Annotated in this window: 58 protein-coding genes, 1 tRNA gene and 1 pseudogene (1 of these 60 only partly in view); 35 read left to right on the top strand and 25 right to left on the bottom strand. The window is 70.3% G+C overall.

What is annotated here, in order from left to right; all coding sequences use genetic code 11:
* The 3 genes from NQU55_RS36880 to NQU55_RS21140 all read right to left on the bottom strand — a co-directional run.
* Positions 1 to 647: tetratricopeptide repeat protein (locus NQU55_RS36880; protein ID WP_256790960.1), on the bottom strand; the 647-nt coding region annotated here is incomplete at its 3' end.
* Positions 637 to 1,617 (bottom strand): lipase family alpha/beta hydrolase, encoded by a 981-nt coding sequence (locus NQU55_RS21135; RefSeq protein WP_168090643.1) that lies wholly within the window; start codon positions 1,615 to 1,617, stop codon positions 637 to 639. The genes NQU55_RS36880 and NQU55_RS21135, both read right to left, overlap by 11 nt.
* Before the next feature lie 241 nt (positions 1,618 to 1,858).
* On the bottom strand, positions 1,859 to 2,401 hold the full coding sequence (locus NQU55_RS21140) for a hypothetical protein (protein ID WP_256790961.1): 543 nt from the start codon (positions 2,399 to 2,401) through the stop codon (positions 1,859 to 1,861).
* Between the two features lie 484 nt (positions 2,402 to 2,885).
* Between NQU55_RS21140 and NQU55_RS21145 the strand changes: the two are divergent.
* The 4 genes and pseudogenes from NQU55_RS21145 (at position 2,886) to NQU55_RS21160 (ending at position 6,897) form a co-directional block, all read left to right on the top strand.
* Positions 2,886 to 3,765 (top strand): annotated as a pseudogene (locus NQU55_RS21145) (IS5 family transposase).
* A 120-nt stretch (positions 3,766 to 3,885) separates the two neighbouring features.
* Entirely contained in the window at positions 3,886 to 4,392 is a 507-nt protein-coding gene (locus tag NQU55_RS21150; protein ID WP_168090642.1) for a DUF6624 domain-containing protein, read from the top strand.
* 258 nt (positions 4,393 to 4,650) lie between these two features.
* Complete coding sequence (locus tag NQU55_RS21155; protein ID WP_168090664.1) at positions 4,651 to 5,886, top strand: amidohydrolase family protein; 1,236 nt, start codon at positions 4,651 to 4,653, stop codon at positions 5,884 to 5,886.
* Positions 5,887 to 5,973: 87 nt separating this feature from the next.
* Positions 5,974 to 6,897, top strand: coding sequence for an FkbM family methyltransferase (locus tag NQU55_RS21160; protein WP_206328803.1), 924 nt, complete (start codon positions 5,974 to 5,976; stop codon positions 6,895 to 6,897).
* Between the two features lie 85 nt (positions 6,898 to 6,982).
* On the opposite strand, the gene NQU55_RS21165 is transcribed toward NQU55_RS21160, so the two are convergent.
* The 5 genes from NQU55_RS21165 to NQU55_RS21185 all read right to left on the bottom strand — a co-directional run bounded on the left by NQU55_RS21165 (position 6,983) and on the right by NQU55_RS21185 (position 8,944).
* A complete protein-coding gene (locus tag NQU55_RS21165) occupies positions 6,983 to 7,372 on the bottom strand; it encodes a hypothetical protein (protein ID WP_168090641.1) in 390 nt (129 codons plus the stop codon).
* Positions 7,369 to 8,100, bottom strand: coding sequence for a GntR family transcriptional regulator (locus NQU55_RS21170; RefSeq protein ID WP_168090640.1), 732 nt, complete (start codon positions 8,098 to 8,100; stop codon positions 7,369 to 7,371). Before NQU55_RS21170 ends, NQU55_RS21165 begins: the two co-directional genes overlap by 4 nt.
* Before the next feature lie 7 nt (positions 8,101 to 8,107).
* Positions 8,108 to 8,341: a hypothetical protein gene (locus NQU55_RS21175; RefSeq protein WP_168090639.1), complete on the bottom strand. Its 234-nt coding sequence runs from the start codon at positions 8,339 to 8,341 to the stop codon at positions 8,108 to 8,110.
* Positions 8,341 to 8,514 (bottom strand): hypothetical protein, encoded by a 174-nt coding sequence (locus NQU55_RS21180; RefSeq protein ID WP_168090638.1) that lies wholly within the window; start codon positions 8,512 to 8,514, stop codon positions 8,341 to 8,343. The genes NQU55_RS21175 and NQU55_RS21180 overlap by 1 nt, the downstream gene beginning before the upstream one ends.
* A gap of 160 nt (positions 8,515 to 8,674) precedes the next feature.
* Positions 8,675 to 8,944 carry a hypothetical protein gene (locus NQU55_RS21185; RefSeq protein WP_168090637.1) on the bottom strand — a complete coding sequence of 90 codons (270 nt, stop codon included), beginning with the start codon at positions 8,942 to 8,944 and terminating at the stop codon, positions 8,675 to 8,677.
* Between the two features lie 59 nt (positions 8,945 to 9,003).
* On the opposite strand from NQU55_RS21185, the gene NQU55_RS21190 reads away from it, so the two are divergent.
* Positions 9,004 to 9,759, top strand: a complete 756-nt coding sequence (locus NQU55_RS21190; protein ID WP_168090636.1) for a GntR family transcriptional regulator — start codon at positions 9,004 to 9,006, stop codon at positions 9,757 to 9,759.
* On the opposite strand, the gene NQU55_RS21195 is transcribed toward NQU55_RS21190, so the two are convergent.
* Both NQU55_RS21195 and NQU55_RS21200 read right to left on the bottom strand, forming a co-directional pair.
* Complete coding sequence (locus NQU55_RS21195; RefSeq protein WP_168090635.1) at positions 9,752 to 10,510, bottom strand: glycosyltransferase family 2 protein; 759 nt, start codon at positions 10,508 to 10,510, stop codon at positions 9,752 to 9,754. The genes NQU55_RS21190 and NQU55_RS21195 overlap by 8 nt on opposite strands.
* A gap of 5 nt (positions 10,511 to 10,515) precedes the next feature.
* On the bottom strand, positions 10,516 to 11,304 hold the full coding sequence (locus NQU55_RS21200; RefSeq protein WP_168090634.1) for a GntR family transcriptional regulator: 789 nt from the start codon (positions 11,302 to 11,304) through the stop codon (positions 10,516 to 10,518).
* 355 nt (positions 11,305 to 11,659) lie between these two features.
* Here NQU55_RS21200 and NQU55_RS21205 point away from each other — a divergent pair, with 355 nt between their 5' ends.
* The 10 genes from NQU55_RS21205 to NQU55_RS21250 all read left to right on the top strand — a co-directional run bounded on the left by NQU55_RS21205 (position 11,660) and on the right by NQU55_RS21250 (position 18,622).
* Positions 11,660 to 12,034 (top strand): hypothetical protein, encoded by a 375-nt coding sequence (locus NQU55_RS21205; protein WP_168090633.1) that lies wholly within the window; start codon positions 11,660 to 11,662, stop codon positions 12,032 to 12,034.
* Positions 12,035 to 12,121: 87 nt separating this feature from the next.
* Positions 12,122 to 12,439 (top strand): hypothetical protein, encoded by a 318-nt coding sequence (locus NQU55_RS21210; protein WP_168090632.1) that lies wholly within the window; start codon positions 12,122 to 12,124, stop codon positions 12,437 to 12,439.
* Positions 12,436 to 14,574, top strand: coding sequence for a cell division protein FtsK (locus NQU55_RS21215; protein ID WP_256790962.1), 2,139 nt, complete (start codon positions 12,436 to 12,438; stop codon positions 14,572 to 14,574). The genes NQU55_RS21210 and NQU55_RS21215 overlap by 4 nt, the downstream gene beginning before the upstream one ends.
* A 140-nt stretch (positions 14,575 to 14,714) precedes the next feature.
* The gene (locus NQU55_RS21220; protein WP_168090631.1) at positions 14,715 to 14,993 is read left to right on the top strand and encodes a hypothetical protein; all 279 of its coding nucleotides are present in this window, start codon (positions 14,715 to 14,717) and stop codon (positions 14,991 to 14,993) included.
* On the top strand, positions 14,993 to 15,187 hold the full coding sequence (locus NQU55_RS21225) for a hypothetical protein (RefSeq protein WP_168090630.1): 195 nt from the start codon (positions 14,993 to 14,995) through the stop codon (positions 15,185 to 15,187). The genes NQU55_RS21220 and NQU55_RS21225 overlap by 1 nt, the downstream gene beginning before the upstream one ends.
* A 17-nt stretch (positions 15,188 to 15,204) precedes the next feature.
* A complete protein-coding gene (locus NQU55_RS21230; RefSeq protein WP_168090629.1) occupies positions 15,205 to 15,447 on the top strand; it encodes a hypothetical protein in 243 nt (80 codons plus the stop codon).
* Between the two features lie 93 nt (positions 15,448 to 15,540).
* Entirely contained in the window at positions 15,541 to 16,155 is a 615-nt protein-coding gene (locus tag NQU55_RS21235; RefSeq protein WP_168090628.1) for a hypothetical protein, read from the top strand.
* On the top strand, positions 16,152 to 16,520 hold the full coding sequence (locus NQU55_RS21240) for a hypothetical protein (RefSeq protein WP_168090627.1): 369 nt from the start codon (positions 16,152 to 16,154) through the stop codon (positions 16,518 to 16,520). Before NQU55_RS21235 ends, NQU55_RS21240 begins: the two co-directional genes overlap by 4 nt.
* An 86-nt stretch (positions 16,521 to 16,606) precedes the next feature.
* Complete coding sequence (locus NQU55_RS21245; RefSeq protein ID WP_240976053.1) at positions 16,607 to 17,011, top strand: helix-turn-helix domain-containing protein; 405 nt, start codon at positions 16,607 to 16,609, stop codon at positions 17,009 to 17,011.
* 18 nt (positions 17,012 to 17,029) lie between these two features.
* A complete protein-coding gene (locus NQU55_RS21250) occupies positions 17,030 to 18,622 on the top strand; it encodes a LacI family DNA-binding transcriptional regulator (protein ID WP_168090626.1) in 1,593 nt (530 codons plus the stop codon).
* A 140-nt stretch (positions 18,623 to 18,762) separates the two neighbouring features.
* Here the strand turns inward: NQU55_RS21250 and NQU55_RS21255 are convergent.
* Positions 18,763 to 18,836, bottom strand: a tRNA-Pro gene (locus NQU55_RS21255).
* A gap of 133 nt (positions 18,837 to 18,969) precedes the next feature.
* Positions 18,970 to 19,896 (bottom strand): metallophosphoesterase, encoded by a 927-nt coding sequence (locus NQU55_RS21260; protein ID WP_168090625.1) that lies wholly within the window; start codon positions 19,894 to 19,896, stop codon positions 18,970 to 18,972.
* 272 nt (positions 19,897 to 20,168) lie between these two features.
* On the opposite strand from NQU55_RS21260, the gene NQU55_RS21265 reads away from it, so the two are divergent.
* The gene (locus NQU55_RS21265) at positions 20,169 to 20,633 is read left to right on the top strand and encodes a GatB/YqeY domain-containing protein (protein WP_168090624.1); all 465 of its coding nucleotides are present in this window, start codon (positions 20,169 to 20,171) and stop codon (positions 20,631 to 20,633) included.
* A gap of 160 nt (positions 20,634 to 20,793) precedes the next feature.
* Here NQU55_RS21265 and NQU55_RS21270 read toward each other — a convergent pair whose 3' ends face one another.
* Positions 20,794 to 23,022: a transglycosylase domain-containing protein gene (locus tag NQU55_RS21270; protein ID WP_168090623.1), complete on the bottom strand. Its 2,229-nt coding sequence runs from the start codon at positions 23,020 to 23,022 to the stop codon at positions 20,794 to 20,796.
* Between the two features lie 384 nt (positions 23,023 to 23,406).
* Between NQU55_RS21270 and NQU55_RS21275 the strand changes: the two genes are divergently transcribed.
* Entirely contained in the window at positions 23,407 to 23,742 is a 336-nt protein-coding gene (locus NQU55_RS21275; protein ID WP_206328802.1) for a WhiB family transcriptional regulator, read from the top strand.
* A 78-nt stretch (positions 23,743 to 23,820) separates the two neighbouring features.
* Here the strand turns inward: NQU55_RS21275 and bagB are convergent, their stop codons facing one another.
* Both bagB and bagA read right to left on the bottom strand, forming a co-directional pair.
* Positions 23,821 to 25,383 carry an ATPase BagB gene (gene bagB, locus NQU55_RS21280; RefSeq protein WP_206328801.1) on the bottom strand — a complete coding sequence of 521 codons (1,563 nt, stop codon included), beginning with the start codon at positions 25,381 to 25,383 and terminating at the stop codon, positions 23,821 to 23,823.
* Positions 25,380 to 26,372, bottom strand: a complete 993-nt coding sequence (gene bagA / locus NQU55_RS21285; protein ID WP_168090622.1) for an ATPase BagA — start codon at positions 26,370 to 26,372, stop codon at positions 25,380 to 25,382. Before bagA ends, bagB begins: the two co-directional genes overlap by 4 nt.
* A 196-nt stretch (positions 26,373 to 26,568) precedes the next feature.
* Here bagA and sp36 point away from each other — a divergent pair, with 196 nt between their 5' ends.
* The 4 genes from sp36 (at position 26,569) to NQU55_RS21305 (ending at position 29,048) form a co-directional block, all read left to right on the top strand.
* A complete protein-coding gene (sp36, locus tag NQU55_RS21290) occupies positions 26,569 to 26,727 on the top strand; it encodes a Sp36 family protein (protein WP_086785308.1) in 159 nt (52 codons plus the stop codon).
* Entirely contained in the window at positions 26,724 to 27,188 is a 465-nt protein-coding gene (locus tag NQU55_RS21295) for a RidA family protein (RefSeq protein ID WP_168090621.1), read from the top strand. The genes sp36 and NQU55_RS21295 overlap by 4 nt, the downstream gene beginning before the upstream one ends.
* A 142-nt stretch (positions 27,189 to 27,330) precedes the next feature.
* On the top strand, positions 27,331 to 28,218 hold the full coding sequence (locus NQU55_RS21300) for an NUDIX hydrolase (RefSeq protein WP_168090620.1): 888 nt from the start codon (positions 27,331 to 27,333) through the stop codon (positions 28,216 to 28,218).
* Entirely contained in the window at positions 28,215 to 29,048 is an 834-nt protein-coding gene (locus NQU55_RS21305; protein WP_168090619.1) for an MBL fold metallo-hydrolase, read from the top strand. The genes NQU55_RS21300 and NQU55_RS21305 overlap by 4 nt, the downstream gene beginning before the upstream one ends.
* Before the next feature lie 219 nt (positions 29,049 to 29,267).
* Here the strand turns inward: NQU55_RS21305 and NQU55_RS21310 are convergent, their stop codons facing one another.
* A complete protein-coding gene (locus NQU55_RS21310; RefSeq protein ID WP_030367278.1) occupies positions 29,268 to 29,942 on the bottom strand; it encodes a Crp/Fnr family transcriptional regulator in 675 nt (224 codons plus the stop codon).
* Positions 29,943 to 30,192: 250 nt separating this feature from the next.
* On the opposite strand from NQU55_RS21310, the gene nth reads away from it, so the two are divergent.
* The 3 genes from nth to NQU55_RS21325 all read left to right on the top strand — a co-directional run bounded on the left by nth (position 30,193) and on the right by NQU55_RS21325 (position 33,077).
* On the top strand, positions 30,193 to 31,116 hold the full coding sequence (nth, locus tag NQU55_RS21315; protein ID WP_256790963.1) for an endonuclease III: 924 nt from the start codon (positions 30,193 to 30,195) through the stop codon (positions 31,114 to 31,116).
* Positions 31,113 to 31,796: an NUDIX hydrolase gene (locus tag NQU55_RS21320; RefSeq protein WP_168093684.1), complete on the top strand. Its 684-nt coding sequence runs from the start codon at positions 31,113 to 31,115 to the stop codon at positions 31,794 to 31,796. The genes nth and NQU55_RS21320 overlap by 4 nt, the downstream gene beginning before the upstream one ends.
* Before the next feature lie 81 nt (positions 31,797 to 31,877).
* Positions 31,878 to 33,077, top strand: a complete 1,200-nt coding sequence (locus NQU55_RS21325) for a MarP family serine protease (protein WP_168093685.1) — start codon at positions 31,878 to 31,880, stop codon at positions 33,075 to 33,077.
* 132 nt (positions 33,078 to 33,209) lie between these two features.
* On the opposite strand, the gene NQU55_RS21330 is transcribed toward NQU55_RS21325, so the two are convergent.
* The 6 genes from NQU55_RS21330 to NQU55_RS21355 all read right to left on the bottom strand — a co-directional run bounded on the left by NQU55_RS21330 (position 33,210) and on the right by NQU55_RS21355 (position 41,260).
* Positions 33,210 to 33,422 carry a hypothetical protein gene (locus NQU55_RS21330; RefSeq protein ID WP_168093686.1) on the bottom strand — a complete coding sequence of 71 codons (213 nt, stop codon included), beginning with the start codon at positions 33,420 to 33,422 and terminating at the stop codon, positions 33,210 to 33,212.
* Positions 33,423 to 33,605: 183 nt separating this feature from the next.
* Positions 33,606 to 34,637, bottom strand: coding sequence for an alpha/beta fold hydrolase (locus NQU55_RS21335; RefSeq protein ID WP_206329491.1), 1,032 nt, complete (start codon positions 34,635 to 34,637; stop codon positions 33,606 to 33,608).
* On the bottom strand, positions 34,634 to 35,101 hold the full coding sequence (locus NQU55_RS21340) for a phage holin family protein (protein WP_168093687.1): 468 nt from the start codon (positions 35,099 to 35,101) through the stop codon (positions 34,634 to 34,636). The genes NQU55_RS21335 and NQU55_RS21340 overlap by 4 nt, the downstream gene beginning before the upstream one ends.
* Before the next feature lie 66 nt (positions 35,102 to 35,167).
* A complete protein-coding gene (gene nhaA, locus NQU55_RS21345; protein WP_168093688.1) occupies positions 35,168 to 36,565 on the bottom strand; it encodes a Na+/H+ antiporter NhaA in 1,398 nt (465 codons plus the stop codon).
* A 190-nt stretch (positions 36,566 to 36,755) separates the two neighbouring features.
* Positions 36,756 to 38,723, bottom strand: coding sequence for an acetate--CoA ligase (gene acs / locus NQU55_RS21350; protein ID WP_168093689.1), 1,968 nt, complete (start codon positions 38,721 to 38,723; stop codon positions 36,756 to 36,758).
* Positions 38,724 to 38,893: 170 nt separating this feature from the next.
* Positions 38,894 to 41,260 (bottom strand): SulP family inorganic anion transporter, encoded by a 2,367-nt coding sequence (locus NQU55_RS21355; RefSeq protein WP_168093690.1) that lies wholly within the window; start codon positions 41,258 to 41,260, stop codon positions 38,894 to 38,896.
* 286 nt (positions 41,261 to 41,546) lie between these two features.
* Between NQU55_RS21355 and NQU55_RS21360 the strand changes: the two genes are divergently transcribed.
* Complete coding sequence (locus NQU55_RS21360; RefSeq protein WP_168093691.1) at positions 41,547 to 42,776, top strand: polysaccharide deacetylase family protein; 1,230 nt, start codon at positions 41,547 to 41,549, stop codon at positions 42,774 to 42,776.
* Here the strand turns inward: NQU55_RS21360 and NQU55_RS21365 are convergent.
* Positions 42,757 to 43,746, bottom strand: coding sequence for an ATP-binding protein (locus tag NQU55_RS21365; protein ID WP_168093692.1), 990 nt, complete (start codon positions 43,744 to 43,746; stop codon positions 42,757 to 42,759). The two genes, NQU55_RS21360 and NQU55_RS21365, sit on opposite strands and share 20 nt — an antisense overlap.
* 101 nt (positions 43,747 to 43,847) lie before the next feature.
* Here NQU55_RS21365 and NQU55_RS21370 point away from each other — a divergent pair, with 101 nt between their 5' ends.
* Entirely contained in the window at positions 43,848 to 44,669 is an 822-nt protein-coding gene (locus NQU55_RS21370) for a Fic family protein (RefSeq protein WP_168093693.1), read from the top strand.
* A gap of 307 nt (positions 44,670 to 44,976) precedes the next feature.
* On the opposite strand, the gene NQU55_RS21375 is transcribed toward NQU55_RS21370, so the two are convergent.
* Entirely contained in the window at positions 44,977 to 45,828 is an 852-nt protein-coding gene (locus NQU55_RS21375) for an HAD family hydrolase (RefSeq protein ID WP_168096045.1), read from the bottom strand.
* A 454-nt stretch (positions 45,829 to 46,282) separates the two neighbouring features.
* On the opposite strand from NQU55_RS21375, the gene ssd reads away from it, so the two are divergent.
* Genes ssd through NQU55_RS21410 form a run of 7 tightly spaced genes read left to right on the top strand, consistent with a single transcriptional unit; the run spans position 46,283 to position 51,386 of the window.
* Entirely contained in the window at positions 46,283 to 47,395 is a 1,113-nt protein-coding gene (gene ssd / locus NQU55_RS21380) for a septum site-determining protein Ssd (RefSeq protein WP_168096046.1), read from the top strand.
* The gene (locus NQU55_RS21385) at positions 47,392 to 48,549 is read left to right on the top strand and encodes a TadA family conjugal transfer-associated ATPase (RefSeq protein WP_168096047.1); all 1,158 of its coding nucleotides are present in this window, start codon (positions 47,392 to 47,394) and stop codon (positions 48,547 to 48,549) included. The genes ssd and NQU55_RS21385 overlap by 4 nt, the downstream gene beginning before the upstream one ends.
* On the top strand, positions 48,546 to 49,484 hold the full coding sequence (locus NQU55_RS21390; RefSeq protein ID WP_372504763.1) for a type II secretion system F family protein: 939 nt from the start codon (positions 48,546 to 48,548) through the stop codon (positions 49,482 to 49,484). The genes NQU55_RS21385 and NQU55_RS21390 overlap by 4 nt, the downstream gene beginning before the upstream one ends.
* A gap of 26 nt (positions 49,485 to 49,510) precedes the next feature.
* Positions 49,511 to 50,278 (top strand): type II secretion system F family protein, encoded by a 768-nt coding sequence (locus NQU55_RS21395; protein WP_256790964.1) that lies wholly within the window; start codon positions 49,511 to 49,513, stop codon positions 50,276 to 50,278.
* A 2-nt stretch (positions 50,279 to 50,280) separates the two neighbouring features.
* Positions 50,281 to 50,625: a DUF4244 domain-containing protein gene (locus tag NQU55_RS37145; RefSeq protein WP_372504764.1), complete on the top strand. Its 345-nt coding sequence runs from the start codon at positions 50,281 to 50,283 to the stop codon at positions 50,623 to 50,625.
* Complete coding sequence (locus tag NQU55_RS21405; protein ID WP_206329425.1) at positions 50,612 to 51,010, top strand: TadE family type IV pilus minor pilin; 399 nt, start codon at positions 50,612 to 50,614, stop codon at positions 51,008 to 51,010. Before NQU55_RS37145 ends, NQU55_RS21405 begins: the two co-directional genes overlap by 14 nt.
* Positions 51,011 to 51,017: 7 nt before the next feature.
* Complete coding sequence (locus NQU55_RS21410) at positions 51,018 to 51,386, top strand: Rv3654c family TadE-like protein (protein WP_256790965.1); 369 nt, start codon at positions 51,018 to 51,020, stop codon at positions 51,384 to 51,386.
* Here the strand turns inward: NQU55_RS21410 and sftH are convergent.
* Positions 51,361 to 53,805, bottom strand: a complete 2,445-nt coding sequence (gene sftH / locus NQU55_RS21415; RefSeq protein WP_168093402.1) for a DEAD/DEAH box helicase — start codon at positions 53,803 to 53,805, stop codon at positions 51,361 to 51,363. The genes NQU55_RS21410 and sftH overlap by 26 nt on opposite strands.
* 54 nt (positions 53,806 to 53,859) lie before the next feature.
* Between sftH and bldG the strand changes: the two genes are divergently transcribed.
* Together bldG and NQU55_RS21425 are read left to right on the top strand one after the other, a co-directional pair.
* Complete coding sequence (gene bldG / locus NQU55_RS21420) at positions 53,860 to 54,201, top strand: anti-sigma factor antagonist BldG (protein WP_030367299.1); 342 nt, start codon at positions 53,860 to 53,862, stop codon at positions 54,199 to 54,201.
* 116 nt (positions 54,202 to 54,317) lie between these two features.
* Positions 54,318 to 54,762: the 5' portion of an ATP-binding protein gene (locus tag NQU55_RS21425; RefSeq protein WP_168093403.1), read on the top strand. The gene runs 2 nt beyond the window's last position; the window shows 445 of its 447 coding nt (coding positions 1–445); it begins with the start codon at positions 54,318 to 54,320; its stop codon straddles the right edge of the window (only 1 of its three bases is visible, at position 54,762).

Below are 54,762 nucleotides of genomic sequence, written 5' to 3' on the forward strand. Positions count from 1 at the left end.
TTCAGGCTGGCACGTGAATCGCTGGCTTGCTCAAAGCGAATGCGGAGAGCTTCTCCAAGGTTAGACAAGGCGGCGGTGTGCTTGGGGTGATTGGCGGGGGTCGAGGCGAGAGCCTCACGGTGCAGTGAAATTGCCTCGTCCAAATCTTCGACGCTCGCCGTGTGGACCGCCCGACGTAGCAATGTCGCACCAAGGTTCGACATGGCGGCTGTTCGGTCGTCTACATCCACCTCACTCGTGGACGCTGTAAGCGCTTCGCGTTGCAGCCTGATAACTTCGTTTAGATCTTCGATCTGTTCTGTACGATCTACCCGACGCAGCAGCGCTACACCAAGGTTCGACACGGCGGCTAGGCGTCCAGGATGGTGGGCAGGCGTTGAAGCTAGAGCCTCACGCTGCAGTGTGATTGCCTCGTCTAGGTCTTCGATTAGTCCCGTGAGATCTGCTCGGCATAGCAATGCCACACCAAGGTTAGACAAGGTCGCAAATCTATCGCCGACGTCAGCAGCGATAGACACTGACGCTGCCTCCCGGAGAAGTGAAACGAGAAGTTCCAGGACGTGGCTGTCGCCTGTACTTTCAAATTGGTCCCAAAGAGCCTTGATTGCATCCTCAGAGCGCTTGGCGCGGCCTTCGCTACCGCTCACCTTCGTCGCCCTCCTGCCCAAGATTTTTGACCCAAATGAGTGCCGTTTCTGGAGTTACGATGAAATCTACAGTTCGTGTCCTCGGATTCCACCTCACAATGACGGGCGGTTCTTCCACTTTTTGTGATGGATCGCCAGCAGGCTGGGTTGGGCCTCCCAGTTCTTCAGAAGATGTGGGGGTTGGGGCTTGCTCTTCTGGCGCGGGCTGCACAGGGATAGGAGCGCTCGTAAGCATTGCTGACGTTGGCAAGGGGTCCGCACTCGAATCCAAAACAAGGGCGGCAATCAGATTATCTTTGAGGGTTGTATAAGTTCTGTGTGTATGTGAGTCGGGGCGGATGATTGAGAAATGATCTCCGGGTATCACGCCCGTGTCGGGAAAGACGCTACGGGCTGAGGTGGGGGTCACGATCTTGTCGAGATCTCCGGCATAAGCGCGAATTGTGATCGGGCATCGATCGGAGGCCACCGTTTGGGCATGGATAATCCGATTAATCACCGCCTTGTGTGCGCTGGTTACAGGCTCATTGATCGGTCGCAGTTCGCGTTCATGTGGGTGCCGCCAAACCTTGAGGCTTTTCCTTGCGAGAAGAAAAATTTCAGAACCTGAATTTGGGCATGCGAACATGATGACGCGTTTGATTCTTGCAAGCTCTTCGCCGCGAGCATTGCTTACCATGCGCGCAAGGAAGCGTTGAACGATTAGGCCGCCTTGGCTGTGGGAAATGATAGCTAGTTTACCGTAGCTTTTTGCCTCCACCTCAAGAAAGGTTTGAAGGCTATCTGCGAGGACATCGAAGTCCGGTACTCTGCGCAGCGGGTTGAAGATATACTTCGGGGACGCGTAATCAAATTTAAGAAGAGTGAGTCCAGAAAGTTCTGAATCGGAACCGATCAGATTGTCGATGCACTTCCATGTATCGTTAGTGGAGAAGAGACCGTGCACGAAGACCGCGGCGACATCCTTCATCTACGCGGCTCCGCTTCCACCTGTACGGTCGGCAAGGATCGACTGACCGTACAGAATACACGCCACTCTCCGGAATTGCCTATCAATGACACTGGGTGGATGTGTGTTCGGATAGGGGGTCCGGGTGTGTCATTCAATCGAATCTCGACATCGAGTTCGAAGATGGTGATCTCGGGGTCCGGAGGCCTTGGTGGTGTTCTCCCTTTAACAAAGGCCACCTCGGCCAGCTTGGGGGCCGGGGTTAGCGTGGGGGAAGCAGGAGATCTCGTTCTGGGTGCTGCTCGCCCGTGACCCTGCCTCTAACGCCGAGGTCTAAGCGGGCGGCGTCGTGAAAGGCATTGATCGTGCGGAAGACTGCACGGTTGCGTTCGCGCCACTCCTCCAGGCTTCCTGTGATCCTGCCGGCTGCTTGCCAGTCGACTTCGAGGGTGACTGCGTTGAGGCCGTGAGCAGCTTCAACAACCTCGTCGCTACCTAGCAGCATGACTCGTTCGAAGGCCCGGCCGCGGTGGTGCCCGGCCTCCGACATGTCTGCCTTGATCTCCGACTCGTCGCGGCGGCGCTCGCGGAGGCCCTCCCTGAGCTCGTAGAGCTCGACGGCGAGGAAGATGCTCGTTCTGATCCGTTCGATGTAGCTCGCGTAGGCGTCGAGCTTCCTGTCGTCCCACCGGGTCGAGAGTTCGTGGCGCTTGCGGCGCCGTTCCGCCAGGGCGTTGGTCAGGTGCGTCGTGAGTCCACCGAGGATCACCGCGGCGACCGTCACGAGCTGTTCGGCCGCCCCCACCAGCGCCTCCAGGTATGCACTCCTAAAGATGACTAGAGGATCTTAGGAGTCTGCCCCGGGCGGTGGCCTGTCTGCTTTCGGTCATCGTGGTCATGGCAGGCGGCGAGGGGCCGGCCAGCGCCTGAGCTTGCGAGCGAACCGCCGCACGGCCAGTTCTTGGAAGGCCCACGGCGCCAGGTACATCCCTACGAAGGCTGCCGCACCGACCGAGAAGGTGGCCCAAGTGCCTATCAGCGCCTGGCCAATCAGTATCCCCCCGACCAGCAGCAGACCGCTGATGGTGATCGCCAGCCTCTGCTCATGACCGAGCACGTGCACCCCCGGAGATCGCGGTTCAAAGAGGCTAGGTGGTCCCTTCCTGAGCTGCACTCCCCGTTCGCAGGGATGGCTGGATCGCGGCGTTGGCCCTTGAGCGGAACGAGATTGTCTAGGTCCTGTCCGGCGGATCATGTGACTTCTCGCGCTCGGGCACGTTGGCATGCCCATGGGGCGGGGAGATCTCACGAATGAGGAATGGGCCCGGCTGAAGCCGCATCTGCCCACGTCCGGGCAGCGCGGTGGGCGTTGGGCCAGCCACCGCAGAATCATCAACGGGATCCTCTTCCGGCAGCGCACCGGCGTGCCGTGGCGGGATCTGCCTGCGCGGTTCGGCAAGTGGAAGACGGTGTATGAGAGGCACAGGCGCTGGTCGGCGGACGGCAAGTGGGACAAGATCTATGCGGCCCTCCTGGCCGACGCGGATGCCCAGGGCCGTATCGACTGGTCCATGGTGAGCGTGGACTCCACCACTTGCCGGGCCCACCAGCACGCCGCCGGAGCGCGCAAGAAGCCACCGCGGGTGCCGGGAAAAGACGCACGCCCCGGCAGCACCGCCCCGACGAGGGACTCGGACGCTCCCGGGGCGGTTTCACCTGCAAGATTCATCTCGCCGGAGAGGGCGGGCGCCGCCCCCTGGCCCTGCTGATCACACCGGGCCAGTGGGGCGATGCCCCGCAGCTCATCCCCGTCATGGAACGAATCCGCGTCGGCCAACTCGGCGGCGGACGCCCCCGCACCCGACCGGATCATCTCGGGGGCGACAAGGCTTATTCCTCCCGGCGTAACCGCCGCTACCTGCGCAGACGCAGATCAAACACGCCATCCCCGAGCCGAAGAACCAACAGGCCAACCGCCAACGCCGCGGCAGCAAGGGCGGTCGGCCTACCGGCTTCGACAAGGCGATCTATAAGCGAAGGAATGAAGTCGAGCGGACGATCAATGCCCTCAAGAACTTCCGGGCCGTGGCCACGAGGTTCGACAAGCGTGCCTACGTCTTCCAGGGCACTGTGACTGTCGTAGCGATCAGGCTCTGGCTTCGGGGGTAGATCCATTATCCCCGTGCGGGGAGGTGCCTGTCACCGTTCTCCGGAATGATCTTTAAGCCTGATTTGCACCTCTAGGCTTGCAGGCGGACACAAAGCACGGATCTGAACTGGGAGTTAAGAGTGGCGCACGACGTTGCCGCGCTGGCGATGGAACTTACGGACATGGCTGCGGCCGATCACCAGTCTGCCGTCCACGCGAACAGCGATGACCCCACCGAGCAACTGGCCTGGCGGCGGCTGACCGCCCGGCACGGCGACCGGCTGGGCGAGATCATGGACAAGTACGGCTGGCCGACGGCGGAACTGGTTGGTGAGGAGGCCGCACGCGCGGCATGGCTGATCGCCCAGCACGCCGACCGGCAGCTCGACGTTCAGCGTCGCGCTCTCCAGTTGATGCAGCAGGCGGTGGCGGCAGGCTCGGCCAGCCCGCGCGAGCTGGCCTTTCTGCGCGACCGCACGCTGGTCAATGAGGGCCGTAAGCAGGTCTACGGCACTCAGATCGCCGGCGTGAAGGACGGGGCGCCGGTTCCGTGGCCTTGCGAAGAGCCCGAGCGTATGGACGCACTCCGTGCGGAGGTCGGCATCGAGCCCTTCGGCGAGTATGTCGCCAAGTTTTCCCTGGCCTGACGCCGTTCCCAGCCGCGTCCGGTGGATCACTGCCCAGGCTCAGCGGCCGCAGGCATTGATCCGCCGGACACGCCTTAGGCGCTCTTGCGCCAATCAGGTGGGCGGCCGGGCGGGGAGTTGCTGGCGCCCCATGGCCGTTTGGCCGGGTGCCGAGAGGGTGGCTGGTCGATGCTTGCCGAGGAAAGATCCCCTCCGTACCGTGACTCTGACGGTGCGTCAGATACGCCTCCCAGGCCGGTGAGAGTGAGGGCACCCGCAATGGTCCGCGAAGGCAGTGCCAGGCCAATTCCTAAGGTCATCAGCGTTGACGATCACGTGATCGAGCCGTCTCATCTCTTCGATGTGTGGCTGCCCCACAAGTACCGGGAGCGGGGGCCGAAGCCCTTCACCGCGGGCATCGGGGACCTGCAGTACATCGGAGGGAAGTACCGGTTCACTACGGATCCGGACGGCCAGGTCACGGACTGGTGGGAGTACGAGGGGGAGATCTTCCCGTACAAGCGCATCATCGCCGCCGTCGGCTTCTCGCGGGACGAGATGACCCTCGACGGCATCACCCGTGAGCAGATGCGGCGCGGCTGCTGGGACCCGAAGGCCCGGCTGGAGGACATGGATCTCAACCATGTGGAGGCGTCACTCTGCTTCCCCACCTTCCCGCGGTTCTGTGGACAGACCTTTGCCGAGGCGCAGGACAAGGAAGTCGCGCTCGCCTGCGTCCGGGCCTACAACGACTGGATGGTCGAGGAGTGGTGCGGTGACAGTGGTGGCCGGCTCATCCCGCTCTGTCTGATCCCGCTATGGGACGTCGAGCTCGCGGTCGCCGAGATCCGGCGCAATGCCGCCCGCGGAGTACGTGCGGTGACCTTCAGCGAGATCCCGACGTACCTCGGCCTGCCGTCCATCCACTCCGGCTACTGGGATCCGTTCTTCGCGGCCTGCGAGGAGACCGGGACCGTGGTCAACATGCACATCGGGTCGTCGTCCCAGATGCCGGCCGCCTCGCCGGACGCGCCGCCGGCTGTGCAGGCCACCCTGAGCTTCAACAACGCGATGTCGTCGCTGGCGGATTTCCTGTTCAGCGGCGTCCTCGTCCGCTTTCCCCGGCTCACCCTGGCTTACAGCGAGGGCCAGATGGGATGGATCCCGTACGCCTTGGAGCGTGCCGACGACGTATGGCGCGACCATCGTGCTTGGGGTGGTGTCCGTGACCTGATCCCCGAGCCTCCGTCCACGTACTACTACCGGCAGGTCTTCTGTTGCTTCTTCCGCGACAAGCACGGCATCGACGCCATCGAGGCCGTGGGAGTCGACAACGCCACGTTCGAGACGGACTACCCGCATGTCGACTCCACCTGGCCGCACACGAAGAGGGTGGCGGCCGAGCACGTGGCCGGGCTCTCTGAGGACGTCGCCTACAAGCTCCTTCGAGGGAACGCCATTCGCATGCTGGGGCTGCCATTTGACGAAGGCCGGGTGACCGCAGCCACGGCCTGACGTGTGGGCGCCGATCGCAGGGGAACACTGGGGACTCCTACGCAAGCGCAGGGCCTGCGCGGACCCGGTGAAGAGGGTGGTGGTCGGATGAAGGGCCGTACGGTGGAGGGCCTGGCCTCCTTAGGGCGCTTATACGTGCGCCATGCTCCAGGCTCGCTCGGGAAGGCTTCGCTCGCCGCGGAGTATCTGAACCCCTACCTGCGCGATCACCGTCGCCTTCGGACCGTCCGGGCCCGGTGGGGAGCCAGGTTCGCTGTCGACACTCAGGACCTCATCCAGCGCTACATCTACCTCTTTGGGGTCTGGGAGCCGCACCTGACGCGCTGGCTCAGCCGGCGTCTGCGGCCCGGCGACACCTTCGTCGACGTCGGCGCCAACACCGGATATTTCAGCCTTCTTGCTTCACAGCTCGTGGGCAAGGAAGGCCACGCAGTGGCGATCGAGGCGTCTCCGCTGTTTCACCAAAAGATCCTGTCGCACGCTCGGCTGAACGCCTGCAGCAACGTTCGTGCCGTGAACACCGCGGTATCGGACGTCCGGAAGACTCTGACCTTCACCCTCGCCAGTTCCCGCAACATGGGGGCGAACAGCGTCGTTCCGTACGACGGGCCGGCGGAGTCCAGCTTCGAGATCCAAGGTCGGCCGCTGCCGGACGTGCTCACCACAGAGGAGATCACCAATGCGCGCGTGATCAAGATTGATGTGGAGGGGGCCGAGGGCAGTGTCGTCCGAGGCATGGTCCCTATGCTTGACCAGCTCCGGCCGGATGCGGAGATCACCATCGAGGTGACCCCCGAGCGCATGGCGCGACTCGGAGACTCTGTCGACGACCTGCTTGCCACCATGCAGAGGTACGGCTTCCACCCGTACCGCCTCGCCAATGACTACTCGGCGGAGAGCTATCCGGCAGCGCTGCGCGCCACCCACGTGGCCCCAGTGCGCTGGCATGGTGCCGTCCTGGCGGAGACGGATCTGGTCTTCTCTCGGACGGATGCTGAGATTCTTCCCTGAACGCGTCACGGCCCGGCTCTTTGAAGCCGGGCCGTGAGTGGTGCTTCTCCCTCTCGCTACTGTCGGAACACGGGTGGCGTCTCCGCTACGACCGGGGCGGGGAAGCTGAGCCGCTCTCCTCTCCGTCGAAGGCCGGCTCGCCGGGCTGCGGCAGAGACAGGCGAGCACCGCGGCTCTCCGCCACCCGGAGGACGTCGCTCAGGGAGTCGGCCGCCTCTCGAAGCGCGAGTCGGAGGTGGTAGCGGCACGCTGCCGGGTCCGCGAGCATCTTCTCCGCATCGGCCAGTACCGCGGCTCCGTTGGCCAGCTGCTCCGCCTCCACGCCGTCGGCGTACCGGGACATCACGCCGCGGCCGTCACCCGTGCTCAGGAAGCAGGGCTTGTCTCCCGGGCTCTCCCACGGGAGGAGTCGCAGCTCGTAGCTACCGGCGTTAAGCGTCGAACGGAGGGCTTCGCTGTTGAGGTCGGCTGTCATCCGGCCTTCTCCAAGCCCTCGTCACGCGTACCGGTGCTGAATACGGCCTCTGTACGGTCGCCCGGAAGCACCAGGAGCGTGCCCTCTACGACTCGTCCAGTCGCATCGGTCGAGATCCGCTCTACTTCGAGCACGGGTGCCGGGCTGCGGAAGATCTCCCGTTCTTCTGCACTGGGCAGACGGGATACAACGCGCTGAACCGTGGACGTGACGCGGACCCCGGCCGCGGCGAGCAGCTGCCTAATGTCGTCGCCCCACGGCGACAAGCTCCCTGTCGGGGCTGCGAGCTTCGCCACCTTGTGCGGCACGTAGACGTTGCCGAGGCTCTGTACCGATGTTCCCAGGAATCCGATGTACTCGAACTCGCTCACCAGGGCCCCACGTCGCACCTGCAGGAGTGCCGAAAGAGCGCTGGTTGCGTTCACCGTTTGGACCTTCACGCTGACCTGCAGTTGCGGCCCCTGCACCGCCTGCCGATCCGAGGAATCCTGCCGCGCGTCATAGACAGTGCGCTCGCGAAGCGGACGAACGAAGTTCCCCCGCCCTTGGAGCTTCTCGACCCTTCCTTCGGCCTGGAGCAGGTCCAGCGCGACCCTCAGTGTTGGCACGCTGACCCGGTACCGAGTGGCGAGTTTCGTCTCCGCCGGCAGGCGCTCACCGACTGCGAACTCCCCCGACTCGATGCGTCGCCGCAGGTCGTCGGCAATGTACTGGTGGTGAGTGGCCATCGGCGCGTCACCGCTTCTCGACGGCCCGCACGGCGGGCAGACGGTAGTTCCGTCGCATGACCAGCGATTCCCCCGTGCGGAAGCGCAGCAACTTCGTGCCGTCGGGCATCTCGATCACGTGGGCCACGCCGAACCCGCGGCCTGCGAAATCGATGACGTCTCCGACTCGAATCGTGTCCCAGCTGACCTGAACGGCCACGAAGTGGTGCGTCTTGTTGGAGGGGAGGGTGTCCCTAGGCATCAGTTCACCCCCGCCATGTTCCAGTGCTGGTCGGCCATGAGCGGCTGCCAGCGCGACTCCGTTCGCAGCCCGGCGCGCTCGTGGCCGGGCACCACGTACAGGCGGTCGAGTGCGGCCTCCTCGGCTTGGAGGACTTCGGCGTACCAGCGAGGCTGGCGCATGGGCGAGGTCATGGGGAGCGCCTCCTCGGTGATCCGGGGTTCCAGCGGCGTGCGTGGGCGAGCCTCGCCCGAGAGGGGAACGAATTGCCGCCTAGCCCAGGCGGCGACTCGGCGGATAAGGTCCAACACGCTGATCAGCTCCTCACAGCTGACGGCCGTGCCCCCGGACAGTTCAAGCTGTCGCGGGGGTTTCCTGGTCGATGGCGGCCCACGCGATGTGGCCGCCTTCGCTGGCGACGATGCCGAACAAGTCGGCTGTCTCCAGTACCTCTAAGAGCTCTTGCCACGCCTCGGCCGAGACCGGGTTGGGTACGTCCGTCTCGACACAGATGCGGCCCTTCCGACGCCCCACGCGGGGAGTGAACCCAGCAGCCGAAAGACGCGCCGCCATGTGGTCGGCGCTGCTTCTGCGTGCGGCCACAAGGCGTTCCTCCGTCGCCACGGAATCACAGAGCGTGAAGCGAGTTAACTAGCATAGGGGTCCTGGCTAAGATTTTCCATATGCCTGAGCAGCCGCCCTACCTCCGCGTCGCTGACCTGCTCAGACAGCGCATCGCGGATCAAGAGTGGGCCCCGGGGGACCGGCTTCCGTCGCGGGGGCAGCTTGCGCAGGAGTGCGGCGGGGTGGGGGTGAACGTCGTCCGCCGCGCCCAGGAACTCCTGATCTCGCAGGGGGTTTTGGAAGGGCACTCCGGGTCGGGAACGTACGTCGCCGAGCCGCGCCCACGCCTCCGCATGGTGCGTTCGCAGCTACCCGAAGGGGGTCGTGGGGCGCCCTGCGTCACGGACGTGTCTGCGCTCGGCAAGGGCGGCACGTGGGAGAGCTCCACGGATGCGAAGGTCCCCGCGCCTGCCGGCATCGCCGCCCGGCTCCACATCGCCGAAGGCGACCTCTGCGTCCGAACCGCGTACGAGTTCATGCTGGACGGCAAGCCCGTCCAGCTTCTGACCAGTTGGGAGCCGTACGGCCTCACGGCGCACACGCTGGTGGTGCTGCCGGAGGGTGGCCCCTATAGCGGCAAGGGCGTGGTCCACCGCATGGCGGAGATCGGCATTACGGTCGCCCATGCGGTGGAGGAGGTGGAGGGCGGAAGCGCGACGGCCGAGGAGGCAACCCTCCTCGGCGTGCAACGGGGTGCAGTTGTCACGCGCATCGAGCGCACGTACTACAGCGATGACGGGCGCCCGGTGGAGACGGCGGACATCGTCACACCGGCCGCCCTCGGGAAGATCGTCTACAAGGTGCCCGTCAGGTAGTCGCGGGGTAGTTCCAGCGGTAGTAGGCCAGCGCCTGAGCGCGCGCCTCTACGACAGCCATGCGCGCATCGCGCTCCGCAGCGTCCGTGTGCGCCGCCTGCCCCGTCGCCTGTCCGGGCCACTTGCGGTAGAGCAGACCCACGTCGCGGATGAACCAGCCACGGCTGACGGAGTCCAGCGCGAGCAGAAGGCCGGTGTCCTCCGAGGCCGGCAGGGCCATCCATCCGCCCAGGGCGAGGAGCAGGTCGCGGCGGACGCAAAGGGTCGCCGGGTGGACCTGGGCGCGGTAGTTGTGCGCACGCCAGTGTTCGAGCACGGCCCCGCGCTCGATGGGCCCGTCGTCCGGGTCCTGGTCGAAGCCGACCGTTGACCCGTCGGGCATCAGGTCCAGGACGCGGGACGTCGTCCAGCCGACGCTCGGGTCCCGTTCGAGGACGGCGATGTCCCGGGCCAGGGCGCCCGGGGCAAGCTGGTCGTCAGCGTCGAGGATCTTGACGTACTCGCCGTCGGCGTGGGCCAGGGCCATGGTCCGGGCGACGCCGGGGCCTCCGCTGCGGCCCTGGTGGAAGGACACCCGCTCGTCGTCAGGGACGAAGGGGGCGACGTCGTTGCTCTTCCCGTCCTCCTGGATGACCCAGTGCCAGCCCCAGCCCTCGGGGAGCTCCTGGTCGCAGAGCGACTTGTAGGCGTCGTGCAGGTAGTGAGCGGACGGTGCGTGCACAGCGGTGACGATGATGATGCGCCGGCGCACGGCACTCACCACCTTTCCAGGGGAGTGGTGAACAGCATTTCCGTGCGGTCGCCGGGCAGCGTGATGTCGGAGAGCTCGACAACGCGGTCGTCGGTGTCGTACGAGGTCTTCCGGAGCAGCAGGACCGCGGTCCCCGGGGGGAGTTCCAGCTCCTCCGCCTCCTCCGGCGTCGGCGGGCGGGCGGTGACGTGCTCCTCGATGCGATCGAGCTCGATCCCGACGGTGAACAGCTGGTTCTGCGTGCCCCCCGGCCACGGTTCGTTGCCCGCGTCCAGGAGATCGGGGTTCTCCGCGACCATGTCGCGCACGAGGTAGGAGGTGACGAGCGCGAACGGGGCCTGCTCGGCGGCGTACCGCGTGCGGTACGTGCGCTCGACCAGAACCTCGCCCTCCGAGACGCCGAACGCTTCCGCGAGGCCCTTGTCAGCCTTGATCTCGCGGTAGGAGGCGTGGAAGACGAGATCGTTCACCTGCAAGCCGGTGTCATGCTCGGTGGCTCCGGTCTTCGCCCTCAGCGGCTCGGGCTCGCGGGCGCGCCCCTTCTCCCACTGGTGCCTCGCGTTCGTACGGAGCACGGCCGTCCGAGGCTTGCGGACGAAGTTGCCGCGCCCGTGCTGCTTCTCGATCAAGCCTTCATCGCGCAGGAGGCGGAGCGCTTCGCGGATCGTGGGAACGCTCCGCCGGTACGTCTCCGCGAGCGCCGTCTCTGAGGGCAAGCGCTCACCGGGCTTCAGCTGACCTGCACGGATGGACTCCCGGATGCCATCCGCGATCCGCTCGTACGCCTTTGCCATCGGGGCTCACCGTCCTGTTGCGCTGACGGCGCTCAGCATACGACTCCTAAAGAGGACTTGACGAGTTGATGAGAGCTGCGTCATAGTCTCGGCAACTCCTAAAGAGGACTTGAGGAGAAGACCTCTTTAGGAGTGAGTCGCCTGGAGGGCTCCGGCTCGAAGGACGCGCCAGTCCCTTGAGAACTGCACAGAGTGCCTGGACGAACGAGTGTTTTTGATCTCCGGTGCCGCCATGAGCCGTTGGCGCCGGAGGTGATGACTGCTCGTTCCGAATGACCGGCTTCCCGGGCCCCTGCCCAGGGAACGGGTTCGCGCCTGCCGCTGGTCTCCTGCCTCTACTCCCGAAGGGGAATCAATGAAGCTGGCTATCGGCGACGTCGTTCGAGGTCGTCACGACGTGGCCCTCGGCACCGTTGCCGGGATCAATGAGCACACCGACGGCAGGCTCGTCGTGGTGCGGATGCCCGGCGGCGGCTTCCGCCTCCTCGAACCGAGCGCCTTATCCATCGTCGCCCGCTGCGCCACACGCTCCACGCCCGCCCGCACCGTCCTGACCCTGGTCGTCCTCGCCGTCGCGTTGCTCGCCGGCTTCATCAGCTGCCGGTCGGCCGAGGATGCCGGCGCCGACTGGTTGCTGATCCTTCTCGCGGGCCTCGGTGGCTGTACGGCGGTGGCGATCCCGTACCAGTGCTTGCTCCGTCTCACGGGGCCGCGACGCTTCCGTGTCTGATCACGCTCCCGTCAGGGGCGGCAGGCGACTGGTCAAGCGGTCCTGCTGCCACTGACTCTCCCATCCCCTTCCGGATCTGGAGAGATCATGCGTACATACGTCGTCCATCAACCTGCTGCTGAAGCGGTTGGGTTAGGGGACCACGCCTTCGAGTTCGACGGATTTCGGGGACCGGAGGCCGAGGACTTCAAGGAACTGTTCCTTGGCCGCCCTGGAGAGCCTGCCGAGGAGCGCGCGGCGCGCATCTCCGCCGCCCGCGACGTCCTGGAAGAACTCCGGAATCAGAGTGACGCCGACGAGTTCGCCCGTCTGAACGCGCGCTACGCGGCGAGGCTGAGCAGCGTCGCGGCGATGAAGGGCGCTGCGGAAGCGCAGCGGCAGGCGCAGGCCGGGAGGGCAGCGTGACGGCACCCACCTCCTTGATCAATCAGCTGGCGGACGACCGTGGATCGGAGCGGGAGCCTCACCCCGAACCGGCGGCCGCAAGCCTCGCCGCCCCCGCCGCCCCCGGTGAGACCGTTACTGTCGATCGCCCCGGCGGGCCCTCCGGTCCTGGCTTGAGAGACCGGGTACGCGGCGCGAAGCGCCGCCCCGTCATACCGGCGTGGGCGAAGTCGCAGCAGGAGTTCTACGCGGCGAGCAAAGGCGTAGCTGAGTACGCCTGGCACATCTCCGCGTATCACGCAGTGCGGACCCCCTGGTACACCGTCCGCCTCGCGCTGCAAGCGCCCCACGGTGCCGCGCGGTTCGTCGGCGGCACACTCCGGTGGGTTTCGGATGCCGAGGGCGAGCCATTCCGGCAGGCGGCAGCTGCTCACGACGACATCAACAAGTACTTGCAGCTCTCGCGCCAGCGAGACCGCCGCGTACGGTGGCGCACCGCAGTCATCGTTGCGGCTTCGATCACCGGCCTTATTGCGGCGCTGGCGTTGTACGTCATGGCGCCGGAATGGCTGCTGGCCCTGTCGGGCTTCGCCGCGACGATGGCGGTGGGATGGATCGGCCAGCCTGCCGACGCCCCAGTTATCCGCAGGGCCGTGGACATCCCGAAGGTTACGAAGCTCACCAGCGACATCGTGCTTCGCGCCCTCGGGTCCCTCGGCATTCCGGCGATCAATCAGGCGCAGGCGAAGGGCGGGGACGGGTTCGCCTTCACTGCTCCCATCACCCGCGACGGGCCGGGCTGGATGGCCGAGGGCGATCTCCCGTACGGCGTCACGGTCACCGACGTGATGGACCGCCGGGAAAGGCTGGCCTCCGGTCTCCGCCGACCCTTGGGAACCGTGTGGCCTGAGGCCGTTCCGGACGAGCACACGGGTCGGCTCAGGATTTGGGTCGGCGACCAGGACATCTCCAAGACCAAGCAGCCGGAATGGCCGCTCGCCAAGTCCGGCACGGTGGACTTGTTCCGGCCCATTGCGTGGGGCACCGATCAACGAGGGCGATGGGTGGAGATCACCCTCATGTACCTCGCGGGGGTGATCGGGTCCATTCCGAGGATGGGCAAGACCTTCCTTCTGCGTCTCCTCCTACTCACTGCAGCGCTCGACGTGCGCGCCGAGGTACACAGCTACGACCTGAAGGGAACCGGTGATCTCGACCCGGTCGGGAACGCTGTCGGCTTTCGGCACCGGGCGGGCGACGAAGAGGAGGACATCCTCTACGCGCTGACCTCGATGCGCGAGCTGCGAGCCGAGTTGAGGCGGCGCACGAGGGTCATCCGTACGCTCCCTCGCGACATTTGCCCCGAGTCGAAGGTGACCTCGGAACTGGCTTCGAAGCGGTCCCTGGGCCTGCACCCGATCGTGGTCGGGGTGGACGAGTGCCAGGTCTGGTTCGAGCACCCGAAGCACGGCGCAGAACTCGAAGAGATCTGCACGGACCTCGTGAAGCGGGGGCCGGCAACAGGCATCGTGCTGCTGCTCGCCACGCAGCGGCCGGACGACGACAGCTTGCCGAAGGGGATCTCCGCGAACGCCTCGGCCCGCTGGTGCTTGAAGGTCATGAGCCATGTCGAGAACAACATGGTTCTCGGCACCGGGGCGTACAAGCGCGGCGTGCGCGCGACGATGTTCGCTTGGGCGGACAAGGGCATCTGCTACTTCCTCGGCGAGGGCGCAGACGCCCAGATCGTTCGCGCGGTCGAGATCGATGCCGTAGCGGCCGAACGCATCGCTCTCCGCGCCCGGAAGACGCGCGAGCGTCTCGGCACGCTTGCCGGGCACGCGCTCGGCGAGCAGCCGGAGGCCGACGCCACTCCCTCGTACGACCTCCTGGCGGATCTGATCACTGCCCTCCCGGCCGACAAACCGAAGCTGTGGAACGAGGTGATCGTCGCCCGTCTCGCGGAGCTCCGGCCGGACGTCTACGGCCTCTGGACGGGAGAGCAGCTCACCTCGGCTCTGAAGCCCTACGGCATCCATACGGATCAGGTGTGGGGCAGGACCGAGGGCGGCAAGGGCACCAGCCGACGCGGGATCAAGCGCGCCGACGTCCTCAGAGCGATTGCCGAACGTGACGGATCGGCCGCGGCCGCCTAGCCGAATTCACCGCTAGACCTAGCAGGACCCCTGCTAGGTCTAGCACCCCCACTAGCAGCACAAAGCGCCATTGACCTGCGCTCTAGTGCCTAGCGGCCCGAGCGGGCGCCTCCCGAAAACCGGCCCGAAGAGGGGTTCCGATGGTCTCCCTGTCCCACGCTATGCCCGGCCTCATATTCATCACCCTCTGCTACGCCCTCCTGTGCGCGGGGAGCCCGTTCGGCTCCTGCCGGAAGTGCAACGGCTGGGGCGCCGCCGTCCGGCAGACCCGCAGCGGGCGGATCAAGCGAGGCCGCGAATGCCGCCGCTGCGAGGGGCACGGCCGGCGCCTGCGCATCGGCCGCCGCCTCTACAACGCCACCACCCGCCTGCACCGCGAAGGCACCGCACCCGCTGACCCTTCAAGGAGGTCCCACTGATGGCTTTCTCGATCTCCGCACTCGCCCTCTTCGGCCTTCTCCTGGCCATGCTCATCCGCTCGAAGTCCGTCGGCATCGGCAGCGCCACGGTCGCGATCTTCTTCGGCTACTACCTCAGCCGCACCGGCGCCGCTTCATCCATCGATCAGGTCATGTCGTCCATCGGCCACGCGATTCCCAGCGTCGGCAAGTGACCCGAAGGGATCAACCCATGTCTGAACAGAACTGCACCGCCCCGCAGCCCATCTCGCTGATGGCCTCAGGGGAACTCCGAGACGCGCTCACCGCCATCGAGGAAGGCAAGGCGCCGGCGGCCATCGCCGCTCTCATGGCCATCGATCCCGTCTCCTGGCAGGCGATCGAGCAGCGTCTGAAGGCGGTGGTGGGCAGCGATCTCCGCACGCTCTTATTCCAGTCCCGCGAGGCCGGATGGGTGGCCTCGACCATCGTCTGACGGCTCCCCGTGCGGCTCCAGCTCCGCGAGGAGCGGGAGGCGTGCGGAGGGCCGGACAGCCCGGCCCCTGCTCCACGAGTTGGAGGACGCCCCATGTCCCACACCACCATCGCGTGGTTCGACAGCTTGACCGCGAGCGTGTTCGCCCTCGGGGCCGCAGCTCGCGAGACCCGGCTCGCGCGCCAGGCCGCGGAAGTCGCCACCTGGCACGTCGACCCGGCCCGCCTGCAGGCGGTGATCGGTGACGTGAACATCTGCGGGGAGTACAAGATCAGCCCCCAGGACGTCGCCCTGAGCCAGATCCGCAGCCTGCGCAGGGCCTACCAGCGCGTGACCACCGACCTGTACGAGAACCTCGCCCTCGCCTACGCCTACGGAACGGCCGGAGCCCTGCTGGCGGTCGTCAAGGGCTACCGCCCGCGGTACGTAGAGCTCCGGCGCGACCAGACCGACCAGTACGAGCTCCCCGGCGAGCCGCTGCCCGACTTCCGCGGCGACCTCGGCGACTGGAACGGCCAGCGCCGCCTGGCCCTGCTCCGCTCCCACGTCGGCGCGCGCCGGGTGTCCCGGTACACGGGACGGAGCGAGGGAGCCTTAGCCGGGCTGGCGGACTGCGCCTACGCCTACGGAGAGCAGGCCGAGACAGCCCTCCACCACCAGCTGCTCACCGCCCGCCCGGCGCACGAGGGTCCGGAGGCGGAGCGGTGACCCACGAATCGAACGCCCCCGACCCCATCACCGTGTACGCAGAGGCTCCCAGCATCGTCTCCGAGATCTGCTGGCTGTTGGACCAGAACGTCAACCGCCCGTTCGGCACGGAACAAGGGCGGGATTTCTGGCTCCGCAAAGCCGCTGTCCTCGACCGCATCGCGATCGAGGAAGTGGCCACGTACGCCCCGCCGGTCGCGGCCAACGCGATTGAGACCGCGGAAGAGGCGGCGAGGCGGCTGGTCGAGTACGACGTCACGCACACCGGGCTGAGCCTGAAGGGCTCCGACGTGATCACCGGCGACGACTGCCGCGCCTACGTACGCCGCGAGTACGACGAGTGGAGCCGCACTCAGCTCCTCTGAATTCGCCCGGGGCAGCGGTCTTCCGGCAAAGAGTCCCGCTGCCCCGGCCTCCCCATCCCGTTCAGGATTCAGGAGGTGCCATCAGCATGCACCACAACGACACCGGTCTGCAGCTGAGGGCCGGCGGGACGTACGTGTCCAGCCAGGCCCGCCGCCACGACACCGCGGGCAGCGGTTTACCGCGTCTCTTCACGCCCGCCGACGTCGCGGAAGCTATCGGCTGCTCGGCTTGGTGGGTGAAGGAACAGGCGAGGCAGCACCGTGTGCCCTTCACCCGGCTCGGCGGTGCCTACCGCTTCACTGCCGAGCACTTCGCAGAGATCATCCGGCTCTTCGAGGAGCGGCCGCCCACCACCCGTGCCTCCGTGTCTTCCGTACCGGTGAGCGCTGCCCACTCCGTGCCCCTCGATCGCGCCGTGCCCATATCCGCTCAGCTCCGGCCCAGGCCTCCGCGCCGATCGAGCCAACCGCGCAGCAGCGCTGCTGCGTGACCGGCGGCGGTGAGGACAGTGGGATACGGAGAAAAGCTCAAGGGCTACTACCGCGCCCGATATTGGGAAGCGCCCGGCGTCCTGCGCACCCTCGTGGACGCCGAGGGACGAACGATGCGGTTCAGCAGCAAGCGAGCAGCAGCGAAAGCCGCCAACGATCAAGAGGCCGTGATCAGGGGAGCCGCCAAGAGCTCGCCGCCTCCCGAGAAGCCCACAGCGCCTTCGGAGGAGGCCGTGAACGGCGGCGATCCGCCCAGCGCGGCGCCTGCAGAATCTGACGTTCAGCCCGGGATGACCTTCGGCGAGTACGTGAACCGGTGGTACGCGGAGCTGGAACTCGCCGCATCGACCATGCAGAACTACAAGCGGCACGTCGAGAACCACCTCCTTCCCGCGTTCGGGGAGAAAGCCCTGTCCGCCATCACGCGTTCCGACGTCGGCGCGTGGGAGAAGAAGGAACGGGCCTCGTACGAGGGGACGAGCGTTCAGACGTGGCACGGCACGCTGCACGTCATCTTCGAGGACGCAGTGGAGGAAGGACTCCTGGACGCGAACCCGGCCGCCAGGCGACGAGGGCGGGGGAAGCGTGCCGGGCGTTCCCGGAGACGCGGGCCTGAGAAGGTGGTGACGGATGCCCTGGGAATCCTGCTCGTCTCCGAACGAATGGCCCTCCTATCCGGTCGCGACGACGAGTTCGTAGGAGGCCTCACCAAGGGCTACACCGGGGCGCGCTGGGGCGAGCTGGTGGGTCTGGAGCCTGCCTTCTGCCGGCCCAACTCCATTCGGGTGGAGTGGCAGCTGTACGAGCTGGACAACGGTGAGCTGCATCGCTGCCCGCCGAAGGACGACTCGTACCGGACCATCGACAGCATGGGCTGGCTATCAGCGCTCATCGCCGGACAGATCGCGCGGGTAGATCCGCGGCCCTGCCCGTGTCACGGACGGCGGTACGTCTTTCGTGGCTACGGCGAGGCCAACGACGCGGCCCGCTCGCCAGGCGTGAAGCTGATCGACGTCGCCCGCCACGCCGGAGTTTCCATCGGGACAGCCTCGAATGTGCTGAACCGACCCGAGGCAGTGCGGGAGGAGAAGCGGGGCAAGGTCGAGATCGCGATGGCGGAACTGGGCTACGTCCGGGGTGCCGCCCCGGGAGAGCCCGCGGCGCATTGGCGCCGGTCCGGGTTTGCGACCTGGCTGTTCCAGCCGGCCGCAACCGGCTGGTACCCGAAGAAAGCGCCGCAGGAGGCACGCCCCGTTCCCTTGCTCGGGGACCCCTGGCCCGGAGTACCCGCTCGCGGGCGAAACGCTTCCGAGCGAGCCGAGGCGTGCTGGGTGCCCATCGCGCCGGGGCTCACGCCCCACGGGCTGCGCCACACCCACAAGGCGATCATGGAGGACATGGGGACACCGCCCAAGCTCATGGACGAGCGGCTCGGCCATCTGGACGGCTCCGTCCAGGCCCGCTATTCGCACATCACCTCGGGCATGCGCCGTCGGTTGATGGAGGGCCTCACCGAGGTATGGGAAGCGTCCCTGGACGCGCGGCGTGCCATGTGTCCTAGATCACAGGTCGCCGCCCTCGATGAGCTGCTGCGAGACCGGACTCCCTAGCCCCGGAGGGGTGGGTTCTGGTTCCGCTTTCCTTGATCCACTCCAGCGCCACTCCAGATCCACTCCATGAGCACGCCAGGAAACACTTCAGCCCCGGTTCTCTCAGTGAGAGAACCGGGGCTGAAGTGCTATTTCAGCTGTCGGGGTGGCGGGATTTGAACCCACGACCTCTTCGTCCCGAACGAAGCGCGCTGCCAAGCTGCGCTACACCCCGATGTGCGGCCGGTTCCTGCTTTTCGCAGGCCCCCGGAGCAACGAGCTCTACTTTAGCGGACCGGAGCCCAGAGGTGAAATCCGATTCCGGGGGAGCCGCAGGTGGGCGGCCCGGAGGGGGCCGCCCGGGGGTGTCAGGCGCGCGGGGTCAGGGTGAGGAGGGTGGCCTCGGGGGGGCAGGCGAAGCGGACCGGGGTGTAGCGGTTCGTGCCGCAGCCTGCGGAAACGTGCAGGTAGGAGCGGTGGCCGCCGGCCTTGTGGGTGGAGAGGCCCTTGACCCGCTCGGGGTCGATGTCGCAGTTGGTGACCAGCGCCCCGTAGAAGGGGATGCACAGCTGGCCGCCGTGCGTGTGCCCGGCGAGGATCAGCGGATAGCGGTCGGCGGTGAAGGCGTCGAGCACCCGCAGGTAGGGGGCGTGGACGACGGCCATGGAGAAGTCGGCGTCCTCGCGGGGGCCGCCGGTCACCTCCGCGTACCGGTCGCGCTTGATGTGCGGGTCGTCGAGGCCTGTGAGGGCGATGTCGTAGCCGGCGACCTTGAGGGCGCCGCGGGTGTTGGTGAGGTTGACCCAGCCCGCCGAGTCGAAGCCGTCGCGCAGCTCCTCCCAGGGGTTGTGGATCACGCCGACCGCCGGGGCGTTGCCGTTCAGGCCGTGCTTGCCGCTCACCCGCTCCAGCAGATAGCGGGCGGGGTTGCGCAGCTTGGGGCCGTAGTAGTCGTTCGAGCCGAAGACGTAGGCGCCCGGGAACTCCATCAGCGGGCCCAGGGCGTCGAGCGTCTCGGGCACGCCCTCCGGGTCGGAGAGGTTGTCGCCGGTGTTGATCACGAAGTCCGGGCGGAGGCCGGCGAGCGACTGCAGCCAGCGCTGCTTCTTGTGCTGCCCGGAGACCATGTGGATGTCGGAGACCTGGAGCACCCGCAGCGGCCGCATCCCGGCCGGCAGCACGGGCACCGTCACCCGCCGCAGCCGGAAGGACCGGACCTCGAAGCCGGCGGCGTAGGCGAGGCCGGCTGCGCCGACCGCCGCGATTCCCAGGGGTACTCCGTATCGAGCGCGCATGGGGTACATCGTCGCAGACCGCGGGCCTGGTCCCGTCACGGGCTGTGGATATCTCCGGACGGCTCGGTCCGGCGCCGGGGCCGGACCCGGCGCCGGACCCGGGCAGGTGCCGCGAACCGTATCGAGGGCGGCCCGAGGGGGTGCCAAAAGGCCTTACCCAGGGCCGTGTCGCTAGCTGATGTCGCGGGCGCCCCGCGGGAGTTGCCCGCCGCCCCGCCGCCCCACGGCGTTAATGCGGGGCGTCATCCCCCGCCGAATGCGAAGATTGCGGCATGACCACGCTCAAGTCCACGCTGCACGACGACCTCACCGCCGCCATCAAGGCGCGTGACGAGCTGCGCTCCTCCACCCTCCGGCTCACTCTCTCCGCCGTCGCCTACGAGGAGACCGCGGGCAAGTCCGCCCGTGAGCTCTCCGACGACGAGGTGCTGAAGGTGATCACCCGCGAGGCGAAGAAGCGCCGCGAGGCCGCGGACGCGTTCGACAAGGGCGGCCGCCCCGAGCAGGCCGAGCGGGAGCGCGCGGAGGGCGAGGTGCTCGCCGCCTACCTGCCGAAGCAGCTGTCGGACGAGGAGCTCGCCGCGATCGTCGCCGAGGCCGTGGCCGAGGCCAAGGCCGGCGGTGCCGAGGGGCCGAAGGCCATGGGCGCCATCATGAAGATCGTGAACCCCAAGGTCGCCGGCCGCGCCGAGGGCAGCCGCGTCGCCGCGGAGGTCAAGCGGCTCCTCGCCGGCTGACCTCCGGTACCTCTGCACGGACATGTAGAAGGGGCGCCCGGACCGATTCGGTCCGGGCGCCCCTTCGCTATGCGCTCTTCACCGCTATGCGCTCTTCACCGCTATGCGCTGTTCATCGCTGTGCGCGCTTCAGCTGCCGATCAGGCGATCGGGCACCGGCTCAGCGGCCGCCGTCCTGGCCCGTTCCCGGCTGGGTGCGTCCGGTGGTGCCACCGGTCCTGCCGGTGCCGGTGCCGCCCGGCTTGCTGTTCCCGCCGCCCTGCTTGTTGCCGCCGGCGCCGGGCTTGTTCTTGCCGCGCCCGTTGCCGCCCTTGCCGGAGTCGCCGCGCTCGCCGCCGCCGACCGCCACGGTGTCGAAGGTCGGGGCTTCCTTGCCCTCCAGGGCGCCCGCCATCGCGTCACGCCAGATCGGGCCGGGGGTGTCGCCACCGTAGACCTTGTCGTGGTACTGGCCGCCGATGGTGATGTTCTCCATCTCGACGTCCTTGCCCGGGCCGCCGACCCAGACCGCGCCGGCCATGTTGGGCGTGTAGCCGACGAACCAGGCGGCCTTGCGGCCGTCCGTCGTACCGGTCTTGCCCGCGCTGTCGCGCCCGTCCAGACCGGCCTCCTTGCCCGTACCGTCCTCGACGACGCCCTTGAGGAGCGTGTTGACCGTGTCGGCGGTCTGCTCGGACATGGCGCGCGAGCACTTGCTCTTCGGGACCGGCAGGCTCTTGCCGTTCGGGCCGGTGGCCGCGTTGATCAGGACGGGCGTGCAGTACGTGCCGCCGTTGGCGAAGGCCGCGTAGGCGGCGGCCATGGTGAGCGGGGACATGCCCTGCGTGCCGAGCGCGATCGACGGCACCTGGTCCATGTCGGCGCCGGAGGCCGGTTTGAGGCCGAGCTTCGCCGCCATCTTCGTCACCGGGCAGGTGCCGATGTCACCGATCATCTGGATGAAGTAGGTGTTGACCGACTTGGCGGTCGCCTCCCGCATCCCGTACGGGCCGATCTCGCTGCGGTTCTCGTTGCTGACGGTCTCGCCGCCGGAGTTCTTCCACGTGCCGCTGCACGTGTCCACGGTGTCCGGGTAGGGCATCTGGTACGGCGACGAGTACGACTTGTTGGGCGAGATGCCCTCTTCCAGGGCCGCCGCCGCCAGGATCGGCTTGAAGGTGGAGCCGGTCTGGAAGCCGAAGTTCGACCCGCCCCGGTTCTTGTCGGCCGAGAGGTTGATCTGCGTCTGGTGGTCGCCGAAGCCGTAGGGGCGCGACTGGCCCATGCCGAGCACCTTGCCGGTGCCGGGCTGCACGATCGAGATCGCGGTGGCCACGGGGTCGGACTGGTAGACGTGGTCGGTGATCGACTTCTGGACGGACTTCTGCGTCTGCGGGTCGAGGGTGGTGCGGATCGTCATGCCGCCCTCGTTCCAGCGCTTGGCCCGCGCCTCCTTGGTCTTGCCGAAGGCCGGGTCCTTGAGGAAGACCTCGCGGACGTAGTCGCAGAAGAAGCCGGCGCCGTTCACGGCGGTGATGCAGCCGCTCTTGGGCCGGGTGACCTTGAGCTTGAGGGGCTCGGCCTTGGCGGCCGCGGCCTCCTGCGGGGTCACGACCTTGAGCTCGGCCATGCGCTGCAGCACGGTGTTGCGGCGCTTGGTCGCCTCGTTCGGGGCGTTGACGGGGTCGTAGCGGCTCGGCGACTGCACGATGCCGGCCAGCATCGCCGACTCGGCCAGGGTGAGGTCCTTCGCGCGCTTGCTGAAGTAGCGCTGGGAGGCGGCCTCGACGCCGTAGGACTGCTGCCCGAAGAAGGTGATGTTCAGGTAGTTGTTGAGGATCCGGTCCTTGCCGAGCTCCTTCTCCACCTGGATGGCGTACTTCAGCTCCTTGACCTTGCGGCCGAGGGTCTGCTGGGTGGCCACGGCGACCTTGTCGGGGTCGTCGCCGGCCTCCTCCACGAAGATGTTCTTGATGTACTGCTGGGTGAGCGTGGAGGCGCCCTCGGAGACGCCGCCCGACTGCGCGTTCTTGTTGAGCGCCCGGAGCACGCCCTTGAGGTCGATCGCGCCGTGCTCGTAGAACCGCGCGTCCTCGATGGCGACGATCGCCTTCCGCATGTACGGGGAGATCTCGTTCAGCGGTACGACCGTACGGTCTCTGGAGTAGACCTTGGCGATTTCACCGCCCTCGGAGTCCAGGATTGTGGTGCGCTGGCTGAGCGGTGGGGTCTTCATACTGGCCGGGATCTCGTCGAACCCCTCGACCGACTCCTTGGCCACTAGGCCGAATGCCCCGACGGCAGGCAGGGCCAGGCCCGCCAGAACCGCTCCGGAGAGCACGCTGACACCGAGGAATTTGGCGGCCATCCGGGTCCTGTTGGACCCCTCGCCCGAGCGCTTCTTACCCATGGAGGGAAGCCTACGTTCTCATTCGGCGGACAGACGCCCGTGTGTTCGCCTACGCTGTTTCACGCCAGTCACTGCGGTGTGATTCAGCATCATCTCCACTCTCACTCTTGTGGGTGATGAGAGGTGTCCGTATTGCCGTCGGTGTCACCCTCTGGGTTATGCGACCCGGGTGACCTGCCCCGATATGACGAGTTAGTCGGTAATGTCGCCCGCTCACTCCGTTGGGTGATCTGCCGCGTACGCATAGTCCGTTCGGGCCATCCAAGATTGGGCCCGAAGGGGGTGTTGCCCCCTGCCCGCCTTCCGTAACGTCCTCAACTGGCAACGGTGAATATGCCGCTGCCGCCGTGGGGGAGCCCCGATTCGGGAGAGGACGGCGCCAGCATGGGCTGGGTAACCGACTGGAGTGCGCAGGCAGCCTGCCGCACTACCGATCCGGATGAACTATTCGTTCAGGGCGCTGCACAGAACAGGGCCAAGGCGGTATGCACCGGATGCCCGGTGCGCACGGAGTGTCTGGCGGATGCGCTGGACAACCGCGTCGAGTTCGGCGTGTGGGGCGGGATGACCGAGCGCGAGCGCAGGGCGCTCCTGCGGCGCAGGCCGACGGTCACCTCCTGGCGCAGGCTCCTGGAGACCGCCCGTACGGAATACGAGCGCGGGGCGGGAATCCTGACCCTCGGCGACGACGAGTACGGCGACTACGCCGCCGTCGGGTAGGCCCCGGTCGGCCGGCGGACCTTCCGCAGGCGTAGGGCATTCGCAGCCCGCAGGTGCGGGGCATCCGCAGCGCTCGGCTCACTCCACGTCGATGGTGCTCACTTCGGCGCCCGACGGGCCCGTGGAGGCGCTCTCGGAGGCATCCACGGAGGCGGTGGCGGCAGGCTGGACGGCGAGGCGCTCGCCGATCTCCCGCAGCCCCGCAAGGTCGTGCACATCACCGGGCAGGGCGGCCACTTCCGCCACCGCGACCTCCGGGTGCAGCGCGGTGAAGCGATCACGCGTGCGTCGCTCGCGGGCGAGCACCTGCATACGCTCGGCGTGCAGCCGCAGCAGACCGGCCGCGGTCCTCGAAGCATCGTCGGCCGCTGAAGCCGCTGAAGCCGCTGACGTTGCTGAGACCGCTGAATCTGCTGGGGCTGTGTTCGGATCTGTGCCCGGATCGGTGTCCGGATCTCCTGAGGATGCCGGCTGGGGGAGGCCGCTCTCGGGAGGGGACGGGACCGTGGGAGCGCCGGTTCCTGCGACGCGGGCGGTACGTGAGCCAGCTTGCCCGCTCTCACGATCCACAATGCCGCCGTCGGCAAGATTTTCCGATGTTCCTTCCGGGGACGTGCCCGGGTTCGCCTCCGGCGCCTTCGCGGGCCGCTCCGGGAGCCCCTCCGCCAGGGCCTCGGCCGCGGCGAGCGCCCGGTCCGCCGGGAGCTGATCGGCCGCACTGCCGTGCACCCGGTTGAGGACGAGCCCCGCCAGCGGCATCCGTTCCGCGGCCAGCCGCTCCACGAAGTACGCCGCCTCGCGCAGCGCGTCCCGCTCCGGCGCCGCGACGACCAGGAAGGCCGTACCGGGGGCCTGCAGCAGCCGGTACGTGGCATCCGCGCGCGTGCGGAAGCCGCCGAACATGGTGTCCATGGCCGCCACGAACGTCTGGACGTCCCGCAGGAGCTGGGCCCCCATCAGCTTGTTCAGCGGCCCGCTCATCACGGACATGCCGACGCCCAGGAACTTCATCCCGGCCCGCCCGCCGAGCTTCGCCGGAGCGACCAGCAGCTTGATGAGCTTGCCGTCCAGGAACGACCCGAGGCGCCCCGGAGCGTCCAGGAAGTCGAGCGCGGAGCGGCTCGGCGGGGTGTCCACGACGATGAGGTCCCACTCGTCGCGGGAGCGCAGCTGGCCGAGCTTCTCCATGGCCATGTACTCCTGCGTGCCCGCGAAGCCGGCCGACAGGGACTGGTAGAAGGGGTTCTCGAGGATCGCCCGGGCGCGCTCCTTGTCGGAGTGGGCCTCCACGATCTCGTCGAAGGTCCGCTTCATGTCGAGCATCATGGCGTGCAGCTCGCCGCCGGCGGACGTGTCGATACCGGGCACCCGGCGGGGCACGTTGTCGAGCTCCTCGATGCCCATCGACTGCGCCAGCCTGCGCGCCGGGTCGATCGTCAGGACGACGACCTTCCGGCCGCGCTCCGCCGCCCGCAGGCCGATGGCCGCCGCAGTGGTCGTCTTGCCGACGCCGCCGGAGCCGCAGCACACGACGATGCGCGTGCGGGGATCGTCCAGGACGGGGTCGACGGCGAGGACGGACGCGGCGTCGAGGCCCTTGCGCTGGGCCGGCACCTGGGCTGTTGTCAACGGGGCTGTCAACGGGCCACTCCTTGCTTCCGCAGTTCGCGCGCCATGCGGTACAGCCCCGCCAGGTCAACGCCGTCGCCGAGCAGTTCCAGTTCGTACGTGGGGAGGCCGAGCTCCGCTATGCCGGCGCGCCCGCGGTGCTCCAGGGCGAGCCGCTCGATGTGCTCGCGGGCCTCGGCCAGCAGGGGATCCACGAGCTGCTCGGCGAGGCCCGGGTTGCGCGCGCCGCCGAAGCCGGTGCGCTCCAGGGAGTGCGACAGGGCCTGCGCCACGGCGGCCCGCTGCCCGTTCGCGGCGGCCTCGACGGCCGGCGCGTCCAGGACCTCCGGCCGCACCATGTTGATGACGACGCCGCCCACGGGGAGGCCCGCTGCGCGAAGCTCGGCGATGCCGTCGCACGTCTCCTGGACGGGCATCTCCTCCAGCAGCGTCACGAAGTGCACCGCCGTCTCGGGCGACTTGAGCACCCGCATGACGGCCTGCGCCTGATTGTGGATCGGGCCGATCCGGGCGAGGCCGGCCACCTCGTCGTTCACGTTGAGGAAGCGGGTGACGCGACCGGTGGGCGGGGCGTCCATGACGACGTGGTCGTAGACGAAGCGGCCCGTGCGGTCCTTGCGGCGCACCGCCTCGCAGGCCTTGCCGGTGAGCAGGACGTCGCGCAGACCGGGCGCGATGGTTGTCGCAAAATCGATGGCGCCGAGCTTCCGCAGCGCCCGGCCGGCGCTGCCGAGCTTGTAGAACATCTGGAGGTAGTCGAGGAGGGCCCGCTCGGCGTCGATGGCCAGGGCGAACACCTCGCCCCCGCCCGGCGCCACCGCGATCTTGCGTTCCTCGTAGGGCAGCGCTTCCGTCTCGAACAGCTGGGCAATGCCCTGCCGGCCTTCCACCTCCACCAGGAGAGTGCGTTTGCCCTCGGCAGCGAGGGCAAGCGCGAGTGCCGCGGCGACCGTGGTCTTGCCGGTTCCGCCCTTGCCGCTGACGACATGGAGCCTGCTCATGATTCGGAGCCTAATTCCTTTCCGGCGGCCTTGTGGCGGCAGGTGGCGACATGAGGCTGTTCGAACGGCGGGGGTGCGCCGGCGCCCGGCCGCGCCCGCACGGACGACCCCGCGGACGACCCCGCGGACGACCCCGCGGACGACCCCGCGGACGGGCCCGGCCGGGGCAGCCGGTGCGAGGCATTACAGTCGGCCTATGACCAAATGGGAATACGCCACCGTGCCGCTGCTCGTGCACGCGACCAAGCAGATCCTGGACACCTGGGGCGAGGACGGCTGGGAGCTCGTCCAGGTCGTGCCGGGGCCGAACAACCCCGAGCAGCTGGTGGCCTACCTCAAGCGGCCGAAGCCGTGAGCGCCGTCGAGAACCGGATCGCCGAGCTCGGCCTGACCCTGCCGGACGTCGTGCCGCCGATCGCCGCCTACCAGCCGGCCGTGCAGTCCGGTTCGTACGTGTACACGGCGGGTCAGCTGCCCATGGTCAAGGGGTCCATCCCCGTGACGGGCAAGGTCGGCGCCGAGGTCAGCGCCGAGCAGGCCAAGGAGCTCGCGGCGACCTGCGCGCTCAACGGCCTGGCCGCCGTCAAGTCGGTCATCGGTGACCTGGACCGGATCGTGCGCGTGGTGAAGGTCGTCGGCTTCGTCGCCTCCGCCCCCGACTTCACCGCCCAGCCGGGTGTTCTCAACGGCGCCAGCGAGCTGCTCGGCGAGGTGCTCGGCGAGAAGGGCGTGCACGCCCGCTCCGCCGTCGGCGTCGCCGTGCTGCCGCTGGACGCGCCGGTCGAGGTCGAGTTCGTGGTCGAGGTCCGGGACTGATCCGGGACTGATCCGGGACTGATCCGGGGCCGGTCCGGGGCCGGCTGCTGAGCGGGCCCGGTCCGGGCACCGCCCGGCCGCCCCGGCCCGCTGCGGGCCCCGTCCCCTCGAACATCCGCGCGCGAGCGCATAGCATCCGGCCATGTCGACTTCGAACGGCCAGTGGTACCCGCCGGAGTGGCCGGACCGGATCAGAGCGCTCACGCGCGGGGAGCTCCACCCCGTGAGCCCCCGCCGCGCCGCGACCGTCCTGCTGCTGCGCGACGGAGCCGACGGCCCCGCCGTCCACATGCTGCGCAGACGCGCCTCCATGGCCTTCGCCGGAGGCGCGTACGCGTATCCGGGCGGCTCCGTCGACCCGCGCGACGAGCGGGACGTGCCCTGGGCCGGACCGGCCCCCGCGCAGTGGGCCCGGAGCCTGGGCGTCGACGCCGCCTCGGCCCAGGCCATCGTGTGCGCCGCGGTCCGGGAGACCTTCGAGGAGGCCGGGGTGCTGCTCGCCGGGCCCACCCCGGGCACGGTCGTCGCGGACACCACGGGCCCCGAGTGGGAGGCCGAGCGGGCCGCCCTCGTCAGCCGCGAGCTGTCGTTCGCCGATTTCCTCGTGCGGCGCGGCCTGCTGCTGCGCAGCGACCTCCTGGGCGGCTGGGCGCGCTGGATCACGCCCGAGTTCGAACCGCGCCGCTACGACACCTGGTTCTTCGTCGCCGCGCTCCCCGAGGGCCAGCGCACCCGCAACGCCTCCACGGAGGCGGACCGCACGGTGTGGATCCGCCCCGCCGACGCGGCCGACGGCTTCGACCGCGGCGAGCTGCTGATGATGCCGCCCACCATCTCCACGCTGCGCGAGCTGCTCCCGTACGGCAGCGCCGGCGAAGCGCTGACCGCCGCGCGTGACAGGGATCTCACCCCCGTCCTGGCCCGGGCGCGGCTCGACGGGGAGGAGATCGTGCTGAGCTGGCCCGGACACGACGAATTCACCCGGCGCGTCGCCGGGAAACCCTCGGGACCTTCGGAGGCCGACCGATGACATCCGCGACCGAACTCCCCGGCCGCCCGCGCGCGGGGGCCATCGGCGGCCCCGCGACCGCCCGCGCGACCTGCGTCCTCGCGCCCAACCCCTCCGCCATGACGCTCGACGGCACCAACACCTGGATCGTCGCCGAACCGGACTCCGACCTCGCCGTCGTCATCGACCCCGGGCCGCTGGACGACACCCACCTGCAGGCCGTCATCTCGACCGCGGAGGCCGCCGGGAAGCGCGTGGCCCTCACCCTGCTGACGCACGGCCACCCCGACCACTACGACGGCGCCGCGCGCTTCGCCGAGCTGACCGGCACCCGCGTGCGCGCGCTGGACCCGGCGCTGCGCCTGGGCGGGGAGGGTCTCGGCATCGGCGACGTGGTCACCACCGGCGGCCTGGAGCTGCATGTGCTCTCCACGCCCGGCCACACCGCCGACTCGCTGTGCTTCCACCTGCCCGCCGACCGGGCGCTGTTCACCGGCGACACGGTCCTGGGCCGCGGCACGACGGTCGTCGCCCACCCCGAGGGCCGGCTCGGCGACTACCTCGACTCCCTGCGCCGGCTGCGCGCGCTCGCCGTGGAGGAGGACATCCGGACCATCCTTCCCGGGCACGGCCCGGTCCTCGACGACGCGCGCGGCGCCATCGACTTCTACCTCGTGCACCGGGCGAAGCGGCTGGCCCAGGTGGAGACCGCCGTGGAGAACGGCTACCGCTCGGCCGCGGAGGTGGTCGCCCACGTCTACGCGGACGTCGACCGCTCGCTGTGGCCGGCCGCGGAGCTGTCCGTACGGGCGCAGCTGGAGTACCTGGGGGAGCACGGGCTGATCCCGTGAGCGGCGCTCCGCGTGGCCGTCGCCGCCTGCCCCGTGCGGCCGGCGCCGCCCTGTGAGCGCATGACGAGCGCATGACGAGAGCCTGGCTCAGGGCCAGGGCATGCCGAAGGCCCCTGCCGTCACCGGCAGGGGCCTTCCGAGCTTGTGGGCGCGCCGGAGGGCGCTCCCGTCATGCCGTGCGCCCGGGGCGTGCGGCGTGCACGCCCCGCACGGCTTGCGTCAGCGGGAGCGCTTCGCGAGCCGCTCCACGTCGAGGAGGATCACCGCACGGGCCTCCAGACGCAGCCAGCCGCGGCCGGCGAAGTCGGCGAGCGCCTTGTTGACCGTCTCGCGGGAGGCGCCGACGAGCTGGGCCAGCTCCTCCTGGGTGAGGTCGTGCACCACGTGGATGCCTTCCTCGGACTGCACGCCGAAGCGGCGCGACAGGTCCAGCAGGGCCTTGGCGACGCGGCCGGGGACGTCCGAGAAGACGAGGTCCGACATCGAGTCGTTGGTGCGGCGCAGCCGGCGGGCGACGGCGCGCAGCAGTGCGGTGGCCACCTCCGGGCGGGCGTTGAGCCAGGGCTGGAGGTCGCCGTGGCCGAGGCCGAGCAGCTTGACCTCGGTGAGGGCGGTGGCGGTGGCGGTGCGCGGCCCGGGGTCGAAGAGCGACAGCTCCCCGATGAGCTCACCGGGGCCCAGGACGGCCAGCATGTTCTCGCGGCCGTCGGGGGAGGTGCGGTGGAGCTTCACCTTGCCCTCGGTCACCACGTAGAGGCGGTCGCCGGGATCCCCTTCGTGGAACAGGGCGTCGCCCCTCGCGAGGGTGGCCTCGCCCATGGAGGCGCGCAGCTCAGCGGCCTGCTCGTCATCGAGCGCCGCGAAAAGCGGGGCGCGCCGCAGAACGTCGTCCACGAGTTCTCTCCTTGTCGACATGCACAGAGGACCGTGGTCCCCATGATGCCCGTCGGTAAAACTGTGTGATCAAACACAAGTGTCGCGCATCGTCGCCCGAAGCCCTACGGCAGGGGTCCGATTGGGCTGTGGTTTTCCTGCGTGAGGGCCGGATGTCAGTGGTGGGGCTTAGTCTGGCCGGGTGTCCAATACGCCGGTGAGAGCACAGGGCAAGGGGGCTGGAAGGGTGACTCCGCCTCGTAATTCCGCTGTGGGCGAACGCGCGCCTACGGGGGCGGCGAAAGTCGCAAGCAAGGACAAAAAGAAAAGCGGAAGTACATCTTCCGAATCTTCCGCATCCGCGGCAAAGACGCCGAAGCCGGTCACCAAGGCCTCGGCGAAGCCGGTCGCCAAGGCTTCGCCGAAGCCGGAATCCCGCACCGCTCTCGTCCGCCGTGCCCGCCGCATCAACCGCGAGCTCGCCGAGGTCTATCCCTACGCCCACCCCGAGCTCGACTTCGAGAATCCCTTCGAGCTCCTGGTCGCCACGGTCCTCTCCGCCCAGACGACGGACCTGCGCGTCAACCAGACCACCCCGGCCCTCTTCGCCGCCTATCCCACGCCGGAGGACATGGCCGCCGCCGACCCCGAGGCGCTGGAGCAGCTCATCCGGCCCACGGGCTTCTTCCGCGCCAAGGCCAAGTCGCTCATCGGCCTGTCCGCCGCCCTCCGCGACCGCTTCGGCGGAGAGGTGCCCGGCCGTATAGAGGACCTCGTCAGCCTTCCCGGCGTCGGCCGCAAGACCGCCCACGTCGTCCTCGGCAATGCCTTCGGCAGGCCGGGGATCACTGTGGACACCCACTTCGGGCGGCTCGTGCGGCGCTGGAAGTGGACCGACGCCACCGACCCCGAGAAGGTCGAGGCGGAGATCTGCGCGCTCTTCCCCAAGAGCGAGTGGACCATGCTCTCGCACCGCGTCATCTTCCACGGCCGGCGCATCTGCCACTCCCGCCGGCCGGCCTGCGGTGCCTGCCCGATCGCTCCGCTCTGCCCCTCGTACGGGGAGGGCGAGACGGATCCCGAGAAGGCCAGCAAGCTCCTGAAGTACGAGAAGGGCGGCAAGCCCGGTCAGCGGCTCAAGCCCCCGCCCGACTACCCGGGCCTGCCGGCCCCGCCGCTGGGAGGCGACGCATGACGAGCACGTACGGCCGAGGAGCCACGGTCACCGCCGAGGGGCTGCCCGGGTGGCTGGAGCCCGTGGCGCGCGCTTCGGAGACGATCGAGCCCCATCAGCTCAGCCGCTTCCTGCCGCCGGAGACCGGCGGCAGGCAGTCCGCCGTGCTCGTTCTCTTCGGCGACGGCCCCGAGGGCCCGGAGCTGCTCCTCCTGGAGCGGGCCGGCACGCTGCGCTCGCACGCCGGGCAGCCCTCGTTCCCCGGCGGCGCCCTCGACCCGGAGGACGGCGACCCGGCCTCCGGCGGCCTGGTGCGCGCCGCCCTGCGCGAGGCGGAGGAGGAGACCGGCCTCGACCCCTCGGGGGTCCAGATCTTCGGCGTCCTTCCCCAGCTGTACATCCCGGTGAGCGGCTTCGTCGTCACCCCCGTCCTCGGCTGGTGGCGCGAGCCGACCCCGGTCAAGCCGGTCGACAAGGCCGAGACGGCCCGGGTCTTCACCGTCCCGGTGGCCCGCCTGACCGATCCGGAGAACAGGGCCACCGCGATACACCCGAGCGGTCACACCGGCCCGGCCTTCCTGGTCGAGGACGCCCTCGTGTGGGGCTTCACCGCAGGCGTGATCGACCGGATCCTGCACTACGCCGGCTGGGAGCTCCCCTGGGACCGCGAACGGCAGGTCCCGCTGGACTGGCGTTCCTGACGGGCATGAGACGGTGATCCCGGCCCCCGCCGTCCCCCCGGCCGGCGACACCGCAGACGACATCATTGCGAGGCATACCCGGTGAACGTGCTGGACATCGTGCTGCTGGTCGCCGCCGTGTGGTTCGCCGTCGTCGGCTACCGCCAGGGCTTCGTGGTCGGTGTGCTGTCGGTGATCGGGTTCCTCGGCGGCGGCCTCGTGGCGGTCTATCTGCTGCCCGTCATCTGGGACAGCGCCACCGGCGAGGCCACCCCGGGCACCGCCGCCGCCATAGCGGCCGTCGTCATCGTCATCGTGTGCGCCTCCGTCGGCCAGGCCGCCACCACTCACCTGGGCAACAAGCTCCGCCGGCACATCACCTGGTCCCCGGCCCGCGCCCTGGACGCCACGGGCGGCGCGCTCGTCAACGTCCTGGCGATGCTGCTGGTGGCCTGGCTGATCGGCTCCGCCCTCGCCGGCACCTCCCTGCCGACGCTCGGCAAGGAGGTCCGCAACTCCAAGGTGCTGCTCGGCGTCGCCCGGGTGGTGCCCCCGCAGGCCAACACCTGGTTTGCGGACTTCAGCACCGTCCTCGCGCAGAACGGTTTCCCGCAGGTCTTCGCGCCCTTCTCCACCGAGCCGATCACCAACGTGCCCGCCCCCGACCCCGCGCTCGCGGGCAGCCCCGTCGCCACGGAGGCCCAGCGCAGCATCGTCAAGGTCGTCGGCACCGCACCCAGCTGCGGCAAGGTCCTGGAGGGCACCGGCTTCGTCTTCGCCCCCCAGCGCGTGATGACCAACGCCCACGTCGTCGGCGGCGTCGACGAGCCGACCGTCCAGGTCGGCGGCCAGGGCAGGCAGTACGAGGCGAAGGTCGTCCTCTACGACTGGAAGCGCGACATCGCCGTGCTGGACGTGCCGGACCTGGAAGCGCCCGAGCTGCGGTTCGCGGAGGCCGATGCGGAGAGCGGCAAGGGCGCCATCGTGGCCGGCTTCCCGGAGAACGGCTCCTACGACGTGCGCGCCGCGCGCGTCCGCAGCCGCGTCCAGGCGAACGGCCCGGACATCTACCGCCGCGGCAACGTCCGCCGCGATGTGTACTCGCTCTACACGATCGTCCGTCAGGGCAACTCCGGCGGGCCCCTGCTGACGCCGGACGGCCGGGTCTACGGGGTGGTCTTCGCCAAGTCCCTCGACGACGCCGAGACCGGCTACGCCCTCACGGCCGACGAGGTGCGCGGCGACGCCACCACCGGGCGCCGGGCGACCGAGCGGGTCAACACCCAGGGCTGCGCCCTCTGAGGCCCTCCTGAGGGGCCGTCGGAGAGTTCGCCCCGGGAGCCTGCCGGGGCCGGCCGCCCGGAGCCACGCGCACCGGCCGGGCGAGGTGCACCGGCCGGGCGGTCAGCGGCTGCGCAGCCGGTGGAGGTGCGGTCAGCGGCTTCGCGGGTGATGGCGAAGCCGCGCCGACACCCAGCGGGCGCGGCGGCGGATGATGCGCGGAATGCCGATGCGCGGATCGTGCCCGGCGGACGGCCGGTGCTCACCCCTCCCGGCCCTCTCCGGCAGCTCGCTCACGATCAGCGCGGCGTCGCCCTCGGCGCCCCGCTCCTGAGTCACGTCACGGTAGTCGTGCGTCCAGCCCATACCGTGCTCTGTGCCCGGGCCGAAAGGTCGGTAATCGCCCGGGGGTCCCCCAGTTGGCCTATGCGCCGGGCAATTGGCCGTTCGAAGAACGGACGTTCCTGCCCGCTGTGCGGTGCTGGAGGCGTGCCGGAGTGGCCCGTCACCTGCCCGGAACCGGCCCGGCCGGAGGCCTTCCGGCCACCGCTACCGGTCCGGCTCGGGGTCCTTCAGCCAGTTCACGAGCTCCGTCGAGAAGGCCACAGGATCCTCCTCGTGGGGGAAGTGGCCCAGTCCGTCGAACAGCCGCCAGCGGTACGGCGCCTCCACGTACTCCCCGGAGCCCGCGGCACTGCGCGTACGCATCACCGGATCGAGGGAACCGTGCAGATGCAGCGTGGGCACCCGTACGGGCCGCTTCATGCGCCGGTTGAACTGGATGCCGTCCGGCCGCGCCATCGACCGCACCATCCAGCGGTACGGCTCGATCGAGCAGTGCGCCGTCGACGGGATCGTCATCGCCCGCCGGTAGGTGTCAACGGCCTCGTCCTCCGGCTGACGCGGCCCCGACCACTCCCGCATCAGACGCCCCACCAGCGCCGCGTCGTCGGCGACCAGCCGCCGCTCCGGGATCCATGGCCGCTGGAAGCCCCAGATGTGGCTGCCGGCCGAGCTCTGCCTGGGGTCGGCGAGCATCGCCGAGCGCCAGCGGCGCGGATGCGGCATCGAGGAGACCGCGAGCCTGCGGACCAGCTTGGGCCGCATCACGGCCGCTGTCCACGCCAGGTAGCCGCCGAGGTCGTGACCGACCAGCGCGGCGTCCGGCTCGCCCAGGGAGCGGATCACGCCCGTGATGTCGAGGGCGAGGTTGGCCGGGTCGTAACCCCGCGGCGTACGGTCGCTGCCGCCCACCCCGCGCAGATCCATGGCCACGGCCCGGAACCCCGCCTCGGCGAGTACGGGCAGCTGGTGGCGCCAGGTCCACCAGAACTGCGGGAAACCGTGCAGCAGCAGGACCAGCGGCCCGTCGCCCATCTCGGCGATGTGGAACCGCGCGCCGTTCGCCGCGACGTCCCGGTGGACCCATGGCCCCTCGGGACGTACGACCGACGCGGCGGAACCCCCCGGGACGCCCGTCGGAGCCGGCCCCGGCAGGGCCGGGCCCGCCGGAGCCGCCGGGGAGTCCGGGGAAGCGGGGTCGGGCGACGCGGTCGCTGCGGGGGTTTCGGGCACCGTCATACGGTCGAGCGTGTCACAGATACGTCGGCGGGGCTCGTGTCCGTGAGCGGACGCGGGTGCGGCTTGACGGTGCTCAGCACCGCGGCCGTCTGCTTCGCCGAGGCGATGCTCTTCTCGGGCTTGCTCACCTTCTTGAACTTGGCCACCGCCAGCAGCCCGAGCAGCGCCGCGATCAGCAGGAACGCACCGCCGACGATCAGGAAAGACCAGGCGAGCCCGAGGCCCAGATTGTGGATGCCGTACGCGGCCGCGAAGCTGAGCACGGGCAGCGAGAAGAGCGCGAGCGTTCCGGCCGCACCGATCGCGCCACCGCCGATGCCGACCCGCTTGACGTCCTGCCGCAGCTCGGCCTTGGCCAGTGCGATCTCGTCGTGCACCAGTGCGGACAGCTCGGTGGTGGCCGTAGCCACCAGCTGGCCGAGAGTGCGGTTCGCACCGTTCGCACCGTCGTCGGCTGCGCTCATCGGCTGCTCCCTCATCTTCGTCGCCACGTCATCCGCGGGCTTTCGGCGGATGTAAAGACTCTCAGATCATGCCGGACCATCGTCACGGGTGGTGTGCCCGGAGGCGACTTCGGCCAGCCTGCGGTGCTCGGCGGCCCTCGCCTCCAGGATCGCGGCCATCCGCAGGTGGTAGGCCGGGTTGTCCTGCTCGTAGATGTCGGGGATGCCGTCCTGGTCGTCGTCGCGGTCCTCGTCCGCGCACAGCTTCCTGTACTTGTTGTCGCGCAGCTTGAGCAGGACGCTCGCCAGGACCGCGGCGATCAGCGACCCGACGAGCACGGCCGCCTTGACCTCGTCGGTCAGGACCGGGTCCGTTCCGAAGGCCAGCTCGCCGATCAGCAGCGAGACCGTGAAGCCGATGCCCGCGAGCGAGGCGACGGCCAGCACGTCGGGCCACTTCAGGTCCGGGTTGAGCTCGGCCCGGGTGAAGCGGGCCGCGAGCCACGTCCCGCCGAAGACGCCGACCGCCTTGCCGACCACCAGACCGAGGACGACACCCAGCGTTTCGGGCTTGGTGAAGACGTCCGACAGCGCGCCGCCGGAGACCACCACGCCCGCCGAGAACAGCGCGAAGAGCGGCACCGCCAGCCCCGCCGAGAGCGGGCGCACGACGTGCTCGATGTGCTCGCCGGGGGAGTGCCGCTCGCCCTCGTGCCGGTGGCAGCGCAGCATCAGACCCATGGCCACGCCCGCGATGGTCGCGTGGACGCCGCTGTTGTACATCAGGGCCCAGTTGACGACCGCCAGCGGCACATAGACGTACCAGCCGCGGACGCCCTTGCGCAGCAGGAGCCAGAAGACGACCAGGCCCAGTACGGCTCCGCCGAGGGCCGCGAAGTTCAGGCCCGAGGTGAAGAAGACCGCGATGATCAGGATCGCGAACAGGTCGTCGACGACGGCGAGGGTGAGCAGGAACGCGCGCAGCGCCGAGGGCAGCGCCGTGCCGATGACGGCCAGGACGGCCAGGGCGAAGGCGATGTCGGTGGCCGTGGGCACCGCCCAGCCGGCTGTGGAACCGTTTCCGCTGGTGGCGACCGTGAAGTAGACGAGGGCGGGCATGGCCATGCCGCAGATCGCGGCGACGACGGGCAGCACCGCCGCCTTGGGGTCGCGCAGCTCGCCGGCGACCAGCTCGCGCTTGAGCTCGATGCCCGCGACGAAGAAGAAGACGGCCAGCAGACCGTCGGCCGCCCAGTGCTGGACGGAAAGGTTCAGCCCCAGCGAGCCCGGCCCGAAGTGGAAGTCGCGCACGGTCTCGTAGCTGCCCCGCAGCGGGGTGTTCGCCCAGATCAGCGCGGCGACGGCGGCGACGAGCAGGAGTACGCCGCCCACGGTCTCGGTGCGCAGGGCGTCGGCGAGGAAGTTCCGCTCCGGCAGCGGCAGCCGGCCGAGGAATACGGAGCGGCGGTTCTTGGGCGCGGCCACGGCGGGGGACCTCCAGGGTCGTCGGGTACACGTGTGCTGTGTGCCGACCAGACTTCCCGGCGCGCCTCTGATTCTTGTCGCATTTTTTACGCGACCACTCCTTACCTTAACCGGAACGAGTGACTCGAAACGAGCGAAAGGGCGCCCGGCCACTGCCGGGCGCCCTCCCTGGGAGCCGCTGTTCCTCCGGTCAGTCCTCGCTGGAGGCGGCGGGGAGCTGCGACTGGATGAGGTCCATGACCGAGGAGTCGGTCAGGGTGGTGACGTCACCCAGGGTGCGGTTCTCCGCGATGTCGCGCAGGAGCCGGCGCATGATCTTGCCCGAGCGGGTCTTGGGCAGCTCGGCGACCGGGAGGATCCGCTTGGGCTTGGCGATGGGGCCGAGCTGCTTGGCGACGTGCGCCCGCAGCTCCTCGACGAGCCCTTCCTCACCGGCGTCGGCGTCGCCGCGCAGGATGACGAAGGCGCAGATCGCCTGGGTGGTCTGCGGGTCGGCCGCGCCGACGACGGCCGCCTCGGCGACCTTCGGGTGCGAGACGAGGGCGGACTCGACCTCGGTGGTGGAGATGTTGTGGCCGGAGACGAGCATGACGTCGTCCACGCGGCCGAGCAGCCAGATGTCGCCGTCGTCGTCCTTCTTGGCGCCGTCGCCCGCGAAGTACTTGCCCTCGAAGCGGGACCAGTAGGTGTCGAGGTAGCGCTGGTCGTCGCCCCAGATGGTGCGGAGCATCGAGGGCCACGGCTCGGTGAGGACGAGATAGCCGCCGTGGCCGTCGGGCACCTCGTGGGCCTCGTCGTCGACGACGGTGGCGGCGATGCCGGGGAGGGGCACCTGCGCCGAGCCCGGCTTGGTGTCGGTGACACCGGGCAGCGGGCTGATCATGATGCTGCCGGTCTCCGTCTGCCACCAGGTGTCGACCACCGGGGTGCGGTCGGCGCCGATGTGCTTGCGGTACCAGACCCAGGCCTCGGGGTTGATGGGCTCGCCGACCGAGCCGAGGACGCGCAGGCTGGACAGGTCGAACTTGGCCGGGATGTCGTCGCCCCACTTCATGGCGGCGCGGATCGCGGTCGGCGCGGTGTAGAGGATCGTGACGCCGTACTTCTGGACGATCTCCCACCAGCGGCCCTGGTGCGGGCTGTCGGGCGTGCCCTCGTAGAGCACTTCGGTGGCGCCGTTGCTGAGGGGGCCGTAGACGATGTACGAGTGGCCGGTGACCCAGCCGACGTCGGCGGTGCACCAGAACACGTCCGACTCGGGCTTGAGGTCGAAGACGGCGTGGTGGGTGTACGACGCCTGGGTGAGATAGCCGCCGGTGGTGTGCAGGATGCCCTTCGGCTTCCCCGTGGTGCCCGAGGTGTAGAGGATGAAGAGCGGGTGCTCGGCGTCGAACGCCTGCGGCGTGTGCTGCTCGGGCTGGCGGTCGACGAGGTCGTGCCACCACACGTCACGGCCCTCGGTCCAGCCGATGCCCTCCTGGCCGGTGCGCCGGACGACGAGGACGCTGCGGACGTTCTCCGTGCCGGGGCGGGTGAGGGCCTCGTCCACGGCGGGCTTGAGGGCGGAGGGCTTGCCGCGGCGGTAGCCGCCGTCGGCGGTGATGACGACGCGGGCGTCGGCGTCGTTGATGCGCGTGGCGAGGGCGTCGGCGGAGAAGCCGCCGAAGACCAGCGAGTGCGGGGCGCCGATGCGGGCGCAGGCCAGCATCGAGACGACGGCCTCGGGGATCATCGGCAGGTAGATCGCGACCCGGTCGCCCGCCTTCACGCCCAGCTCGGTGAGGGCGTGCGCGGCCTTGGAGACCTCGCGCTGGAGGTCGGCGTAGGTGATGGTGCGGGTGTCGCCCGGCTCGCCCTCGAAGTGCAGCGCGACGCGGTCGCCCAGGCCGTTCTCCACGTGGCGGTCGACGCAGTTGTACGCGACGTTGAGCTTGCCGTCGGCGAACCACTTGGCGAACGGCGGGTTCGACCAGTCGAGGGTCTCGGTCGGCTCGGTCTCCCAGCTCAGGCGGCGGGCCTGCGCGGCCCAGAAGCCCAGCCGGTCAGCCTTCGCCTGCTCGTACGCCTCCGCGGTGACGTTGGCGCTCGCGGCCAGGGCGGCAGGCGGTGCGAAGCGGCGCTCCTCCTTCAAGAGGTTGGCCAGGCTCTCGTTGCTCACAACATCTCCCTTTCCCAGGGTGCCCGTTGGGTGACCGTGCTGTGCCCGGTGGGTGCCCGTAGTGTCCCGGGGCATAGCTCACCAGCCCGGGGCACACCCTGACAAGGGCTGTTGGTAAAAATTGGTTTAGACCTGTAGAAGTCCTGATGGTCGGCCGGACGGCGCAGGGGTCAGACGGCGTCGAGGACCTCGGGGCGCACGGCCGTGAAGGTGCGCGAGGGCGGGTCGAGCACATAGGCCTGGGCCTCGCCCACGTGGAAGTACATGCCGTGGAGCTGGAGCGACCCCTCGGCCACCCGGCGGGCGACGCAGTCGTGGGCCATCAGGTGGTCGAGCTGCTGCATCACGTTGACGAGCGCGAGCCGTTCGAGGGCGTCCGCCACGGGGCGGTCCGCCATCGCCACCTCGCCGCGGCCGAGCCGCCCGATCCGCTGCATTCTGGCCAGGCTCGGGCGGCCGTGCCGCAGCCAGCGCACGAGCGGCGTCTGCGGGTCGGCAGGAGCTCTGCCGTCGGCAGCCTTGCCGCCGGACGCCGTGCCGTCGCCGGCGCGCCCCGTGGTGCCCCGGCCCGTGGTGCTTTGGACGGCCGAGTCGAGCAGCGCCTGCATCGCGCCGCACCCCGAGTGCCCGCACACGGTGATGCTGCCGACCTTCAGCACCTCGACCGCGTACTCCACTGCGGCGCCTACGGAGTCGCAGGAGCCGTCCGTGGCGGGCGGCGGGATCAGATTGCCCACGTTGCGCACGGTGAAGAGGTCGCCCGGCCCGCTGGAGGTGATCATGCTCGTGACCAGCCGGGAGTCGGCGCAGGTGAGGAAGAGCTGCGTCGGGCACTGGCCCTCGCGGGCGAGCCGTGCCAGCTCGTCCCGTACGAGCGGGGCGGTGTTGCGCTGGAATGCGCTCACCCCGCCCAGCAGTTGCTGCCCGCCGCCCGGCGCGGGGGCGTCCGCCGCGACGGACGGCCGGGTGCAGTGGTGATTGCGCCAGGGCGTCCAGGGGCGGCACGCGTGCGTGCTGACCGGCTCGGCGATCGGCCGCCCGCCCCGGCCCCTGAGGGTGACCCATCCGCCTCGCGCGCGATGGGCATTGGTCCACGACTGCAGGGTGTCGTAAGCGGTGTGATCCATGAAGGAGCCGCCCAGCTCGACGATCACCACGGCTCCCGCCGGGATCTGGGCGAGCGCCCGGCTCAGCCGCGGAACCGCCAGGAACGTCAACTGGCCGCTGACGCGGACCATGTGGGCGGCACCGTCCTGCTCCACGGTGATGCGCGTGTAGGCGAGCCGCCGCAGGGAGAGGAACGCCGTGACCACGATGCCGACGGCGACCCCCTGCAGGACGCCGAACAGCACCACGGCCCCGAGCGTGGACGCGTACATGGGGAACTCGCGGTGCCGCTGCACGTGCTTGATGTGCGCGAAGCTCACCATCTTCACTCCCACCACCATCACCAGAGCGGCCAGGGCCGCCAGAGGGATCAGCTCCAGGACCGTCGTGAGCAGGCCGGCGCAGAGCAGCACCCACAGCCCGTGCAGCACGGTGGACTTGCGGGAGACGGCACCCGCCTCCACGTTCGCCGATCCGCGGATCGCGCCGCCGGCGATCGGCAGGCCGCCCAGCAGTCCGGAGACGACATTGGCGGCGCCCTGGCCCGCGAGCTCGCGGTCGAGGTCGGCCGGGCCCTCCTGCATGCCTGCGCGCCCGGCACGCAGCCGGTCCACGGCCACGGCGGAGAGCAGGGATTCCATGCTCGCCACGAGCGTCACCGTCAGCACGGCCGCGAAGATGCCCAGCACCGGCCCGTCCGGCAGGGCGGGCAGCGCCTGCAAGCGCCACTCGGGGAGGGAGACGCGGGGCACATGCATGCCGGTGCTCACGCCGGTGGCGGCGGCCACGGCGGCGAGGGGGGCGGGGACCGTACGCAGCCACTGCCCGGCCCGGCCGGGCAGCCGGGGCCAGGCCACCAGCACGGCCGCGGTGACGGCTCCGACCAGCAGGGCCGTCGGGTGCGGATGGCTCAGCTCCGAGGGGAGCGCGGCCAGATTCTCCAGCGCGGAGCTGTTCGGGGTGTCGCCCAGGACGACGTGGAGCTGGGCGAGCGCGATCGTCACACCGATGCCCGCGAGCACGCCGTGCACGATCGCCGGGCTGACCGCCAGTGCGCCTCGCGCCACCCGGGCGGCGCCGAGGGCGAACTGCGTCAGGCCCGCGAGGGCCGTGATCGCGCAGGTGGCCCGCCAGCCGTACTGCCCCACCAGCTCGGCGGTCACCACGACCAGGCCCGTTGCGGCGCCGCTCACCTGGAGCGGCGCGCCCCCCAGCAGGCCCGCGACGATGCCGCCGACCGCCGCCGCCACCAGCCCGGCCTGGAGCGGGGCTCCGGTGGCCAGCGCGATGCCCAGGGAGAGCGGGACGGCGATGAGGAAGATGACGAGGGAAGCGGACAGATCCCGGCGCCAGGTGGACTGGTCGGGGGCCTGCGGGCCGCTGCCTTCGGCTGCCGGCGGGCGGTGTGTCGATGGGGGCTGAGGCTGCATGGTCGTTCCCGTCTTCGTCGGGCGGCGCGAATGCGGTGAAGACGCGGCCGTGGACACGGCGCGCAGCGGCGGGAGCGGCTGCGGTGGCGGGGTGTTAACTCAACTCTCGGTAAACGAATCGTAATGGAGAGTAAAGAGGAGTGGAAAGGATGACGGGTCGAATAAAGGCGCGGTTCCGTCTATCGAGTGAATTCGTCATTTCATCTGCTCGTCATTCCCGCGTGTTGGCTCCCCACGTGCGACGTTGAAGCGCCGAATCGGGCAGCAGCGAAGGCAGAGGTGGCTGATGGCCGCTGGATGGAAAGTGGCGCTGGGCGCTCTCACGGCCCTCGCCCTGGTGACGGGTTCGGCCGGCTGCTCGGGTCATGCGGAGCCGGGGGAACTGCGCGGCTCGGTGGACCCGGAAGCCGCCCGGCGGCCCGTCCGCCTCATCGGCGACGGCTCCACCGCGGACACGGGCCCCCAGCCCGGCCAGCCCGCCCCCGACCGTCTGCAGCCCGGTCACAGGCCGCCGCAGTTCGTCGTCTTCTCCTGGGACGGCGCGGGCGAGGACGGGCAGCACCTGTTCTCGCGCTTCCGCCGCGTCGGGCAGAAGTACCACGCCACGATGACGTACTTCCTCAGCGGCGTGTACATGCTCCCCGCCGGGAAGCGGCGGGTCTACAAGCCGCCCAGACACCGTGCCGGAGCCTCGGACATCGGCTTCAACACCGTCAAAGGGGTCAAGGACACCGTCGAACAGCTCCGTGGCGCCTGGCTGGACGGCAACGAGATCGGCACACACTTCAACGGGCACTTCTGCGGGCCCGACCGGGGCGTCGGCACCTGGACGCCCAAGGAGTGGGGGAGCGAGATCCGGCAGGCGCGCTCCCTCGTCCGGCGCTGGAAGACCAACGCGGGCCTGAAGGAGGAGGAACCGCTGCCCTTCGACTACGCCAAGGAGCTCGTCGGCGGCCGCGCCCCCTGCCTCGAAGGCCAGCGCAACCTCATCAAGGCCGCCAAGACCATGGGCTTCCGCTACGACGCGAGCTCCGTGGGCGGCCGGCAGGTCTGGCCGCACAAGATCGAGGGCCTCTGGGACTTCCCGCTGCAGGACATCCCGGTTCCCGGGCGGGGCTTCGAGACCCTCTCGATGGACTACAACTTCCTTGCCAACCAGTCCGGGACGACCCGCGGCGACCGCTCCCTGCACCGTGCCTGGGGCAAGCAGATGCGCGACGGTCTGCTCTCGGGATTCCGCCGCGCCTACCGCGGCAACAGGGCGCCGTTCTTCATCGGCGACCACTTCGAGTCCTGGAACGGCGGCACCTATATGCGGGCGGTGGAGAGCACCATCAAAACCGTCTGCACCAAGGAGGAGGTGCGCTGCGTGTCCTTCCGGCAACTGGCCGACTGGCTCGACGCGCAGGACAGCAGGCTCCTCGCGGAACTGCGCACGCTCGACGTGGGCAAGGCGCCCAAGGGCGGCTGGGAGCGCTTCCCCGCCGCCCGGCGCGTCAGGCGGGCTGCGGGCTAGTCGCCCAGCGCTCGTCCAGGACGAAGGCGGGGTCGACCTGAGCCGCCAGGTCGGCGCCCGTCTTCGCGTTGCCCCAGCTCTCCGCGTTCTTCAGGTGGAAGTGCACCATCTGGCGGGTGTAGCGCTGCCAGTCCCGCAGTCCGTACGAGCCGTCCGCCGTCTCGCGCAGGGTCCGCAGCGCCTGGTGGTTGTGCTCTTCGAGCAGGCCGAAGCGGGGGGGCCGGCCCTTCTCCATCGCCCGCACCCAGTCGGAGTGGCCGAAGGTCACCAGCAGGTCCTCGCCCACCTCCTCGCGCAGGAAGTCGACGTCGTCGGGGCCCTGCACCTTGTTGCCCACGACCTTCAGGCAGACGCCGAAGTCGCGTGCGTACTCCTTGTACTGCCGGTAGACGGACACGCCCTTGCGGGTGGGCTCCGCGACCAGGAACGTCATGTCGAAGCGGGTGAACATGCCCGAGGCGAAGGAGTCGCTTCCGGCGGTCATGTCGACCACGACGTACTCGCCGGGGCCGTCCACCAGGTGGTTCAGGCACAGCTCGACCGCCCCGACCTTGGAGTGGTAGCAGGCGACCCCGAGGTCGGATTCGGTGAAGGGCCCCGTCACCATCAGGCGCACGGCGCCGCCGTCGAGCTCGACGGGCCGGGCGCACGCGTCGTAGACCGGGTTGTCCTCGCCGATGCGCAGCAGGCGCGAGCCCTCGCCCGGAGGAGTCGTCTTGATCATGGTCTCGGCGGAGGTGATGCGCGGATTGCTGCCGCGCAGATAGTTCTTGATCAAGGGCAGCTGAGCGCCCATCGCGGGCAGTGCGGAGGTCTCCTCCTCGTCCAGCCCGAGCGCCGCGCCGAGGTGCTGGTTGATGTCGGCGTCCACCGCGACGACGGAGGCGCGGTCAGCGGCGAGGTGGCGGATGAACAGCGAGGACAGCGTGGTCTTGCCGCTGCCGCCCTTCCCTACGAAAGCGATCTTCATGTTCACCAAGCGTAGGTGTGAGGGTGCACGGAGTGAGAGCTGCGCGTGAAGAAGACCACTCGTTCGAGGGGTGTAGACCCGAAGTGCGTACTGTCTTACGCATGAGTACGACTGCCGATCCGCTCGCCGCCCTGGCTTCGCTCCCCGGAGTGGCCGACGCCGTGGACTCCGTGCGCAAAGCCGTGGACCGCGTCTACGGGCACCGGGTGATGCGCCGCCGCAGCAACGAGATCACCTCTGAGGCCGCGCTGCGCGGCGCGCGCGGCTCGGCCGCGCTGTCCGGCGCCGACTGGGCGCTCGAAGAGGTGCGCCGCCGCACCGACTTCGGCGTCGAGGGCGAGGCGCGGACCGTGGGTGCGGCCCTCCGGCTGACCGCCGAGGCCGGGCAGCTGCTGAGCGTGTGGCGGCAGTCCCCGCTGCGGGTGCTGGCCAGGCTGCACCTGGTGGCCGCGGGCGGAACGCGGCCGGACGAGACGGTCGGCCGCCCCCGGCTGGCCGGCGAGCCGGTCGAGGAGCCGCTGGTCCGGCTGGCGGTGCCCAGCGCGTCGGAGGTGGCCGGGCGGCTCGAGGGCCTGGCCGGGCTGCTCCTCGCGGGGACCGGCGCGCCCGCGCTCGTGACGGCGGCCGTCGTGCACGGCGAACTGCTCGCCCTGCGCCCCTTCGGTTCGTACAACGGGCTCGTGGCCCGGACGGCCGAGCGGATCGTGCTGGTGGGCAGCGGCCTCGACCCCAAGTCGATCTGCCCGGCCGAGGTGGGCCACGCCGAACTCGGCGCGGAGGCGTACATGGCGGCCCTCGACGGCTATGCCTCCGGGACACCGGAGGGTGTCGGGGCCTGGATCGCGCACTGCGGCCGCGCGGTCGAGCTCGGCGTACGGGAGAGCACGGCCGTGTGCGAGGCGCTCCAGCGCGGGGCCGCCTGAACGGCGAAGGCGCCGGAAAGGGTTGCGGCGGTACCGGTCAATTCCGGTACCGCCGCTGGCATGTTCGCCGGGTTACCATGCGTGCACGATATTTGCCCATCAGGCCGGGAACTTTGCCCGCCACCTGGTGCGGCTGGCCCGTAATCGACGGGTCGGCGTCGCGTGGGTGCCCGACGTTCATGCTTCGGTCCGTGGGGCCGTGGTGCGTGAAGGGCGTCCTCCCGGATGTCCCTGGTCTCGCGGGCCGTTAAGTCCTTTCTACTCCTGTCACTGTCGAAGTGGAAGGCTGAGCCGCAGATCTTTGTATTTAATGCTGAATCCGGGCAATGCGGACGGCTGGTTCGCGACGTCTCCCGGCCAGCCAGACGAGACCCGCCGTGGCTGCGGCGGCGCCGACCGCGGCCGCGGCGACGAGGGCGGGACGCGAGGGCATCGACAGGGCGGGCACCCGCTGCTTGAGCCGCACCGGGCGGTTGAAGGTGAGAACCGGCCAGTCGCGGGCCGCGGCCTCGCGGCGCAGGGCCCGGTCGGGGTTGACCGCGTGGGGATGGCCGACGGTTTCGAGCATGGGGATGTCGGTGATCGAGTCGCTGTAGGCGTAGCAGCGGGAGAGGTCGTATCCCTCGGATTCGGCGAGCTCCTTGACGGCCTCGGCCTTGGTGGGGCCGTAGGCGTAGTACTCCACTTCGCCGGTGAAGGCGCCGTTCTCGACGACCATGCGGGTGGCGACCACGCGGTCGGCGCCCAGGAGTTCGCCGATGGGCTCGACGACCTCGGCGCCCGAGGTGCTGACAATGACCACATCGCGCCCGGCGGTGTGGTGTGCTTCGATGAGGGAGGCGGCTTCGTCGTAAATGATCGGGTCGATGAGTTCGTGCAGGGTCTCGGCGACGATCTCGCGGACCTGCTGGACATTCCAGCCCCTGCAGAGCGCCGAGAGATACTCGCGCATCCGCTCCATCTGATCGTGGTCGGCTCCGCCGGCGAGGAAGACGAACTGCGCGTATGCGGTGCGCAGCACGGCTCGTCGGTTGATCAAGCCACCTTGGTAGAACGACTTGCTGAAGGTGAGCGTGCTCGACTTCGCAATGACCGTCTTGTCCAGATCAAAGAACGCGGCTGTCCGGGGCAACGAGTGGTTTTCCACGGTGCCGAGCATAGGCGCCCTCCATTCGGCGTAAGCTGAGGCGTGTGGGTTTGCCTGAGAAGGCTCTCGGGTACACCATGGAAGTCACGGATCGTTCGCGACCGTGTCTAACCCGGTCCGACTCCTCCCCCCCCGAGTCGGCCGTGGGGACGACCCCCGCTCTCCCCCCCGGCGGGGGTCGTCGCATGTCCGGATGCCTTTTGCAGGGCCCCACCCGGCATTCCTCGCTCCCGCGCCGCCCGCTCGGCGGCTGCCTCCCCTCCTTCATACACGCTACGCAGCGTAATCGGTGGGCTGCTCTCCGGAAGTCACCGGTATAGGTGACCGGGATATTCACAGCGGTTGAGTTGTCCACAGTTTTTGACCAAGATCCACATTATTTTCCAGTTCCCTGCACGGTGATTCCCCCGCGCTCTTCCGCGATGTCCGCGGATGCGAGAGCGCGCAGTGAGACGGGGAGGACGCCGTGGCCGGATCCAGCGCATCCGATTGGCCGCCCGCCGCCGGCAGGAGGCGGCGCGGCCCACTGATCATCGCCGAGGACGAGGAGCTGCTCGACGACCTGTTGCGCCTGTGCGCGGCGGCCGGAGCAGTGCCCGAAGTGGCGCACGGGGCACCGGCGCGCCGAGGCGCGGGGCAGGATCCGCCGCTGATCCTGGTCGGTGAGGACTGCGCCCGCCGGCTGCGCGGATCCCGCCTCGCGGCGCACGGGGAGGCGGTGCTGCTCGTCGGCCGGGACCGCGGCGACGCAGGAGTGTGGCGGCTGGCCATGGAGATCGGCGCCCGGGACGTGGCGCTGCTGCCCGGCTGCGAGGGCAGGCTCGTGGAGCGGATCGCCGATGCCGTCGAGGGGGCCGGGCGGCCCGCCCTCACCGTCGGGGTGATCGGCGGGCGGGGCGGCGCGGGGGCGAGCACGCTCGCGTGCGCGCTCGCCGTCGGTGCGGCGGGCGCCGGGCGGCGCACCATGCTCATCGACGGCGACCCCTTGGGCGGCGGCCTCGACGTCCTGCTCGGGGGCGAGAGGGCCGAGGGGCTGCGCTGGCCCGCCTTCGCCGACTCCCGGGGCCGGGTGGCGTGCCACGCCCTGGAAGAGGCCCTGCCCGAGCTCCACTCGCTGCGCCTGCTCAGCTGGGACCGGAGTCCGTGCACGGCCGTGCCGCCCGATGCGATGAAGGCCGTGCTGGCCGCCGCGCGCCGCCGTGGCGGCGCGGTCGTCGTCGATCTTCCGCGCAGGCTGGACGAAGCGGCCCTCGAAGCCCTCGGGCAGCTGGACGCGGGCTTGTTGGTGGTGCCTGCCGAGCTGCGGGCCGTGGCCGCGGCGCACCGCGTCGCCGCCGCCGTCGGCGCCGTCCTCGGCGATCTGCGGGTCGTCGTCCGCGGCCCGCGCACCTCCGGGCTCGACGGAGAGGAGATCGCCCGCCTCCTGGGGCTGCCCCTCGCAGGCGCCCTTCCTCCGGAGTCGGGCTTGCAGTCCGCACTCGCGGCAGGCAGGCCGCCGGGCGGCGAACGCGGCCCGCTGGCGCGGTTCTGCACCGACTTCTGGGCCTGCTTCGAGGCCGCCCAAGGGGCGTCGGCATGAGCCCCGGGCTGCTGGACGCCGTGCGGCTGCGGCTGGCCGAGAGCGGCGCCGAGCCCACGCCCGCCAGGGTCGCCGAGGCCCTGCGCCAGGAGGGGAGGCTGCTGGGGGACGCCGAGATCCTCGGCGTCGCGGCCCGGCTGCGTTCCGAACTCATCGGCGCAGGCCCGCTCGAGCGGCTGCTCGCCGAGCCCGACGTCACGGACGTCCTGGTCACGGCGCCCGACGAGGTCTGGGTGGACCGCGGCGCCGGCCTGGAGCGCGCGGACGTGACCTTCCCGGATGCGGCGGCGGTGCGCAGGCTCGCACAGCGGCTCGCCGCGATCGCGGGCCGCCGGCTGGACGACGCCCGGCCCTGGGTCGACGCGCGGCTTCCCGACGGGACCCGGCTGCATGCGGTGCTGCCGCCGATCGCCGTCGGCTCGACGTGCCTGTCCTTGCGGGTCGTCAGGCCCCGCGCCTTCACCCTGGCGGACCTGACGGCCGCCGGGACCGTGCCGCCGGGCGGGGACCGGCTGCTGCGGGCGGTGCTGGAGGCGCGGCTGTCGTTCATCGTCAGCGGCGGAACGGGCTCCGGCAAGACGACGTTGCTGACCACTTTGCTGGGGCTCGTGGCGGCGGACGAGCGGATCGTCCTCGCAGAGGATTCGGCCGAACTGCGCCCGGATCACCCGCACGTCGTCCGGCTGGAGACCAGACCGGCGAACCAGGAGGGCATGGGCCTGGTCACCTTGCGGGATCTGGTGAGGCAGGCCTTGCGGATGAGGCCGGACCGGCTGGTGGTGGGCGAGGTCCGCGGCCCGGAGGTCACGGACCTGCTGGCCGCGCTCAATACGGGCCACGAGGGCGGCTGCGGCACGGTGCACGCGAACGCCGCGGCGGACGTGCCCGCCCGGCTGGAAGCGCTCGGCTCGACCGCGGGGCTCGACCGTGCCGCGCTGCACAGCCAATTGGCGGCCGGGCTGTCGGTCGTGATCCACCTGGTGCGGGAGCGGAGCGGCCGTCGGCGCGTCGCCGAGGTGCATGTGCTCGAGCGGGACGGCGCCGGGTTCGTCACCACGGTGCCCGCCGCCGTATGGGGGGCGACCGGTTTTCAGGAGGCGCGCGGCTGGGCCCGGCTGGCGGAGCTGTGCGAGCGCGGCGGAGTGACGCCGTGACGGCCGCCGGGACGCTGCCGCCGGCCACGCTCGCGGGCGTTGCCGCGCTGGGCGTTCTGTTCACGGCCTGGCCGCCGGGCGGCTCCGGGAGGGAGCTGCGCCGCGCCCGGCTGATGCTCGCGGGCGGCGGGTCGCTGGTCCCTCCTGCTCCTTGGCCGCCGGCCCTGGTGGGCGAGTGGGGCGCCCGTCTGCGGCGCTGGGCGCGGGCCCGGAAGGAGTGGGCGTGCCTCCCGCTCGGCGGCGCCGTGGGTCTGCTGGGCGGGTCGGTGCTGCCGCTGCTGGCGGCGCTGGTGGCCGTGCCGCTCGTCCGCAGGTGGCTGGCCGCCCGCGGAGAGCAGCGCGAGAGGGAGCTGCGGGAAGCGGCCGTGATCGAGCTGTGCGGGACCGTCGCGGGCGAACTGCGAGCCGGCCGGCAGCCCGGCCAGGCGCTGGCCGGTGTGCCCGCCGGGGACTTGGGGCCGCAATGGACGGCGGTCTCGGCGGCGGCGAGGTTCGGCGGGGACGTCCCGGAGGCCCTGCGGGCCGTGGCCGCCCGTCCCGGGGCCGAAGGGCTGCACGGCGTGGCCGCCTGCTGGCGCGTAGCCGTCGACGGCGGTGCCGGGCTCGCCGCCGGGCTCGAACGGGTCGCGGCGGCTCTGAGCGCCGAGCGGGACCAAAGGGAGGAACTGCGGTCGCAGTTGGCGGGCGCGCGGTCCACCGCGGTGATGCTGGCCCTGCTGCCCGTGCTCGCGCTGCTGATGGGCAGTGCGCTGGGGGCGGCGCCGCTGAGGGTGCTGCTGCACACCCCGGCCGGGCTGGGCTGTCTGCTCGTCGGCGGGCTCCTGGAGGCCGCCGGTATCGCCTGGACCGGGCGGATCGTACGGGCGGCTGCGGGGGAGCGCGGAAGGGCCGGTGGCTCCGGCGCGCCCGGCCCCGCGGAAGGGAAGGCGCCGTGAGGGGGAATGTTATCCACAGCCTGTGGATGGTGATTCTTCCGGGAATCGCTGCCCTCGGCGCAGTGGTGGTGGCGGTCCGCGTGCGCAGGAGGCGGACGGTACGCCGCCGGATCGCCGCGCTGTTCGGCGGGGCGCCGGCAAGGGCCGCGAAGGGGCGGCGGCTGTGTGCCCTGACCGGTCGCCTGCCGGGGACCCGGGACGGGCTGCTTGCGGCCGGGGCCGGAGCCGCAGGGGTCATCATCCTCGGAGGAGCCGCCGGCTGCGCAGCGGGACTCGCCGCCGCTTACGGCATGTGGCGATGGCTGCGCCGCCGGAAGCGGAGCGGCGGGCCCGACGGCCTCCCGGCCGAGGAAATCGAGCGGCAACTTCCGCTGGCCGCCGACCTCATGGCGGCGTGCCTGGCCGCCGGGGCCGGGCCCCGGGAGGCCGCCGAAGCGGTCGGCGCGTCCCTGGGCGGCCCGGTGGGCGAACGGCTCGCCCGCGCCGCGGCGGAGGTCCGGCTCGGCGGCGACCCGGCCACCGCCTGGAGCCGTCTGGGCGGCCTCCCCGGCGCCCGGGGGCTCGCCCGCTGCCTGGAGCGGGCCCAGGCGACGGGGGTGCCCGCGGTGGAGCCCATGTCCCGGCTCGCGGGCCATTTGAGGGCCCGGCGCGGCAGGGCGGCCGGCATACGGGCCCGGCGCGCGGGCGTCCTGGCGACGGCCCCTCTCGGGCTGTGCTTCCTGCCCGCGTTCCTGACGGTCGGTGTGGTGCCCGTGGTGATCGGGCTGGCGAGCGGTCTGACGAAAGGACATTGACGGTGAGTGGAGTGAAGGTCGTGGCCGTACGGACGGGGGAGAAGCCGATGGTCCTGCGAGGGATGCCGGGGCGCAAAGTCTGGAGGGAGGCGCCGCGGTCGCGGCAGGGCGCCGGAAGGGGACGGCGGTGGGTGCCGGACCGGCCGCGGCTGTGGCCGGCGGCCTGGCCGAACGGCCGTCCGCGGGCCCTCGCCGGCGCCGATGCGGGCATGTCGACCGCCGAGTACGCCGTCGGCACCGTGGCCGCCTGTGCCCTTGCCGCGGTGCTCTACAAGGTGGTCACGAGCGGGGCGGTCAGTGCGGCGATGCAGGGGCTCATCGGGAGGGCGCTCAATGCGCCGTTCTGACGGCCTGCCGGACCCGGAGCGTGAAGCGGCATCGAGTCGCCGTGCCCGCGCGGACTCTGACGGTGGGTATGTGACCGCCGAGGCCGCGATGGCGCTCCCGGCCCTGGTCCTGTTCGGTGCGGCCCTGATCTGGGGGCTGACGGCGGCCGGCGCGCAGATCCAGTGCGTGGACGCCGCCCGGGCGGGGGCCCGGGCGGCGGCCCGGTCCGATCCCGTGGGCGTCGCGGTCGCATCGGCGCGGTCCGCCGCGCCGCCGGGTTCCCGCATCGCCGTCATGCGCGAGGGCGATCTCGTACGGGTGCGGGTCGAGGCCCGGGCGGCCGGTCCGCTGGCCCTCAGGCTGGGCGGAGAGGCGGTGGCCCTTGCGGAGGAGACGGTGCGGTGACCGGGGCGTGGCGACGGTGTGGGTGGCGGTCGCGACCGCCGCGCTCTGCGCGGTGTTCGCGGCGGTGCTGGCCATGGGGCAGGCAGTGGTGGCCCGCCATCGCGCCGGCGGTGCGGCGGACCTGTCGGCGCTGGCGGCGGCCGACCACGCCCTCGACGGGCAGGAGACCGCGTGCGGCCTCGCCCGGCGGGTGGCCGCCGCCCAGGGGGCGAGAGTGGTGCGCTGCGCCGTGAGCGGCGAGATCGCCGAGGTCGCGGCCGAGGCGAGGGCGGGGCCGTACGCCGTCCGGGTGCGGTCGCGGGCGGGGCCCGCGGAGGCCGCGGGGGTCGATCCCGTTGCGTTCGTGCGGCTCACCCGTCCTTCGGGGCGTCCCTGAGGAGCCGGGCCAGGAGGCGTATGGCGGCCCGCTTGTCGAGAGGGTCGTTGCCGTTGCCGCACTTGGGGGACTGGACGCAGGAGGGGCAGCCGGTGTCGCACTCGCAGGCGGCGATCGCCTCGCGCGTGGCGGTGAGCCAGCCCGCGGCGGTGTGGAAGGCCCTCTCGGCGAAGCCCGCGCCACCGGGGTGGCCGTCGTAGACGAAGACGGTCGGCAGGAGCGTGTCGGGGTGCAGGGGGACGGAGACGCCGCCGATGTCCCAGCGGTCGCAGGTGGCGAAGAGGGGGAGCATGCCGATGGAGGCGTGTTCCGCGGCGTGCAGGGCGCCTCCGAGGGCCTCGGGGGCGATCCGGGCCTCGTCGAGCTGGTCCTCGGTGACGGTCCACCACACGGCGCGGGTGCGCAGCGTACGCGGCGGCAGGTCCAGCTTGGACTCGCCGAGGACCTCGCCGGTGATGAGCCGGCGGCGGAGGAACGAGACGACCTGGTTGGTCACCTCGACCGAGCCGAAGCACAGCCGCGCCGCCCCCCAGGGGATCTCGGCGCCGGTCTCCAGGATGGAGACGGCAGTCGTGTCGCGGGCCGTCGTGGAGTACGGCGGGTCGGCCTGCTCGACGAGGGCGACGGAGTCCTCCAGGTCGAGCCGGCGGACGAGGTAGGTGCGGCCCTGGTGGAGGTGGACCGCGCCTTCGTGGACGGAGGCGTGGGCGGCCCCCGCGTCCACGGTGCCCAGCAGCCGCCCGGTGCCCTCCTCCACGACCTGGACGGGGCAGCCCCCGCCGCCCCGGATGTCGGTGAGGTCGGCGGCGCGCTCGCGCCGGGTCCAGTGCCAGGCGGCGCCGCGGCGGCGCAGCAGCTTGCGCGCTTCGAGCTGGGCGAGCAGGCCCGGCGTCTCGGGCCCGAACAGGGACAGGTCGGCCTCGGTGAGTGGGAGCTCGGCGGCCGCGGCGCACAGATGGGGGGCGAGGACGTAGGGGTTGTCGGGATCGAGGACGGTGGATTCCACGGGCTGCCGGAAGAGCGCCTCGGGGTGGTGGACGAGATAGGTGTCCAGGGGGTCGTCGCGGGCGACCAGCACGGCGAGGGCTCCCCGGCCCGTACGGCCCGCGCGGCCGGCCTGCTGCCACAGGGAGGCCCGTGTGCCCGGATAGCCGGTCAGGAGGACGGCGTCGAGGCCGGCGACGTCGACGCCGAGTTCCAGGGCGGTCGTGGCGGACAGGCCCAGCAGCTCGCCGCTGTGCAGGGCGCGCTCGATGGAGCGGCGCTCCTCGGGGAGGTAGCCGCCGCGGTAGGCGGCGACACGCCCGGGCAGGGAGCGGTTTACGGCCGCGAGGCGCTCCTGGGCGATCAGGGCGATGAGCTCGGCGCCGCGCCGTGACCGCACGAAGGCGACGGTGCGGACGCCCTGGGCGACGAGGTCGGTGAGGAGCTCGGCGCTCTCGGCGGTGGCGGTGCGGCGCACGGGGGCTCCGCGCTCGCCGTGGAGCTCGGTGAGGGGCGGCTCCCAGAGGGCGAAGACCAGCTCGCCGCGCGGGGAGGCGTCCTCGGTGATCTCCACCACCGGAACGCCCGTCAGGCGGCCTGCCGCGGTGGCCGGATCGGAGGAGGTGGCCGAGGCGAGGAGGAAGACAGGATCGGCCCCGTAGCGGGCGCAGACACGCCGGAGCCGGCGCAGCACCTGGGCGACGTGCGAGCCGAAGACGCCCCGGTAGGTGTGGCACTCGTCGATGACGACGTAGCGCAGGGCACGCAGGAAGGAGGACCACTTGGGGTGGGCGGGCAGGATCGAGCGGTGGAGCATGTCGGGGTTGGTGAGCGCGTAATTGGCGTACTGACGCACCCACTCCCGCTCCTCGACGGGGGTGTCCCCGTCGTAGACGGCGGGCCGTACGCCCTTGCCCAGGGGCCCGGCGAGGGCCTTCACGGCGCGCCGCTGATCGGCGGCGAGGGCCTTGGTGGGGGCGAGGTAGAGCGCGGTCGCCCCGCGGCCGTTCGGGGCCTCCGAGCCGTCCAGCAGGGCGCTGAGGACCGGCGCCAGGTACGCGAGGGACTTTCCGGAGGCCGTTCCGGTGGCCACGACCACCGATTCGCCGCGCAGCGCGTGCTCGGCGGTGAGCGCCTGATGGGCCCACGGCCGCTCGATGCCCGCCATCCGGATGGCTTCCGCCACTTCCGGCCGGATCTTCTCAGGCCAGGGGGCATGACGTCCGGGACGCGGGGGCAAGTGCTCCGTATGAGTGATGCGTGCAGCCCTGTCGGCCCCGGCGGTCAGTCGGTCGAGGACTGTCCGGGGAGCGGGATGTACGCCCGCCTCCGGCGGGAGTTGATCGTTGGCCATCGGCACCGAGTGTGTCACTGGCGTGACGGACAATGGCGTCAAGGCGTCGTGCGCGCCTGCCGGTAAGTGATTGAATGCCATCGCGGCTGCCGATCCATGGGGGGCGACCGCTCGATGCAAGGTGCTGGAGGATCCGTGGACCTGTCCCTGTCGACCGAGACCGTAGGCGACCGTACGGTTGTCCGGGTCGGTGGCGAGATTGATGTGTACACCGCGCCCAAGCTGCGTGAGCAGCTGGTCGAGCTTGTCAACGACGGCAGCTATCACCTCGTCGTGGACATGGAGGGCGTCGACTTCCTCGACTCCACCGGGCTCGGCGTCCTGGTCGGCGGGCTGAAGCGGGTGCGTGCCCACGAGGGCTCGCTGCGCCTGGTCTGCAACCAGGAGCGCATTCTCAAGATTTTCCGTATCACCGGCCTCACCAAGGTGTTCCCCATCCACACCTCGGTCGAGGACGCGGTGCAGGCGACCGACTGAGGTCGCCGGGGAAGACTGTCACGCGGGGGGCACCCGGGCTCGCGGGTCCGGCCCCCTCGTGAGTCCGCCCTTTTCCGGATGAGGGGGAGAGGGCACGTACGACCGAGGGGGATGGCATGGCCACCGTCGAACTGCTCTTCAGTGCCCTTCCCGAGCATGTCCGGACCGCCCGGCTGGTGGCGGCCGCGGTGGCGCGCCGTGCCGGCGTGGACGAGGCCGTGCTGGACGAGGTCCGGCTCGCCGTGGGCGAGGCCTGCTCGCGCGCGGTGGGGCTGCACATCAGCAATGAGGTGACCACCCCCGTCCGGGTGACGCTGATCGAGGACGAGAAGAAGTTCTCCATCGAGGTCGGGGACGACGCCCCCGCACCGGAGGCGCTCGCTGCCGCGAACGGCTCGGAGCGCGCCGCCGGCGGCCCCGAGGAGGGCGCTGCCGACAACGAGGACGACATGGGCCTCGCGGTCATCAGCGGCCTGGTCGACGACGTCGAGGTGACGGCGGACGAGCGCGGCGGTCTGATCCGGATGAGCTGGCCGATCGCTCCCGCGGCCGTGACGCCGT

The sequence above is a fragment of the Streptomyces telluris genome (assembly GCF_024519335.1).
Classification (GTDB): Bacteria; Actinomycetota; Actinomycetes; order Streptomycetales; family Streptomycetaceae; genus Streptomyces; species Streptomyces telluris.

What these genes read in the sequence shown, in the direction of transcription:
- NQU55_RS21135 (WP_168090643.1), bottom strand. Translation starts at nt 1,617, where the DNA reads ATGAAGGATGTCGCCGCGGTCTTCGTGCACGGTCTCTTCTCCACTAAC.
- NQU55_RS21155 (WP_168090664.1), top strand. Translation starts at nt 4,651, where the DNA reads ATGGTCCGCGAAGGCAGTGCCAGGCCAATTCCTAAGGTCATCAGCGTT.
- NQU55_RS21160 (WP_206328803.1), top strand. Translation starts at nt 5,974, where the DNA reads ATGAAGGGCCGTACGGTGGAGGGCCTGGCCTCCTTAGGGCGCTTATAC.
- NQU55_RS21165 (WP_168090641.1), bottom strand. Translation starts at nt 7,372, where the DNA reads ATGACAGCCGACCTCAACAGCGAAGCCCTCCGTTCGACGCTTAACGCC.
- NQU55_RS21170 (WP_168090640.1), bottom strand. Translation starts at nt 8,100, where the DNA reads ATGGCCACTCACCACCAGTACATTGCCGACGACCTGCGGCGACGCATC.
- NQU55_RS21175 (WP_168090639.1), bottom strand. Translation starts at nt 8,341, where the DNA reads ATGCCTAGGGACACCCTCCCCTCCAACAAGACGCACCACTTCGTGGCC.
- NQU55_RS21180 (WP_168090638.1), bottom strand. Translation starts at nt 8,514, where the DNA reads ATGACCTCGCCCATGCGCCAGCCTCGCTGGTACGCCGAAGTCCTCCAA.
- NQU55_RS21190 (WP_168090636.1), top strand. Translation starts at nt 9,004, where the DNA reads ATGCCTGAGCAGCCGCCCTACCTCCGCGTCGCTGACCTGCTCAGACAG.
- NQU55_RS21200 (WP_168090634.1), bottom strand. Translation starts at nt 11,304, where the DNA reads ATGGCAAAGGCGTACGAGCGGATCGCGGATGGCATCCGGGAGTCCATC.
- NQU55_RS21205 (WP_168090633.1), top strand. Translation starts at nt 11,660, where the DNA reads ATGAAGCTGGCTATCGGCGACGTCGTTCGAGGTCGTCACGACGTGGCC.
- NQU55_RS21210 (WP_168090632.1), top strand. Translation starts at nt 12,122, where the DNA reads ATGCGTACATACGTCGTCCATCAACCTGCTGCTGAAGCGGTTGGGTTA.
- NQU55_RS21220 (WP_168090631.1), top strand. Translation starts at nt 14,715, where the DNA reads ATGGTCTCCCTGTCCCACGCTATGCCCGGCCTCATATTCATCACCCTC.
- NQU55_RS21225 (WP_168090630.1), top strand. Translation starts at nt 14,993, where the DNA reads ATGGCTTTCTCGATCTCCGCACTCGCCCTCTTCGGCCTTCTCCTGGCC.
- NQU55_RS21230 (WP_168090629.1), top strand. Translation starts at nt 15,205, where the DNA reads ATGTCTGAACAGAACTGCACCGCCCCGCAGCCCATCTCGCTGATGGCC.
- NQU55_RS21235 (WP_168090628.1), top strand. Translation starts at nt 15,541, where the DNA reads ATGTCCCACACCACCATCGCGTGGTTCGACAGCTTGACCGCGAGCGTG.
- NQU55_RS21245 (WP_240976053.1), top strand. Translation starts at nt 16,607, where the DNA reads ATGCACCACAACGACACCGGTCTGCAGCTGAGGGCCGGCGGGACGTAC.
- NQU55_RS21260 (WP_168090625.1), bottom strand. Translation starts at nt 19,896, where the DNA reads ATGCGCGCTCGATACGGAGTACCCCTGGGAATCGCGGCGGTCGGCGCA.
- NQU55_RS21265 (WP_168090624.1), top strand. Translation starts at nt 20,169, where the DNA reads ATGACCACGCTCAAGTCCACGCTGCACGACGACCTCACCGCCGCCATC.
- NQU55_RS21270 (WP_168090623.1), bottom strand. Translation starts at nt 23,022, where the DNA reads ATGGGTAAGAAGCGCTCGGGCGAGGGGTCCAACAGGACCCGGATGGCC.
- NQU55_RS21275 (WP_206328802.1), top strand. Translation starts at nt 23,407, where the DNA reads ATGGGCTGGGTAACCGACTGGAGTGCGCAGGCAGCCTGCCGCACTACC.
- bagA (WP_168090622.1), bottom strand. Translation starts at nt 26,372, where the DNA reads ATGAGCAGGCTCCATGTCGTCAGCGGCAAGGGCGGAACCGGCAAGACC.
- sp36 (WP_086785308.1), top strand. Translation starts at nt 26,569, where the DNA reads ATGACCAAATGGGAATACGCCACCGTGCCGCTGCTCGTGCACGCGACC.
- NQU55_RS21300 (WP_168090620.1), top strand. Translation starts at nt 27,331, where the DNA reads ATGTCGACTTCGAACGGCCAGTGGTACCCGCCGGAGTGGCCGGACCGG.
- NQU55_RS21305 (WP_168090619.1), top strand. Translation starts at nt 28,215, where the DNA reads ATGACATCCGCGACCGAACTCCCCGGCCGCCCGCGCGCGGGGGCCATC.
- NQU55_RS21320 (WP_168093684.1), top strand. Translation starts at nt 31,113, where the DNA reads ATGACGAGCACGTACGGCCGAGGAGCCACGGTCACCGCCGAGGGGCTG.
- NQU55_RS21330 (WP_168093686.1), bottom strand. Translation starts at nt 33,422, where the DNA reads ATGGGCTGGACGCACGACTACCGTGACGTGACTCAGGAGCGGGGCGCC.
- NQU55_RS21335 (WP_206329491.1), bottom strand. Translation starts at nt 34,637, where the DNA reads ATGACGGTGCCCGAAACCCCCGCAGCGACCGCGTCGCCCGACCCCGCT.
- NQU55_RS21340 (WP_168093687.1), bottom strand. Translation starts at nt 35,101, where the DNA reads ATGAGCGCAGCCGACGACGGTGCGAACGGTGCGAACCGCACTCTCGGC.
- NQU55_RS21355 (WP_168093690.1), bottom strand. Translation starts at nt 41,260, where the DNA reads ATGCAGCCTCAGCCCCCATCGACACACCGCCCGCCGGCAGCCGAAGGC.
- NQU55_RS21360 (WP_168093691.1), top strand. Translation starts at nt 41,547, where the DNA reads ATGGCCGCTGGATGGAAAGTGGCGCTGGGCGCTCTCACGGCCCTCGCC.
- NQU55_RS21365 (WP_168093692.1), bottom strand. Translation starts at nt 43,746, where the DNA reads ATGAAGATCGCTTTCGTAGGGAAGGGCGGCAGCGGCAAGACCACGCTG.
- NQU55_RS21370 (WP_168093693.1), top strand. Translation starts at nt 43,848, where the DNA reads ATGAGTACGACTGCCGATCCGCTCGCCGCCCTGGCTTCGCTCCCCGGA.
- NQU55_RS21375 (WP_168096045.1), bottom strand. Translation starts at nt 45,828, where the DNA reads ATGCTCGGCACCGTGGAAAACCACTCGTTGCCCCGGACAGCCGCGTTC.
- NQU55_RS21385 (WP_168096047.1), top strand. Translation starts at nt 47,392, where the DNA reads ATGAGCCCCGGGCTGCTGGACGCCGTGCGGCTGCGGCTGGCCGAGAGC.
- NQU55_RS21395 (WP_256790964.1), top strand. Translation starts at nt 49,511, where the DNA reads ATGGTGATTCTTCCGGGAATCGCTGCCCTCGGCGCAGTGGTGGTGGCG.
- NQU55_RS21405 (WP_206329425.1), top strand. Translation starts at nt 50,612, where the DNA reads ATGCGCCGTTCTGACGGCCTGCCGGACCCGGAGCGTGAAGCGGCATCG.
- sftH (WP_168093402.1), bottom strand. Translation starts at nt 53,805, where the DNA reads ATGGCATTCAATCACTTACCGGCAGGCGCGCACGACGCCTTGACGCCA.